This window comes from Diaphorobacter sp., from assembly GCF_050251835.1.
In the GTDB taxonomy this organism is placed as follows: Bacteria; Pseudomonadota; Gammaproteobacteria; order Burkholderiales; family Burkholderiaceae_C; genus JBFXIE01.
Map to the genome: position 1 here is coordinate 1 of NZ_JBFWLZ010000013.1, position 43853 is coordinate 43853.

The following is a 43853-nucleotide window of genomic DNA, read 5'->3' on the forward strand; positions in this document are numbered from 1 at the left end:
TACCGCTTTGCGCGTGCGTCGCTTGCTCAGATTCAGGCCGAGGTCTTGTTGCTTCATGAGCGTATTGTCAGGCGCGGCGCCGTACTTCAGACAGCGCCAGCGGCAGAGTTTTGAACACCATCCTTAGTAATTGATCCAGTATATTTGGGATTAAGAATAACTACAAGATCTGCTCCCACTTTCTTACCCTGTTGTAGAGCATTTTCCTCAGACTCACCCCGCCCGGAATTGAAAAATGAATAACCTATTACTGAGTACCCTTGTTTTCCATACTCCGATGCAATTGCATCGCCATTTTTTTGGGTGGAATGTTCCAGGTGTGGCATTTCCGGAGGTGGCGCGGCACGGTTGGCTGAAATGGCTTCCGGCGTTGCTCCAGTTGCTGGAGTGTAGTGGGTTGAATATCCGGACGCGCATCCAGTAATTAAAAGTACGGTCACTGTGGAAATTATTGTTTTCATCATTTCAATTTTCTATGTGATGGAGTTGCAAGTGGTGGGACTAACGCCCAAGGTAAGCCGCCCGCCGTAGGCGGGTCGGCTTGAACGCCGGGTTAGACCCGAAAGCCAAAAGGGAGCGCCCGGACTTGAACAAGGGCGCAGCCCACGAAAAAGCGCTGGGCCACGAAAGCGGCGCAGCGCTGCAAGAATGATAGCTGGTGGCGCTTGCTGCAAAAGCGCTGGAGGCCAAAAAGGCTTCAAAGCCCCTGGAATAGGGCCGAGCGCTGGAATAAGTGGCTGTGCGCATAAAGCGGGTGATGGGACTAACGAACGAAAGTAAGCCGCCCGCCGAAGGCGGGTCGGCTTGACTGCACAGTTAGACCCAGAGGCCAAAACGGGAAACCCCAGGTTGACGACGGGCGCACACTGCGAAAAAGCGCTGCGCCACGGAGGCGGCGCAGCGCTTGCAAAATGATAGCTACTAGCGCTTGCTGCACAAGGGCTAGCGGCCTAAAAGGCTTGAAAAAGCGCACAAGCCCCAGGCGAAGCCCACCACACGGCAAAACCCCCAACGGATAAACGCTTGAGAAAGGCGAAGCGCTGGAATAAATGGGGGCCTGCATAAAGCGGGAGTATGGAGGGCCTAACGGCCAAGGTAAGCGGCCCGCAGAATGCGGGTCCGCTTGACCGCAGAGTTAGACCCGAAGGCCAAAAGGGAACGCCCTGCCTTGAAGAAGGGCGCGGCCCACGAAAAACCGCTGGGCCACGAAAGCGGCGCAGCGCTGCAAGAAGGATAGCTGGTGGCGCTTGGCTGGCAAGCGCTGGCGGCCAAAAAGGCTTGGAAAGCCTTTGAGACATGCGAAGCGCTGGAATAAATAGCGGCCTGCATAAAGCGGGAATATGAAGGGACTAACGCCCGCGGTAAGCTGCGCCGGAGCGAAGCGGAGGGTACCAACAGGCGGAGCCTGTTGGCGTCAGCTTGACCAAACAGTTAGGCTGGGGAGCGGAGGCAGCTTGTTGCACTTGATATCCCCTATGTTTTTGCTGATAGCGGTTCATAACCAGCATCCAAAGGCGCAACCACTGAAATGAACCGAAGTGGGCCAACGCTGGTGCAAAGAACACCGTGCACCTGCCCTTTGTTTGCAACTACGATATCCCCCGGAACAATTGCAACGGTGTTGCCTTGCTCGTCAATTTGATATTGACCTTCCCCTGAAAGGATGGTCCATGTATCTTGTCCGTCGGGGTGAATATGTGGCGCAATAGTTTGGCCGGGCTCCACATGCCAAGCCACGATAACTGAATGCGAAGATTCAACAACAACAGACCGTATTGGTTCTTTCTCGGCTGGCTGCATGAATTCATGGGACTTATACACGCGGTGAGTGCTCATTTTTTGCTCCGTAAATGCAAGCCTTTGGGCAGCAAGATTCGCGCCGCCCAAAAGTCTAACGTAGAAGTAACCGGCACCGGAGCGCTAGCGAAGGGGACCCAAATGCGCAGCATTTGGGTGTCCGGTTGACTGCCATGTTAGGCGTTTCTCCGAACTTCTTCATCGTAGTGGTCTTCAACGTCCTGGACGTCAAGAAAATCAACGTATGCCGCTACTAAGTTATTGATGTCGCTAGAGAATAAGTAGCACACGTGGCCGCATGCTAAAAACTGGCCAAGAAATGGAAGAGGTTGTCCGTGCATCGCCGGCCACCACCGGTCTGACTTTCTCTTCCAGTCTGGTTTAGGGTGCCCCTTGGCTTTGACGGAACTTGAAGAGACCGGCCGCAAATCGCAGGTATTGATATTGGTGAAGAATATAGAGCGGTATTGGTGGAGGTGGTGCGTTATCTCGTTGAATTGCATTGCTATTGTCAGGAACCAACCGTTGCTCGGTTCGGTTGATTCGATTGAGAAGTCTGCCGTTTCCCATCGAAGGAGCGATACTTTGACTCTGCGGCCATCTGCAGTTGTGAGTTGCAATGCATCTAGTTCTTTGGGGGCCGCAGATGCCTTTGGTAACGCACTACATCTACCAATGAGTGTTGGCGGTTGAATCATGTATTGCCTAACTAGATTTAGACGGCAGCCATCGTAAGCAAGCTGATCTGCCAAAACAAGATGTATCCACCAGTACATAGGGATACTACCCAGCTGATGCCGTTTAGGCAAACCTAAAATTTTCCGGATGACATCATCTCCCTATAGTGCTGCATCCACCGCATCTGCCGTGCCGGGTGCCGCCCCGGCGCCCAAACTATTGGATCGTTTGCGTGATCATCTGCGCACGCGCCATTACAGCATTCGTACCGAGACGGCGTATGTCGATTGGGCGCGGCGCTTTATCTTGTTTCACGGCAAGCGGCATCCGCAAGAGATGGGCGTGGCGGAGGTGGAGGCTTTTTTGACGCATCTGGCTGTGCAACGCCAGGTGTCTGCATCGACCCAGAATCAGGCCAAGGCGGCGATTTTGTATTTGTACAAACAGGTGTTGGGTGTGGATTTGCCCTGGCTGGACGATGTAGTGCAGGCCAAGGCGTCCAGGCGTCTGCCGGTGGTGCTGACTGCGACCGAGGTGCGCACTTTGCTGCTGCACATGCAAGGCACGACCGGGCTGATTGCGCAGTTGTTGTATGGCACGGGTATGCGTTTGCTAGAGGCGCTGCGCCTGCGCGTCAAGGACGTGGAGTTTGCCCGGCGCGAAATTGTGATTCGCGAAGGCAAAGGGAATAAAGACCGCATCACCGTGCTGCCCGAAAACCTGATCGGCCCTTTGCAGCATCAATTGCAAAAGGCGCGGGCGCTGCACGAAAAGGATGTGGAGGCGGGTTTTGGCCGTGTGCATTTGCCGCACGCGCTAGCGGTGAAGTACGCCAATGCGGATCGCAGCTGGGCTTGGCAATGGGTGTTTCCGTCGCCAGTGCGCTCCGTTGATCCGCGCCCCGACGCTGTGACAGGCGTTTTGCTGGAGCGGCGCCACCATGTGTATCCCGAGTCGGTGCAGCGCGCGGTGCGCGAGGCGGCCAGGCTGGCGCAGATCGACAAGCCGGTGAGTCCGCATGTGTTGCGCCATTCATTCGCCACGCATTTGTTGCAAGCTGGCTATGACATCCGCACGGTGCAGGAGCTGCTGGGCCATGCCGATGTGAGCACCACCATGATTTACACGCATGTGCTCAACAAAGGCGGGCGCGGCGTGCTCAGCCCGCTGGATGCGCTGTAGCCCTTGGCGCGGCAAGGTCGCGCCCCACGGGCTGCGCCATTGGCCGCGCAACGGGTGGGACAATCGCCTGCAGTTTGACCCACATTTTTTCTCACAGGGTATCTCCATGGCAGGTCTGAAAACGGGCGCGCCTGCGCCCCAGTCCATCACGGTGCATGAGCAATCGCGCGTGCTGGAGGTGGTTTTTTCTGATGGTGCGCACTTTCGCATCCCCTTCGAGCTGATGCGCGTGTACTCACCCTCGGCCGAGGTGCAGGGCCACGGCCCGGGGCAGGAGGTGCTGCAAACCGGCAAGCGCGATGTCACGCTGGTGGGGTTGGCGCCGGTGGGCAACTACGCGGTGCAGCCCACGTTCTCTGATGGCCACGACAGCGGTATTTTTTCGTGGGACTACCTGTACGAGCTGGGCCGCAACGAGCAGGCACTGTGGGCCGAATATGCCGAGCGACTGGCGGCCGCGGGTGTTGACCGCGACGCGCCCATGGCGCCAAAGCCTGCCAGCGGGCAGGGTTGCGGCGGGCATTGATGCCTGCAACCGTCCCTGCTCGTCTTTTTTCTTTCACCAAATAGCCACACATGCCCCATGCTTGCGCGGGGTTGCCGCTGTACGCATGCCCAGCGGCTGCTTAGCATCACATCATGAGTACCACGCATTTCGGATTTCAGTCGGTTGCAGAAGAAGACAAGGCGCGCCACGTGCGCAGCGTGTTTGATTCGGTGGCCTCCAAGTACGACGTCATGAACGACCTGATGTCAGGCGGGCTGCACCGCGCCTGGAAGGCCTACACCGTGATGGTGGCCAACCTGCGCGAGGGCGACCAGGTGCTGGACATTGCGGGCGGCACGGGCGACCTGTCGCTGGCGTTTGCCAAAAAGGTTGGCAGCACCGGCCGCGTGGTGCACACCGACATCAATGAAGCCATGCTGCGCGTGGGGCGCGAGCGGCTTATCAACCAGGGCGTGGTGCTGCCCACGGCGGTGTGCGATGCCGAGCACCTGCCCTTTCCCGATGACCACTTTGATCTGGTCAGCGTGGCCTTTGGCCTGCGCAACATGACGCACAAGGATGCGGCGCTGCGCGAGATGTGCCGCGTGCTCAAGCCGCGCGGGCGGCTGCTGGTGCTGGAGTTTTCCCGCATAGCCAAGCCGCTGGAAAAGGCCTACGACTGGTATTCGTTCCAGGTGCTGCCGCGCCTGGGCAAGCTGGTGGCGGGCGACGACGCCAGCTACCGCTACCTGGCCGAGTCGATCCGCATGCATCCGGGGCAGGAAGAACTCAAATCCCTCATGCAGCAAAGTGGCTTTGGGCATGTGGACTATCACAACATGACTGGCGGCATCGTGGCCTTGCATGTTGGAATCAAGTGCTGAGTAATTGCCGAAATAATTGCCGAGTTAATGGCCGGATCTGTCGGTCGAACGCTATCAATCTCCTGGAGAAGACATCATGAAACTGTGGTCTGTGGTTCTGGTCGCCATGCTGGCGGTTGTGCATCTGGATGCCGATGCCAAGCGCATGGGTGGTGGCAAATCCATCGGCAAGCAGTCCAGCAATGTGACTCAGCGCGAGGCGGCAACGCCTCCTGCAGCTCCTGGCGCACCCGCGCAGAGCGCAACCAACAGCACTGCGGCTGCCAAGCCCGCGGCTGCTCCCAACGCTGCCGCCGCAGCGCCCAAGAAGCCATGGGGCGCCATGCTCGGCGGCCTGGCTGCGGGTCTGGGCCTGGCGTGGCTGGCCAGCTCGCTGGGTCTGGGCGCAGAGTTCGGTCAGTTTCTGATGCTGGCGTTGCTGGCGCTGGTCGTCATGGCCGTGATCGGCATGATCATGCGCTCGCGCAAATCCGCCGCGGCCCAGTCGGGCGGTGCGCCGTTCGCCTTCCAGGGGGCGGGTGCTGGCACGCCGTCGCAGGCGCAGGTGCCGCGGCAATATAGTCCCGACAAGGTGGGTAACGACGCATCGGCCCGCCCGTGGGAGCGCGGCGGCATGGCCTTTCAGGCGCCCGCTGCCGCCGAGGGCTCCGCCAGCCTGATCGGCTCGGCTTTGTCTGGCTCGCAAAATTGGGGTGTGCCTGCTGATTTCGACACCGACGGCTTTCTGGCTGCGGCCAAGCGCAACTTCACCACGCTGCAGGCGGCATGGGATCGCTCCGACATCGCCACGCTGCGTTCCATGATGACCGACGGCATGCTCGACGAGATCCGCACCCAGTTGAGCGAGCGCGAGTCGCACCGCGGCGCCGAGCAGCCCAACCAGACCGACGTGGTCATGCTGGAAGCGCAGCTGCTGGGTATCGAAGAGATGGACGACGGCTATCTGGCCAGCGTGGAGTTCTCCGGCATGATCCGCGAGGAGCCTTCTGCCGGCCCCAGCCCCTTCCGCGAAGTCTGGAACATGACCAAGCCCAAGAATGGTGCCAGCGGCTGGCTGGTGGCCGGCGTACAAGCGCTGCAGTAAGCAATGGAGCCGCCTGGCAAGTGTGGCGCGCGGCCAAAAAGCCTGCGGCCGGGTGCACGGTTCGGGGAATAATCGCGGGCTATGTCAACACAATTTCCCTTCTCTCTCCTGGACGGGCTCTTCGAGCGCATCGTGGCCGGTTCGCAGCCTCCAGCATGGCTGGTGCATGAACTGCAGCACCGCGTGGTGCTGTTTCTCAATCATGTGCTCATGCAGGAACGAGAAGCCATGGATCGCCTTGCGCGCCAGCGTGACCGCATTGCGCTGGTGCAGTGGCGTGTGTTCACCATGGCGCTGCGCGTCACGCCGGCGGGGCTGTTCGATCTGGCACCCGAAGGCGCCGCGCCCGATTTGCGGCTGGAGGTGTCCGAAACCTCTCCGCTGTCGCTGGCCCAGGGCGCCTTGCGTGGCGACAGGCCTGCCATTCGCATCGAGGGTGATGTGCAGCTGGCGGCCGACATCAACTGGCTGGTGGATCATGTGCGCTGGGATGCCGAGGAAGATCTGGCCCGCGTGATCGGCGATGCGCCCGCGCGGGTCTTGGCTGGCGTGGCTGCACGTCTGGCCGACGCATTGCGCCGCTTTGTGGGCGGGCGTCTGGGCAGCATGGGTGGCCTGGGCTGCGAGCCGCACGCGCAGGGCCAGGGCAACGCTACAGACCGCTCGTCGTCATGAGCCGCCTTCTGCGGGGCGCCACCATCATCTGGGTGGTGCTGCGCCATGGGCTGGATGAGCTGCTGCTGTCCAACTTTCGCCATCCGTGGCTGCGCGGCCTCACCCGCGTGATCACCATCGGGCGCCGGTTGGATGCGCCCCGCGGCCAGCGACTGCGCGAGGCTCTGGAAAGCCTGGGCCCCATCTTCGTCAAGTTTGGCCAGGTGCTGTCCACGCGGCGCGATCTGCTGCCCCCTGACATTGCCGATGAGCTGGCCCTGCTGCAAGACCGCGTTCCGCCGTTCGACTCCGACATTGCGGTGGCCACCATTGAGCGCGCGTTTCGCCGGTCGATTGGCGAGATCTTCGTGTCGTTCGACCGGGTTCCCGTGGCCAGCGCCTCCATTGCCCAGGTGCACTTTGCCGTGGTGCGTGACCGCGCCGGGCGCGAGCGCGAGGTGGCGGTCAAGGTGCTGCGCCCGGGCATGCTGCCGGTAATCGACAAGGACGTGGCGCTGCTGCGCATGATGGCCGGCTGGGTGGAGAGCCTGTCGTCCGACGGCAAGCGCCTCAAGCCGCGCGAGGTGGTGGCCGAGTTCGACACCTACCTGCACGACGAGCTGGATCTGGTGCGCGAGGCAGCCAACGCCGCGCAACTGCGCCGCAACATGGAGGGGCTGGACCTGGTGCTCATCCCCGAGGTGTTCTGGGAGCTCAGCCACGCCGAGGTCTTCGTCATGGAGCGCATGAAGGGCGTGCCCATCAACCAGGTGGATCGACTGCGTGCGGCAGGTGTGGACATCCCCAAGCTGGCGCGCGACGGGGTCACGATCTTTTTCACGCAGGTCTTTCGCGACGGTTTTTTCCATGCCGACATGCATCCGGGCAACATCCAGGTGAGTCTGGAGCCTGCCAACTTTGGCCGCTACATTTCGCTGGACTTCGGCATCGTGGGCACGCTGACTGAAGTTGACAAGGAATACCTGGCGCAGAACTTCGTGGCGTTCTTCCGGCGCGACTACAAGCGCGTGGCAGAACTACACATCGAAAGCGGCTGGGTACCGGCCAGCACGCGCGTCAACGACCTGGAGGCGGCCATCCGCACCGTGTGCGAGCCGTACTTCGACCGTCCGCTGAAAGAAATCTCGCTGGGCATGGTGCTGCTGCGCCTGTTCCAGACCTCGCGCCGCTTTCAGGTGGAGATACAGCCGCAGCTGGTGTTGCTGCAAAAGACCCTGCTCAACATCGAGGGCCTGGGGCGCCAGCTCGATCCCGAGCTGGATCTCTGGAGCACGGCCAAGCCGTTCTTGGAGAAATGGATGCTTGAGCAACTGGGCCCACCGCGCCTGTGGCGCGAGCTGCGCGCCGAGGCCCCGCAATACGCCAAGATACTGCCTGATCTGCCGCGCCTGCTGCACGACTACTTGCGCCACAAGCCGCGTGACAACCGTGCCGAGCTGCAGGAGCTGCTGGCGGCGCAAAAGCGCACCAACCGGCTGCTGCAAAGCCTGCTGTACGGCGGTCTGGGCTTTGTGCTGGGGCTGCTGGCCATGCAGCTGATCGTGCGCGTCCGATTGTTCTGATCCCCACCTCCGTTCCCTCTATCAATTCGTCAGGAGTGCCAGCGTGTTGCTCTTCATGGTGATTGCTTACCTGTTCGTCACCATTGGCATCGGCCTGTGGGCCGCCCAGCGGGTGAAGAACACGGCCGATTTTGCGATTGCGGGGCGCCATCTGCCCATGTACATGATCATCACCACCACGTTTGCGACGTGGTTCGGCTCAGAGATCGTGCTGGGCGTGCCCGCCAAATTCATCGAGGGTGGCCTGCGTGCCGTCGTCGAAGACCCCTTCGGTGCGGGCATGTGCCTGATTCTGGTGGGGCTGTTCTTCGCGGCCAAGCTCTACCGCATGACGCTGCTGACCATCAGCGACTATTACCGCGAGCGCTATGGCCGCGCTGTGGAGATCATCTGCTCGATCATCATCATGCTCAGCTACCTGGGCTGGGTGTCGGCGCAGGTCACTGCGCTGGGGCTGGTGTTTCACCTGCTGTCGGGCGGCGCAGTCAGCATCGCCTGGGGGATGGTCATCGGCGTGCTGTCCATCCTGATCTACACACTGTGGGGGGGCATGTGGTCGGTGGCCGTGACAGACTTCGTCCAGATGATCATCCTGGTGGTGGGCCTGCTGGTGCTGGCCTGGTTTGCCAGCGACATGGCGGGCGGCGCGGGCAAGGTGATCGAGCTGGCCACCAGCCGCGACATGTTCCGGTTCTGGCCTGAGCCGTCCTGGCATGAAATCATCTTCTTCTTTGGCGCGGCCATCACCATGATGCTGGGCTCGATTCCGCAGCAGGACGTGTTCCAGCGCGTGATGTCGGCCGACAGCGAGAAATCGGCCACGCGCGGCACCATTATCGGCGGCACTGCCTACATCATCTTTGCCTTCGTACCCATGTTCCTGGTGACCAGCGCGCTGATCATCATGCCGCAGGAGGCCACCGCGCTGCTGGCGCAAGACCCGCAGAAGGTGCTGCCCACGCTGGTCATGGAGCGCATGCCGGTGGTCATGCAGGTGCTGTTCTTCGGTGCGCTGCTGTCGGCCATCAAGTCGTGCGCGTCGGCCACGCTGCTGGCCCCCAGCGTGACCTTTACCGAAAACATCTGGCGCCAGTTCCGCCCCGAAAACATCAGCGACCGCGAGAATCTGCTGACCATGCGCATCAGCGTGCTGGTGTTTGCGGTGGCCGTGCTGGCCTATTCCATCAAGATGGAAGGCACTCCCATTTATGAGCTGGTGTCTTCTGCCTACCAGGTGCCGCTGGTGGGGGCCTTCGTGCCGCTGGTGTTCGGCTTGTACTGGAAGCGGGCCAGCACCCAGGGCGCGCTGTGCGCCGTGGTGCTGGGCATCGGCGTCTGGGTCATTTTCATGGCCACGCCTGCGCTGCACGAGGCCTTTCCGCAGCAGCTGGCGGGCCTGGTGGCGGCCGCTTTCGGCATGGTGGCTGGGTCGCTGGCGCCCCAGGTGGTGCGCAGCACCCATGCCTCGCATCACCGGATGGTGGGGGTGGAGTAGGGCATCCGGGCCGTGCTGGCAGCTGCGCCGCTATTGCGCCCGCAGTGCCGGTGCGGGCAGGGTGCGTGCCTATAATCTGCGGCTTTGCCGATCTTCCGCACCTCTTCGCAATGCCTATTTACGCTTACCGATGCGGCTCCTGCGGCTACGCCAAGGATGTGCTGCAGAAAATCTCCGACGCTCCCCTGACGGATTGCCCCGCCTGTGGCGCGCGGGCCTTCACCAAGCAGGTGACGGCCGCTGGCTTTCAGCTCAAGGGCACGGGCTGGTATGCGACCGACTTCAGCGGCCGCAGCCAGCCGGCAGCGGCGGCACCTGCGGCAGACGCGTCCTCGGGCGCGGAGCCTGCTACAAAAAAAGAAGCTAGTAGCGCAGGCGCAGCAAGCGCTATGGCTACTTCTGATACATAAACTGGATACGCATGTCCGCACTGCGCAAGTGGCTTTTCACGGGTTTGCTGGTCATCGTGCCCGGCGTCATCACCGCCTGGGTGCTGAGCTGGATCGTCAGCACGCTCGACCAGACCCTGCAGATACTCCCAGGGGACTGGCAGCCCGACAAACTGTTGGGGTTTCACATTCCTGGCTTTGGCGTGCTGCTCACGCTCAGCATCTTGCTGGCTGTGGGCGCGCTGGCCAGCAACTTCGCGGGCCGCAAGCTCGTGGAATGGGGCGATCTGGCCGTGAGCCGCATCCCGGTGGTGCGCTCCATCTACTCCAGCGTCAAGCAGGTGTCGGACACACTGTTTTCCGAAGGCGGCAACGCGTTCCGCACGGCCGTGCTGGTGCAGTGGCCGCGCGAAGGCGTGTGGACGGTGGCCTTCGTCACCGGCACGCCCAATGGTGAGGTGGCCGCCTATCTGCGCGACGAGTTCGTCAGCGTCTATGTGCCCACCACGCCCAACCCCACGGGCGGATACTTCGTGCTGGTGCGCAAGAGCGACTGCATCGAGCTGGACATGAGCGTGGACGCCGCCCTCAAGTACATCGTGTCGATGGGTGTCGTGGCACCGCCCGGTCTTGCAGTCCCCGAAACCGGCAAGTAACAAGTTTGCGCGCCCGGCGGCGCGCGAGAAGAACAACCCTCTAGTCGCGCTCCGCGAGAGCGCAGGAAGACAAACCAATGGCCATGCGCTCTGAATACTGTGGTCTTGTGACCGAGGCCCTGCTGGGCCAATCCGTGACCCTGTGCGGCTGGGTGAACCGCCGCCGCGACCATGGCGGCGTGATTTTCATCGACCTGCGCGACCGTGAAGGCTACGTGCAGGTGGTCTGCGATCCCGACCGCCCCGAGATGTTCAAGGTGGCAGAAGGCATCCGCAACGAATACTGCGTGCAGATCAAGGGCCTGGTGCGCGCCCGTCCCGAAGGCACGACCAACGACAACCTCAAAAGCGGCAAGATCGAGGTGCTGTGCCACGAGCTCAACGTGCTCAACCCCTCGGTAACGCCGCCGTTCCAGATGGACGACGACAACCTGTCGGAGACCACGCGCCTCACGCACCGCGTGCTGGATCTGCGCCGCCCCTACATGCAAAAAAACCTGATGCTGCGCTACCGCACAGCCATCCAGGTGCGTAACTTCCTGGACAAGGAAGGCTTTATCGACATCGAAACGCCCATGCTGGGCAAGAGCACGCCCGAAGGCGCGCGCGACTACCTGGTGCCCAGCCGCGTGCATGACGGCCAGTTCTTCGCGCTGCCCCAGTCGCCCCAGCTCTACAAGCAGATGCTGATGGTGGCCGGCTACGACCGCTACTACCAGATCACCAAGTGCTTCCGCGACGAAGACCTGCGCGCCGACCGCCAGCCCGAGTTCACGCAGATCGACTGCGAAACTTCGTTCCTGAACGAAGAAGAAATCCGCGCCATCTTCCAGCGCATGATCACCGAGGTGTTCCAGACCCAGCTGGGCGTTCAACTCGGCGAATTCCCCATCATGACCTACCAGGAAGCGGCGCACCGCTTTGGCTCCGACAAGCCCGACCTGCGCGTCAAGCTCGAATTCACCGAGCTGACGGACGTGATGAAGGACGTGGACTTCAAGGTGTTCTCCGGCGCTGCCAACATGAAGGGTGGCCGCGTGGTCGCGCTGCGCGTGCCCGGCGGATCGGCCGAGAACGGCGGCATCAGCCGTGGCGAGATCGATCAGTACACCGAGTTCGTCAAGATTTACGGCGCCAAGGGCCTGGCGTACATCCGCGTGAACGAGGTGGCCAAGGGCCGCGACGGGCTGCAGTCGCCCATCGTCAAGAACATCCACGACGCGGCCCTGGCCGAAATCCTCAAGCGCAGCGGTGCGCAGGACGGCGACCTGCTGTTCTTCGGTGCCGACAAGGAAAAGGTGGTCAACGACGCCATTGGCGCGCTGCGCCTGAAGATCGGCCACAGCGAGTTTGGCAAGAAGAATGGCCTGTTTGAAAACCGCTGGGCGCCTCTGTGGGTGGTGGACTTCCCCATGTTCGAGCACGACGAGGACGAAGACCGCTGGGTGGCCGTGCACCACCCCTTCACCAGCCCCAAGGACGGCCACGAAAACCTGATGGACACCGACCCCGGCAAATGCCTGGCCAAGGCCTACGACATGGTGCTCAACGGCTGGGAGCTGGGCGGCGGCTCGGTGCGTATCCACCGCGCCGATGTGCAAAGCAAGGTGTTCAGCGCCCTCAAGATCACGCCCGAGGACGCGAAAGCCAAGTTCGGCTACCTGCTCGATGCGCTGCAGTACGGCGCACCACCGCACGGTGGCCTGGCCTTTGGTCTGGATCGCCTGATCACGCTGATGACCGGCGCCGAGTCGATCCGCGACGTGATTGCCTTCCCCAAGACCCAGCGCGCGCAAGACCTGCTGACCCAGGCGCCGTCGCCCGTGGACGAAAAGCAGCTGCGAGAGTTGCACATCAAGCTGCGCAACCCCGCCCCGGCGCAGTAAGACGGGTCAGATGGGTAAAACGCCAGGGTACTTTGTGCCCTGGCGTTTTCGTATGGGCTCATGACTTTTGGATGGCTAAAATGGCTATTCAAAATGCCGGGAGCAGGTCATGCAAGTCACCGCCACTGAAGCCAAGAATCGTTTGGGCTTTTACCTGAGCCAGGCTGAGCGCGAGCCAGTGCACGTGCTCAAGAATGAGCGTGTGGCAGGTGTCATCGTGTCGGCAGCGCGTTATGCAGAGTTGATTGCGCTGGAGCAGAAGAAAACTCTGGCGCAGCGCAAGCGCGAATTCAACGAGACCTACAAAGACTGGATAGCCGAGCAAAACGCCCACCACGAAGCGCAGGGGTTGTGGTGCGAAGGGCTGGTGGCTTGGCGGGATCAATCCTGATGCCGCAGTTTGACGTATATGCCAACCCCAATCACTCGACGCGGGGGGCTGTGCCTTTTGTGGTGGATGTGCAAAGCAGCCTGATCGACGCATTGCCCACACGATTGGTTATGCCGCTGTCTCGTGTGGGTGCAGACCGGGTCAGTTTGCCGACGAACCTGTGTCCGCTGGTGAAGGTTGATGGCGAAACCTTGACTCTGATGCCGCACCTGGCTGCCGCGATCGACAGACGCCTTTTGCGTCAGTCCGTGCTGTCCTTGGCGCACCGCTCCCATGAGATCAGTGCAGCGCTGGATGCAGTGCTTGCCGGGTTCTGAGCACATCCTCGCCGGCTAAATCAGCAAATTGCCGTTGTGAAGCGCCGTGCACGCCTACAAAATTCCCCAATCCGTGCTGGTGGTGATCTACACCCCCGCGCTGGACGTGCTGCTCATCCGGCGCACCGTGGATGCGCCCGATGGCCAGCCCTTCTGGCAATCCGTCACCGGCAGCAAGGATTTTGTGGATGAAGACTGGGCCACCACTGCCGCGCGCGAGGCGGCCGAGGAAACCGGCATCCACGCCCATGCGCCTGGCCATGTACTGCGCGACTGGGGCCTGCAGAACATCTACACCATTTACCCGCAATGGCTGCACCGTTATGCGCCTGGTGTGCGCCTGAATACCGAGCGCGTTTTCGGCCTGTGCGTGCCGGCGCAAACGCCGGTGGTCTTGAATCCGCGTGAGCACAAGGCATATGCTTGGGCCGACTGGCGCGCTGCGGCCGACCGCTGCTACTCGCCCTCCAATGCAGAGGCCATACTCTGGTTGCCCCGATTCGCCTGATCATGACCCACACACCGATCGAACTGCCCGCCGAGCATTCCGGCATCCTGCGCGTGGCCACCTACAACATCCACAAGGGGGTGCAGGGGTTGGGGCCGACGCGCCGGTTGGAGATCCACAACCTGGGGCTGGCCGTGGAGCAGCTCGACGCCGACATCGTGTGCCTGCAGGAAGTGCGCAAGATGAACCACAAAGAGGCCGGCTACTTCGAGCGCTGGCCCCGCGTGCCGCAGGCCGAATACCTGGCGCCGGAGGGCTACGCGTCGGTGTACCGCACCAATGCCTACACGCGCCACGGCGAGCATGGCAACGCGCTGCTCACGCGCTGGCCGGTGATGGGTCACCAGCACGAAGACATCTCGGACCACCGCTTCGAGCAGCGCGGCCTGCTGCATGTGGAGGTGGAGGTGCAGGGCCGCCGGGTGCACGCCATCGTGGTGCACCTGGGGCTGATTCCGGGCAGCCGCATCCGCCAGGTGGCGCAGTTGCAGCGCTTCATTGCGCGCGAGGTGCCGGGCGACGCGCCGCTGGTCGTGGCGGGCGACTTCAACGACTGGGGGCTGCAGATCAAGCGCATGCTGGCGGGCTTTGGCCTGTTCGAGTACGACGATGCGCCGCGCGCCTTCACCTATCCCGCGCGCCTGCCGCTGGTGCAGCTGGATCACGTGTACGTGCGCGGGCTCACGCCGCTGGGGCTGCATGTGCCGCGCGGTCGCATCTGGTGGCGCATGTCGGACCACCTTCCGCTGATTGCCGAGTTCAGACTCTGAGAGCATGGTCGTCACCCCTGCACGGCGCGCCGCGTCAGCGACGGGCCACCACATCCAACTGCTGCAGGGCGCGCAGGAGTTCTTTCCGGCCCTCATTGCCGACATGGATGCCGCACTGTCCGACATCCAGTTCGAGACCTACATCTTCGACTTCACCGGCGCCGGCGCCGACGTGGCCCGGGCGCTGATGCGGGCGGCACAGCGTGGCGTGCGCGTGCACCTGGCGGTGGATGGCGTGGGCACCGGGCCGCTGCCTGAGCCTTGGCGCTCGCGCCTGAAGCAGGCCGGCGTGCAGGTGCAGGTGTACTCGCCGCTGGGGCCGCTGGGTCTGCTGTTGCCGATGCGCTGGCGGCGCCTGCACCGCAAGCTGTGCGTGATCGACGGCTGCGTGCTGTTTTGCGGTGGCATCAACGTGCTGGACGACTTCCATGACCCCAACCATGGCGTGCTGGCCGCACCGCGCTTTGACTTTGCGGTGCGGGCCGTGGGCAGCCTGGTGCAACAGGCCAGCGAGGCCATGGAGCAGCTGTGGTGGCGCATGCGGGCCGTGCGCGACGTGCGCCGCCGGCGCCTGTCGCTGGCGCTGGCCGACCTGCGCGCCGCCAGCGCGGCGCGCCTGGCCGCACGGCGCGCCGACAGCAGCAGCCGCGGCATGCGTGCGGCGCTGGTGCTGCGCGACAACGTGCGCAACCGCACGCGTATCGAGCGCGCCTACCTGCGCGCCATCGCCCATGCGCGCCACGAGATCATCATCGCCAACGCCTACTTTGTGCCCGGCCGCAAGCTGCGCCGCGCGCTGGTGCTGGCGGCCCGGCGCGGCGTGCGGGTGCAGCTGCTGCTGCAGGGGCGCTACGAATATTTCATGCAATACCACGCCGCGCGCCCCGTATATGGCCAGCTTCTGGCTGCGGGCGTGGAGATCCACGAGTACGCGCCCAGCTTTCTGCATGCCAAGGTGGCGGTGATCGACGCGCAAAGCAGGCGCGCCTGGGCCACCGTGGGTTCCAGCAATCTGGATCCGCTGTCGCTGCTGCTGGCACGCGAGGCCAACGTTGTCGTGCACGACCGCGCGTTTGCGCAAGACTTGCGCCGCCGGCTGCGCCACGCCATGGCCCACGAGGGGCGCCAGCTGGACCCCCAAAGCTACGCCCGGCGATCGCTGCGCCAGCGGGTGCTGGATCGCCTGGCCTTCGGCCTTGCGCGCGCCGCCTTGTGGCTGACCGGCAATCGTTACTGAAATACGTTGCGGTTTGGGTTCTTTGCTATTAAATAAATAGCTGTTGGCGCTTATGGAACGGGCGCCAGAGGCATAAAGAACCCATAAGACCTGAGGATACATTCACTGGTACCATGGCGCCATGTCTGCTGAAACACCCCCACCCGTGAGCACCCGCGAGTCCGATGAGGGCACGCCCGTCTCCGTCAAGATTCGTGAACGGCTGCAGGCATCGCGCCGGCGCTTTCACGCCAACGACAACATTGCCGACTTCATCCAGCCCGGCGAACTCGAGCGCCTGCTCGACGAGGTAGAGGCCAAGATGCAGGGCGTGCTCGACAGCATGGTGATCGACACAGCGGGCGATCACAACACGCAAAATACTGCGCGCCGGGTGGCCAAGATGTACCTCAACGAGGTCTTCAAGGGGCGCTACGTGCAGCCGCCGGCGATTACCGAATTCCCCAACGCCGAGCACCTCAATGAGCTGATGATCGTCGGCCCCATCACCGTGCGCAGCGCCTGCAGCCACCATTTCTGCCCGGTCATCGGCAAGATCTGGATCGGCGTCATGCCCAACGAGCACACCAACGTGATCGGCCTGTCCAAGTACGCGCGCCTGGTGGACTGGGTGATGGGCCGCCCCCAGATCCAGGAAGAAGCCGTGGTGCAGCTGGCCGACCTGATCATGGAAAAAACCCAGCCCGACGGCCTGGCCATCGTCATGGAGGCCAGCCACTTTTGCATGTCCTGGCGCGGTGTGCGCGAGATGGACAGCAAGATGATCAACTCGGTCATGCGCGGTGTGTTCCTCACCAACCCTGCGCTGCGCCGTGAATTCCTCGCCCTCATTCCCGGAAGGAACTGACCCCATGCTGGTCCGTCTTCTCTATGTCAGCCGCGCAGTCGATACGTCGGCCGAGGCCATCGAAGCCATCCTCACCCAGTCGCGCCAGCACAACCCGGCCACCGGCATCACCGGCGTGCTGTGCTACGGCGGCGGCATTTTTCTGCAGGCCATCGAAGGCGGCCGATCGGCCGTGAGTGACCTGTACGGCCATATCCAGCGCGACCCGCGCCACCAGCATGTGGAGCTGCTGGCCTTTGAAGAGATCACCGAGCGCCGCTTTGGCGGCTGGACCATGGGCCAGGTCAACCTGGCCAAGCTCAACCACTCCATCGTGCTCAAGTATTCCGAGCGCCCCGAATTCGACCCCTATGCCGCCTCGGGCAAGGTGTCGTTCGCGCTGCTCGAAGAGCTCATGGCCACGGCCAGCATCATCGGGCGTGCCTGACGGGGCGGGCGGCCTGCTGCTGGCAGGCTGCGATTTCTCCAGCAGCCCCAGCCCGCGCAAGCCCATCGTGCTGGCGCTGGGGCATCGCCGGGGCGACCGCGTGACCTTGACCGGCCTGTCGCGGTTTGATTCCTTGGATGCGTTTGGCCAGTGGCTGGCCGAGCCGCAATCCTGGGTGGGCGGGTTTGATTTGCCTTTTGGCCTGCCGCGCACCCTGGTGCAGCAACTGGGCTGGCCGCTGGGCTGGGCCGCCTGCATGGCGCATTACCGCAGCCTCACGCGGGCGCAGATCCGCGATGCGTTTGCCGCGTTTTGCGCCGCGCGCCCGGTGGGCGCCAAGTTTGCGCACCGCGCCACCGACGGACCTGCCGGATCCAGTCCCTCGATGAAATGGGTCAACCCGCCCGTGGCTTACATGCTGCACGCGGGCGTTCCGCTGCTCATTGATGCGGGCGTGCATCTGCCCGGGCTGCGCGCAGGCGACCCTCAGCGCGTGGCGCTGGAGGCCTACCCAGGCCTGCTGGCGCGCGAGGTGCTGGGCCGGCGCAGCTACAAGAGCGACGACAAGGCGCGGCAAACACCCGACCGCCTCATAGCGCGCAAAGACCTGCTGGCTGCGCTGGAGACCGGCCGCACGCGCCTGGGACTGCGCCTGGTGCTGAGCGCGGCGCAGCACGACGCCCTGGTGCAGGATGCGCGCGGCGACAGCCTGGACGCCGTGCTGTGCCTGCTGCAGGCTGCCTGGGGCGAGCAGCGCCATGTGCAGGGCGATGCGCTGTACGGCCTGCCGCCTACGCTCGACGCGCTGGAGGGCTGGATCGTCACTGCCTGAACCGCCCTGACCTGAACCCGCCACGACCTGCGTTTGTCATGGCCCGAACCATCGTCTGTTGTTTTCCCCCTCCTCATGCCCACGATCGAAACCCTGACCACCTTCTTTGGCGTTGCCGTGCTGCTGGGCCTGTCGCCTGGGCCGGACAACCTTTTTGTGCTGCTGCAATCGGCGCAGCGCGGCTGGCGTGCGGGCATGTGCGTGGTGCTGGGGTTGTGCCTGGGTCTGGTGGTGCACACGGCGGCCGTGGCGCTGGGGCTGGCGGCGGTGTTTGCGGCATCCAGCAGGGCGTTTGCGGTGCTCAAGTGGTGCGGCGCGGCTTATCTGGTCTGGCTGGCCTGGGGGGCGCTGCGCGCGCCGGCCGGCCCGGATGGTTCAGAGCCGGGTGCCGGCGCCGTGCCAGAGCGGGGCGGCGCGCTGCGCATGGTGGGGCGCGGCATGGTGATGAACCTTACCAACCCCAAGGTACTGATCTTCTTTCTGGCGTTCTTGCCGCAGTTTGCCGACCCCGCCCGTGGCAGCGTGGCCGCGCAGCTGATGGTGCTGGGCCTGGTGTTCATGCTGGCCACCCTGCTGGTGTTTGGCGCGATTGCCTGCTTTTCGGGTGCTTTTGGCGCACTGCTGCAGCGCTCGGCGCGCGCGCAGCGCTGGCTCAATCGCGTGGCGGGGCTGGTGTTCTTGGGTTTGGCCGCGCGGCTGGCGACGGCACAGCGCTAGTCTTTTGATAGCTGTCAGCGCTTGACGTGCAAGGGCTGGAGGCTGATATCAATAAATAAGTGGCTGCGCTTGTGGCCCCGTCATTGCCGCGACGGCGGGAGTCCACCGCGGCGGCAATGCGGCCACCTGTGCGGAGACCTGTGCGGGCACATCAGGCCCAGTACAGCGCCGACAAATCGTTGACGAACAACGGCATGTCTTTCCACAGGCCGCGCAGGTTTTTGTCTGTCACGGTGACCCACTGCGGCTGGTACAAAAATGCGTGCACTGCGTCCTCGGCCAGCAGGCGCTGGGCGTCGCCCAGCAGGCGGGCGCGGTCGGCGGGGCGGGCGGTGTTCTTGATCCGGTCGTAGAGCTGGTCAAAAGCCTCGGAGTGGTAGCCCCAGTAGTAGCCGCGCTTGGCAAAGTTGCCCAGGTCAAAGGGCTCGACGTGCGAGATCAGCGTCAGGTCGTAGTTCTTGTTGCCGTAGGTGCCGCTGAGCCATTGCGCCCATTCCACGTTGTGCAGCTTGGCAATGATGCCCACCTTGGCCAGTTGCGCGGCGATCAGCTCGCCGCCCTGGCGCGCGTATGGCGTGGGCGGCAGCGTCATGTTGAGGTGCAGCGGCGTTTTCACGCCGGCTTCGGCCAGCAGGCGCCGGGCCTTGTCCACGTCGTGGGGGTTGATGCCCGTGGTGTCCACGTAGCCAAAGGCGCCGGGCACGTAATGGCTGCCGATGGGCACGCCCAGGCCGTCGGCCGCCACTTGGATGATGTCCTTGCGGTCGATGGTGGCGGCAATGGCGCGGCGCACGCGCACGTCGTTCAGGGGCTTGCGCGCGTTGTTCATGGCCAGAATGGTCTTGGCGCGCGAGCCGCTCACGATGACCTGAAAGCGCGGGTCGGCCTTGAACTGCGCCACGCTGCGCGGCGTGACGCGCGGGAAGGCGTCCACGTCGCCCGCCAGCAGGGCCGCCACCTGGGCGGCCGGGTCGGGTATGAAGCGGAAGGTGGCGCGCTGTATCTTGACCTGGGCCGCCTGGCGTGCGCCGGTCCAGGCTGTCAGCGTGATGGAGGCGCCGCGGCGCCAGTCGGCCAGCCTGTAGGGGCCGGTGCCCACGGGCTTGGTGGCGTTGGTGGCGGCGCTTTGGGGCTCGACGATGATGGCCGTGGCCTGGCCCAGCATGAACAGCAGGTCGGGGTCGATGTCCTGGTTGACGACGACCACCGTGTGCTCGTCCACCACCCGGGTGCTGAGCTTGGCAAACAGGCCCTTGTCCTTGTTGGTGCTTTTGTCGCTGCCGGCGCGGTCAAACGAGAACTTGACGGCCGCTGCGTTCAGCGGCGCGCTGTTGTGAAAGGTGACGCCCTTGCGCAGGCGGAAGGTGTAGGTCTTCAGGTCGGGCGACACCTCCCAGCTCTCGGCCAGCAGGGGCGACACGCTGCCGTCCGGGTTGATCTTGGTCAGCGTCTCGTAGATGTTGTAGAGCGTGACTTCGGCAATCGATGATGCCGCGCCGGCCGTGGGGTCCAGCCCCGGCGGCTCCAGCACCAGCGCCAGCGTGACGGTGTCCCTTTTGGTGCCCTGATGGTTGCCCTGCGCCAGCGCGTGCAGCGGCATGGCCAGCGAAGCGGTGGCCAGGGCGCCAGAGGCGAGGGCAGTGCGGCGGGTGAACATGTACGGGTCTTCCTTCAATCGAATGTGTGTATGGGGGGCTTGCGCTGTTGTTTGTACTACAGCGCAGGGCATGGCCAGGTTTTAGGTGGCCGGGCACATCCAAATCCGGCAGCCGCCTAACGCCCGATGCGCGGCACCGCCGCCACCAGCGCCTGGGTGTAGGGATGCTGCGGCGCGCTGAACAGCGTGCGCGGCGCGCCGCGCTCCACCACGCGGCCCCCGTGCAGCACCAGCACTTCGTCGCACAGGTGCTGCACCACGGCCAGGTCGTGGCTGATGAGCAGGTAGGTCACATCATGGCGCTCTTGCAGGTCCTGCAGCAGGTTGAGCACCTGCGCCTGCACCGACACATCCAGGGCGCTGACGGGCTCGTCGGCCACGATCAGGCGCGGGCGCGTGATGAGCGCGCGCGCAATCGCAATGCGCTGGCGCTGGCCGCCCGAAAACTCATGCGGGTATTTGTGCGCATCGCCCGGGTGCAGGCCCACCTGCCGCAGCACGGCGGCGGCCTGCTCGCGCAGTTCGGCGCGCGTGGCCTTGCCCAGGGCCTGCAGCGGCTCGGTGACGATGCGCCCGACGGTCTGGCGCGGATCGAGCGAGCCGTACGGATCCTGGAACACCATCTGAAAGTCGCGCCGCGCGGCACGCAGTTCGCGCGCGGGCAGCCGGTGCAGGTCGCGGCCCAGCAGCTGCACCGTGCCGGCGGTGGGCGTGTCCAGCGCCATCACCAGGCGCGCCAGCGTGGACTTGCCCGAGCCTGATTCGCCCACCACGCCCAGGCTGCGCCCGGCAGTCATGTCAAAGCTGACGCCTTGCAGCGCCTGCACCTGTGCGCGCGGCCCCCACGGGCGATTGCGCGGCAGCAGGTAGTGGCGCCGCAGATCGCGCACGCTCAGCAGCGGGGCGTCTGAATCAAAATGGTCTTCAGCGCTTGTAGATAAAGCGCTAGCAGCTATTGAATTGATAGTATTCATGCCACCTCTCCCAGCCTTGTGCAGCGCGCCATGTGGCCAGCGCCCAGCGCCGTGGCGGGTGGCAGCGCTGCATCGCAGGCGGATATGGTGAGCGGGCAGCGACCGGCGAAGGGGCAGCCCGGGGGCAGGTCGGCCAGCCGGGGAACGGTGCCGGCAATGGTGGGCAGGCGGCCGCCTGGCACGCGCGGCGTGCCCAGCTGCGGGCGCGCGGCGAGAAGGCCGCGGGTGTAGGGGTGGGCCTGTGCGCCAAATACGGCGTGCGTGGGGCCGGCCTCGACCACGGTGCCGCCGTACATCACCAGGGTGCGCTGCACGTTCTGCGCGATCACGCCCAGGTCGTGCGAGATGAGGATGAGCGCCATGCCACGCTCGGCCACCAGCGACTGGATCAGCTCCAGTATCTGGCGCTGCAGCGTCACGTCCAGCGCGGTGGTGGGTTCGTCGGCGATCAGCAGCTGCGGCCCGCAGGCCAGCGCCATGGCAATGGTGATGCGCTGGCGCTGCCCGCCCGAGAACTGGTGCGGATAGGCGTCCAGCCGCTGCTCGGCCTGGGCGATGCCCACACGCTCCAGCAGGGCGATGGCTTCGGCGCGTGCCTGTCTGGCGGACAGCCTCTGGTGCAGGCGCAGCGGTTCGGCCACCTGCCGGCCGATGGTGTGCACCGGGTTGAGGGCGGTCATCGGCTCTTGAAACACCATGCCGATGCGGTTGCCGCGCAGCCGGCACCACTGCGCATCGCTCATGGGCAGCAGCTCCTGGCCGTCAAAGCGCACGCTGCCCGCTACCTGCGTGCCGCCGGGCAGCAGGCCCATCAGCGCCAGCGCGGTGAGGGATTTGCCGCAGCCCGACTCGCCAACCAGACCCAGCGTGCCGCCGGGGGCCAGGGCGAAACTGACGTCATGCACGGCACGCAGCGGGCCGCGCGGCGTGCGCAGCGTGATGGCCAGCTGGCGCACGTCCAGCAGCGGCGTGGTGGAGGCAGGGCAGGGCGGCAGCGTCATCGCTGGCGGGACAGTCGGGGGTCCAGCAGGTCGCGCAGGCCGTCGCCCAGCAGGTTCAGGCCCAGCACCGCCAGCGCAATCGCCATGCCTGGCCACACGGCCAGCAGCGGCGCCTGGAACATGAGGGTCTGCGCCTCGGCCAGCATGCGGCCCCACGACGGCTGCGGCGGCTGCGTGCCCAGGCCCAGGTAGGACAGCGCGGCCTCGGCCAGGATCGCCAGCGCAAACTGGATCGTGGCCTGCACGATGAGCACCGATGCAATATTGGGCAGCACATGCTCGAAGGTGATGCGCCAGGGCCCCTTGCCGCAGGCGCGCGCCGCCAGGATGTAGTCGCGCGCCCACACCGCCTTGGCAGACGCGCGCGTGACCCGCGCAAAGGTCGGTATGTAGAAGATGCCGATGGCGACGATGGCGTTCACCATGCCCGGGCCGAACACCGCCGTCAGCATGATCGCCAGCAGCAGCGCCGGAAAGGCAAAAGTAAAGTCTGCCAGGCGCATGCCGGCTTCTTCTACCCAGCCGCCGCGTGCTGCGGCCAGCAGCCCCAGCGCGGCGCCCAGCGCCAGGCCGATGCCCACGGCAATCACGCCCACCGCGATGGAGGCGCGCGCGCCGACCAGCAGCAGCGATGCCACGTCGCGCCCGTAAGCATCAGTGCCCAGCCAGTGCTGCGCGCCGGGGGGCTGCAGGGTGGCGCCCATGTTCATGTGGCCCGGCGGCCAGGGCGTCCAGATGAACGACAGCGCCGCAGCGGCCAGCACCAGCGCGGTAAGCGTCGCGCCCAGCATGAAGCTGGGGTGGCGCAGCGCCCGTTGCCCCAGCAGCAGCATGGGGGGCGCAGCGGTATCCGCCAGGGCGCTCACAGGCCGTGCGCCTTTACGCGCGGGTCGATCACGGCATACAGCAGATCGACCAGGAAGTTCACCACCACCACCATTGCCGCCAGCAGCATCACGCAGTTGCGCACCACCACCAGGTCCCGGTTGGCAATCGACTGAAAGATGAGTCGGCCCAGGCCCGGCAGGTAAAAAACGTTTTCCACCACGATGGTGCCTGCCAGCAGGTTGGCAAACTGCAGGCCCATCACCGTCACCACGGGAATCATGGCGTTGCGCAGCACATGGCCCCACAGCGCCGCGCGCTGGCTCAGACCCTTGGCGCGCGCGGTGCGCACAAAGTCCTCGCGCAGCACGTCCAGCACGGCCGAGCGTGTGATGCGGGCCAAAATGGCGGCCTGCACCACGGCCAGCGCCACGGCGGGCAGCAGCAGGGCCTGCAGCGCGGGCAGTACGCCGCCGCCGGCGTCACTGCTCCAGCCCGGAAAGCCGCCAGCCGAGAACCACTGCAGCTTTACCGAAAACAGCAGAATCAGCAGGATGGCGAACCAGAAGCTGGGAATGGCGATGCCCAGCTGCGCCAGCACCATCACGCCCCAGTCGCCCGGGCGGTTGTGGCGCGCGGCGGCATACATGCCCGCGGCCAGCGCCAGCACGCAGGTCAGCAGCATGGCCAGCAGGGCCAGCGGAACGGTCAGCGCCAGGCGCTCTGCGATCAGCGCGGCCACCGGCGCGCTGTAGGCGTGGCTGTCGCCCAGCTGGCCGGTGAGCAGGCCGCCCAGCCATTGGCCATAGCGCACCAATGGCGGCTGATCCAGGCCCAGTTGCGTGGTCAGTTCGGCCACGGCCTCGGGCGCTGCGTCGGGGCCCAGCAGCACCTCGGCCGCGTTGCCGGGCAAAACCTCCAGCACCACGAACACCACGGCCGATGCGCCCAGCAGCGTGGCGATCAGGGTGGCGAGGCGTTGAAGGAAGAATAGAGCCATGGGGATATGGGGCGGCGGGCATGGGCCAGTGGCGCACGCGGCGCAACCGGGCCGCAGAGCATAGCGGCAAAAAGCCGCAGCTGCGTGGCGGCCATCGGCGCCGTGGCGCGGGCTCGCGCAGGGGCAGGCGGATAATCCGCACATGCTGTTTACCACCCGCCAGTCACCGCACCGCGCAACAGGCTGCACAGGGAGCGCGCCATGGCTTTGATGATCACCGACGAGTGCATCAACTGCGACGTGTGCGAGCCCGAATGTCCCAACCACGCCATCTTTCTGGGCGAAGACCATTACGAGATCGAGCCAGCCAAGTGCACCGAATGCGTGGGCCACTTCGACGAACCCCAGTGCGTGGCCATATGCCCCGTTGCCTGCATCCCGGTCAACCCAGCCCATCAGGAAAGCCGCGAAACCCTGTGGCAGAAGTTCCAGCGCCTGCAGGCGGCATCGTCGGTTTGATGCTGGGGTTTTGTTTATGGGCGTTTTTGGCCTCCAGCGCTTATAGGAAAAGCGCGATCAGCTATCAAAAATATAGTTAACTCTTGCCCTCTTGTGGCGCTGCCTGAGCCGGGGCGGGACGGGGCGGCTTGGGGCGCGGCGGTTTGGTGGTGTGCACCAGCAGCGTGGCCTTGTCCATGTCGCCGGCCAGCAGAGCGGGGTAGGCCTTGAGGGAGTGCAGGATGCTGTCTTCGATCAGTGTGCGCTGGTCAGGCGCGGGTTTTTTCAGTACCCAGTTCGCCACTTCCGCCTTGACGCCAGGATGCCCGATACCGATGCGTAGCCGCCAATAGTCGCTGCTGCCCAATTGCGCGTGAATGTCGCGCAGTCCGTTGTGACCCGCGTGGCTGCCGCCCAGTTTGAGTTTGACCTGGCCGGGCGCGATGTCCAGTTCGTCGTGCGCCACCAGGATTTCTTCGGGCTGAATCTTGAAAAAGCGCGCAAGTGCGGCCACCGATTTGCCCGAAAGATTCATGAAGGTCTGCGGCTGCAGCAGCCAGACGCTGTGACCGGCGACGCTGGTGCGGGCGACCAGGCCGTGGTAGGCGCGCTCGGGCACCGGCATGACCTTGAGTTCGCGCGCCAGCGCGTCAATCCACCAAAAGCCCGCGTTGTGGCGCGTAGCCGCGTAATCCGGGCCGGGATTGCCCAGGCCCACAAACAGTTTGATCATGGTCGCGATTATCCGGTGCCCTTGGCTGGGCGTGGCTCAAGCCGCGCGGGCGGCAAAAACGCCAACGGCCCACGCGAGGTGGGCCGTTGAGATTTGCAAAGCCGCCCCCGATCAGGACGGCTGTCTGGCAGAAGTGTTTACTTCTTGCCCTTCTTGGCGGGCGCAGGGGCGGGCGCAGCTGCGGACGCGTCGGCCACCACCTCGGGCAGCTTGATCGAAACCAGGGCGGGGTTCTTGTTGGAGCCGCGCACCACGGCCTTCACGCCGTGAGGCAATTTGATCGACTGCAGACCCAGGGAAGACTTGGATGTCAGGCCGCTCAGATCCACCTTGATGAATTCAGGCAGCTGGGCGGGCATGCACATCACGTCCAGTTCGTGAACCAGCGTGGTCACGGTGCAGCCTTCGACCTTCACGGCCTGCGAGCCTTCGAGGCCTTCGTAGTGCAGTGGCACCTTCAGGTGCACGCGGGTCTTGTCGTCCACGCGCTGGAAGTCCACATGCAGCACTTGCTGCTTGAAGGGGTGGTACTGCACGTCGCGCAGCAGCACCTTGGTGACCTGGCCGTTCAGTTCCATGTCCAGGATGCTGGAGTGGAAGACTTCCTTCTTGAGAGCGTGCCACAGGGCGTTGTGGTCGATCTCGATCATCTGGGGTTCGGCGGAACCACCATAGACGATGCCGGGGGCCTTGCCCGAAATGCGCAGACGGCGGCTCGCACCCGTACCTTGCTTGGCGCGCTCAAAAGCGACGAATTGCATGTTGTAACTCCTGATGGGGCCGGCCGCGACCAGCCTGGCCCTGTTGATAAAGACCGCATGCCACCATGGCACGGGCCTGTTCTAGCTGTCTCCGAACGTTCAAGCCTCCCGGGGGAGGCTTGATATTTCTGACACTACCGCCAGCGGCGGCAAGACTCAGGCGGGGTCGGAGAACAGACTCATCACCGACTCTCCCTTGGCAATGCGCTGGATCGTTTCGGCGATCAGCGGCGCCACGGAGAGCTGGCGAATCTTGGAGCATCCCTTGGCGATGTCGCTCAGCGGGATGGTGTTGGTCACCACCACTTCGTCGAGCGCTGAGCCCTTGGCAATGCGCTCGATGGCGGGACCAGAGAAGATCGGGTGCGTGCAATAGGCATACACATTCTTGGCGCCGCGCTCCTTGAGCACCTCAGCCGCCTTCACCAGGGTGCCTGCGGTGTCGATCATGTCGTCCATGATCACGCAGTTGCGCCCATCGATGTCGCCGATGACGTGCATCACTTCGGACACGTTGGCCTTGGGGCGGCGCTTGTCAATGATCGCCAGGTCGGTACCGAGCTGCTTGGCCAGCGCGCGAGCGCGCACTACGCCACCCACGTCGGGGCTGACGACGATCAGGTTGTCGTACTTTTTCTGATTCAGGTCGCCCAGCAGCACCGGCGAAGCGTAGATGTTGTCAACGGGAATATCGAAAAAGCCCTGAATCTGGTCGGCGTGCAGATCCATGGTCAGCACGCGGGCCACGCCAACGGCCTGCAGCATGTTGGCCACCACCTTGGCCGAGATCGGCACGCGCGTGGATCGCGGGCGGCGATCCTGGCGGGCATAACCGAAATAGGGGATCACAGCGCTGATGCGTTCTGCCGAGGCGCGCTTGAGCGCATCGACCATGATCAGCAGTTCCATGAGGTTTTCGTTGGTGGGAGCGCAAGTGGATTGCACCACAAACACATCACGGGCGCGCACGTTTTGCTTGATCTCGACGGTGACTTCTCCGTCAGAAAATCGGCCCACGTCAATGGCGCCAAGGTTGGTGCCCAGATTGCTGGCGATGTCAGCAGCCAAGCCAGGGTTTGCATTGCCCGTGAAAACCACGAAGTCAGGGTGATTGGTTTGCATGAGCGACTCAGCCGTCTGAATTTGAATTCCGCATGGGAAATAAGGTTTGGCAGGGGAGGAAGGACTCGAACCCTCGCATGCCGGAATCAAAATCCGGTGCCTTTACCAACTTGGCGACTCCCCTACACAGGTCGGCCGCCGCAGAGCGACCAACCCCGTATTTCTAATCTGAAGCCCATTCCGCAAGCGGATGAAGCTGCAAATTCTCACATACTTTGACTTGCCATGCAGCAGGTGCATCGTGCAAATCAATCGCATGCGTGACTTGCGCAAACACTGCACTTCCAGAGCCTGTCATTCGACTTTTCAATCCTTTGGAGTCCAGCCAATTGATGGATTGACTTACTTCCGGATTTACCGTCATTGCGACTGGCTGCAGGTCATTGACCCCAAATTGGTAGTGCATTGCAGCGAAGTCCGAGATTGTAGCACTGACTGAATCGCGTTTGAGAAAAGAGTGCGAAAAAATTGTTTTCGTATCCAGTCCCGACCCAGGCTTGACCACCACGAAACTCGCAGGCGGTACCTGATGCTCCAATCCAAGAGGTTGGATTATGTCGCCAATTCCCTCTACCCAGGCGTTTGTGCGACATAAAAAAAACGGAACATCCGCACCCAGTCTCAGGGCGATGGATTGCAGGCGCGACCGGGGCAGTTGCAACTTCCAGAGCCGATTGAGTGCCAGCAGCGTGGTGGCTGCGTCGGATGACCCACCCCCCATTCCGGCCTGTGCAGGAATGCGTTTGTGAATGCCGATATGCGCGCCCAGCCGACAGCCGGTGGCAGCCTGCAGCGCCCGGGCAGCGCGCACGGTGAGGTCGTCTTCAGGCAGCGGGTGGGTGAGGTCCTCGCGGGTGATAGCGCCGTCCGGGCGCAGGCCGAAATGCAGTGTGTCGCACCAGTCGATCAGCATGAACACCGACTGCAGCAGGTGGTAGCCATCGCTGCGGCGGCCCGTGATGTGCAGGAACAGGTTCAACTTGGCTGGCGCGGGTACGTCGTACAGGTTTTGCATGCTCATGGACTCAAGACGACACGCAAGGTGGTCTGGGGTGCGGGCGTCTGGCGCATCGCGGTCAGGCGGCCCTGGCTGATGGCGCTCAGGTCTGCCTGCCAGCCCGCCGCTTGAACGGCTTCGCCCTTGAGCCAGCCGAACAGCGCAGCGATGGGAAGGTCGCTGCCGGTCAGCTCGAAAACCAGCGCCTGCAGTGATGTGGACTCCTTGCGATTTGCCCCGTGTTGCAGCTGCGCATGCCCTGGCGACCAGCCCAGTGTGGCGATGATGTTGCCCAGCGGGCTGAGCAGAGTCAATTCGCCGGTATCGGGATTGCCCTCGAGCTCAAAGCCTGCATTGAACGACTGGTGGGCTGCGTCTTCCACCTGCACGGCAAGCCGGCCGCTCCAGTGGTCTGTTTTGCCGGCAGGGGGGCGGGGGGGCTGGGCGCAAGCGCTGAGCAGACCGCCAGCCGTCATGGCCAGCAGCGTGCGCCGCCGCACGCAGGTGGCGCCCGCGAGCAAGCGTGCCATCAAGGCCGAACCCCCAGGCGCTTGAGCGTGTCCCTGAGCGTGGTGTTGTCTTTGTTGATGCGAAGACCTTCGCGCCAGATGGCCAGTGCGCGCTCGCGCTGCCCCATGGCCCACAGCACTTCACCCATGTGGGCGGCGATCTCTGCGTCAGGTAGCGTGTTGAAAGCGCCTTCCAGGATGTGCAGGGCTTTCTGGCGGTTGCCAAGGCGGAATTCAACCCAGCCCAGGCTGTCTGTGATGTAGGGGTCTTGCGGCGCGTATTCCAGCGCCTTGACGATAAGCGCCTTGGCCTCTCGCAGACGCACGCCTCGATCCGCCAGCGAAAACCCGAGCGCATTGAGCGCGTGGTGGTGATCCGGGTTGCGATGGAGAACCTCGCGCAGCAACCGTTCCATTTCGGCTGGGCGACCGGCTTTCTCGGCCATCATGGCCTGGTCGTAAAGCAGATCGTTGTTCTCGGGGGCCAGAGCCACAGCTTTGCTCTGGACTTCGTAGGCCAGCTGGTATTGGCCGACATCGCGCAGCAACTGCGCCTCTGCCTGCAGTTTGAGCCGCTCGTCATCAGGCCCCCGCAGAGGCACGGCGCGTATCAATGCGCGTGCCTCATCAAGTCGGCCCTGGCGCGCCAGCAGCGCGGCGCGGCGGCTTTGGGCTGACAGCAGTTCCGCCGCATCTTCGATGCGGGCCAGCCAGCTCTGTGCTTGCGCAAAGTCGCCGCGCTTTTCGGCAATTTGCGACTGCATCAGGTAGGCCTGCGTCAGCGCGCGGCGGCGTGGTTCGGTGGCGGGTTGCGATTGGAGCAACTGCGTGAAGCGCAGCAGGGCATCATGGGCTTGCTCCAGTCGGCCGACCTGCAGGTGCAGCGACGCCTGTAGCAGCCATGCTTCGGGGAAGTCGGGCTGATCGCTGGTGAGGGTGTCCAGCTGCGTCTGCGCATCGGACAAGCGCTGCGACTGTGCCAGCACGCGTGCGTAGGCCATGCGTACCTCGGGCAGTGGTTTGCGCGCAAGATAGCTCGCCAGCAGTGGCTCGGCCTGGGCAATGCGTGCGTCGAGCAATTGCAGTGCCAGCATGGCTGCGCCGTCGTCTGTGGGATCCAGCGCGATGGCTTGGCCTGCGGCTTCCAGCGCACGCGCCTTGTCGCCCGCTGAGAGGTGCATGCGCCCCAGGGTGACCCATGCGGCGGGGCCGACGGTAGGGTGGCCGAGATCAGACTGCAGCGCCTGATGCACCACCCGTGCGGCCAGTGCCTTGTCGCCCGCCTGCGCGTACAACTGGGGCAGCGCGCGGATCAGGGATATCTTGTCCCGGGCGGGCGCAAGCTTCAATTCCTGCTGCAGTGGTTCGGCGCTTTCCTCGATGCGGTTGATCGTCACCAGGATGCGCAGTAAATAGCGGTTGGCATCGCGTGACAGGGGCAAGGCCTGCTTCCAGGCGCGCGCGGCCATCAGGGCTGCGTCTGCAGAGCGTGACTGCAGTGCCATCTCGGTGGCACGGCGGTAAAGACGCGGGTCGGCGCTGCGCCTGGCTGCATCGAGCATCAGTGCGTAGCCGGTGCGCGGGTCGCCGTTGCGGGTGGCCATCTCGCCCAGCAGCAGTTCGTAGAACAACTCGGCATTGAGGTCGGCTCCGTCGCTGACATCGTCTTCGGACGTAACCGCTTCTTGCAGCGTGTCGCCGGCGGGCTCGGCAGAGGTTTGCTGCACCATGGTCTGGGCGTTGGCCGACCCCAGGCCGACCATGATTGCGCAGGCCAGTGATGCAGCGCCGAAACGTAAGAAATGCTCCATCGACCCATAATAATCCATGACCTTAGGACTATTTGACGAGTGCATGCATGCCTGAGTTGCCCGAGGTGGAGGTCACGCGACGCAGTTTTGCCGATGCGATTGCCGGAGCCACAATCCTTGCCCTGGCCTTGGGCAAGCCCTTGCGCTGGCCGTTGTGCGTGGCGCCCGCGTCTCTCGTGGGCCGGCAGGTGATGGCCGTGCGTCGGCGTGGCAAATATCTGCTCCTGGATCTGGACGAGGGGGTGCTGCTCATCCACCTTGGCATGTCCGGCAGCCTGCGGTTTGCCCCGGGCTTGCCTGATCGCGGCGCGCACGATCACTTTGACATGCACACGAGCCACGGCACGTTGCGGCTGCACGATCCGCGGCGTTTTGGCGCCGTGGTCTGGGCGGCTGGGGAGTCATCGCCGCAGGCGCTGAAGCTGCTGGGCGGGCTGGGGCTTGAGCCCCTGAGCGATGACTTTCAATTCGAGGCGTTCTACGCCGGTTTGCGTGCCAGCCGCATGTCCATCAAGCAGCTGTTGCTGGGCGGCAAGCTGGTTGTCGGCGTGGGCAACATCTATGCGTCCGAGGTCTTGTTTCTGGCGCGCATCCGGCCGACCGTGCGTGCCGCCACGATAGGTCCGCAGCGCGCAAAGCGGCTGCACGGCGCCATCCGCGAGGTTTTGGCGCGGGCCGTCGAGCGCGGCGGCAGCACGCTGCGTGATTTTTCCAGCGCTGACGGCAACGCAGGGCATTTTCAGCTCGAGGCCCATGTGTACGGACGCGAAGGCTTGCCTTGCAGGCGGTGCGACACGCCGGTGCGCCTGCTGCGCCAGGGGCAGCGCAGCACTTATTACTGTCCGAAGTGCCAGTGCTCTTAGCCCGATGCGCTGTCGAGAGGCGATGCTATATTGCACAACACAGACAACGGTGCATGCCGTGGCGGGCATTGCCCTTTGACATCCGGGAACAAAGTGGGATCCTCATTCAACGAACAGTTTGACCAGCATGGCGCATGGCGACGTGCCTTTGCTCAGCAGCTCAAGCGGCTCGGCCAGTGGATGGGCGCCCAGGATCTCATGGACGCCGCGGTACAAGAGCGACTGCAGCGGCTGGAGGAGCAGGTCCGAAGCGACAAGGTCACCGTGGCTTTCGTGGCCGAGTTTTCCCGCGGCAAGTCCGAGCTCATCAACGCCATTTTCTTTGCCGGATACGGCCGCCGCATCATGCCGGCAAGCGCGGGACGCACCACCATGTGCCCCACCGAGCTGGGGTATGAAAGCGGCACTGACCCCTGCCTGCGCCTGTTGCCCATAGATACACGCCTGCAATCGCCGGGCCTGGCCGAATGGCGGCTCAAGCCCGATCACTGGGTCAAGGTGGCGCTGGACATGGACGATCCGGCCCAGATGGCCGAGGCGCTGGAAAAAGTGTCCCAGGTGCGCCGCGTCACCGTGGACGAAGCGCGTTCGCTGGGCTTTTGGAATGACGAGGCGGACGATAACAATCCCATGCAGGACGCCAGGGGCATGGTCGAAGTGCCGATGTGGCGTCACGCCATCATCAACATTCCTCACCCTTTGCTCAGGCAGGGGCTGGTGATTCTGGATACCCCAGGTTTGAACGCCGTGGGCGCTGAGCCCGAGCTGACCATCAACCTGATTCCGCAGGCGCATGCGGTGGTCTTCATTCTGGGCGCAGACACCGGCGTGACGCGATCCGACCTGGCCATATGGCGCGACCATCTCGGCGAGTCTGAGGACGCGGTTGATGCGCGGCTGGTGGTGCTCAACAAGATCGACACGCTGTGGGACACACTGAATTCGCCTGCGCAGGTGCGGGCGCAGCTTGAGCGCCAGCGCCAGTCCGTGGCCGAAATGCTGGGCATGCCGCTCAGCCAGGTGGTTCCCGTATCCGCGCAGAAGGGCCTGGTGGCCAAGATCAACGGCGACGATGCACTGCTGGAATCCAGCGGCCTGCCTTTGCTCGAGGATGCGCTGGCGCGGGGCATCATGGGCCGGCGCCAGGCCATTTTGCTGGCCACGGTGTCCAGCGGCGTGGCCAGTCTGCGCAACGAAGTGCAGCGCGTGATTAACATTCGCCGCCGCGATCTGGATGACCAGATGCTGGAGCTGCGCAGTCTGCGCGGCAAAAACATGTCGGTGATCGAGTCCATGCGCACCCGCATTGAGCACGAGCAGCAGGAGTTTGAGGCCAGCACCGCCAGGATTCAGGCCGTGCGCGTGGTGCACTTGAAGATGCTGCGGGACGTTTTTCGCCAACTGGGCCCGCGTGCGCTCAAGGATCAACTGGCTGCGCTGACCGATGCGCTGCAGACCAGGGGGCTCAAACTGGGGGTGCGCAAGGTGTACGACGAGACGTTTGCCCAGGTGCGCGCTGTCCTGGAGAACGCGCAGACTTCCGGCATCGAAATCCAGGCCATGCTGGGCGGTACTTTTCGCCAGCTTAATGCCGAGTTCGGTTTCTCACTGCAAGTGCCGCCAGCGCCACAGCTTGGCGCGCAGATTCAAGAAATCAAACTCATCGAGCAACGCCACGCGCAATACGTGGGTGTGGGCAGCACGCTGCGTCTGGTGAGTCCGGAGTTCACGCAACGATTGCTGCGCGCACTGGGCCTGCGCCTGCGCACCGTGTTCGAGGCCGCGGCCAATGAGCTGGAGCTGTGGAGCAAGACGGCCACATCGCAGCTGGATTCGCAGCTGCGTGAGCGCAAGCGCAGCTTCTCGCGGCGACTGGAGGCGGTCAGCCGCATTCAGCAAGCAGCCAGCGGATTGGTCGAGCGCATTGCGGAGATCGAAGAGGCAGAGCGGCATCTGACTGAGCTCGAACGGCGTCTGGCCGAGTTCACGGCAAGCCTGGTGCAGCAGCCGCAAGAGGCCGACGCCGCCCTGGCGCACGACAACCCTGACACGCTGCCTTTCCCGCTGACAGCGGCATGACCGGCCGGCAGGAAACGATCGCGGCGCAGGTGGTGCGCTGGCAGGCCGAGCATGGCCGCAACCATCTGCCCTGGCAAAACACGCGCGACGCCTATCGGGTGTGGCTGTCCGAAATCATGCTCCAGCAGACCCAGGTAGCCACGGTGCTGGACTACTACCCGCGTTTTCTGGAGCAGTTTCCTGACGTGCATCGGCTGGCCGCCGCGCCGCAGGACGAGGTACTGGCGCTGTGGAGTGGGCTGGGCTACTACAGCCGCGCGCGCAACCTGCACCGCTGCGCCCAGATCGTGGTGCAGGCGCATGGCGGGCAGTTCCCACGCACGGTTCCCGAGCTGGCCGCGTTGCCGGGAATAGGCCGATCCACCGCGGGTGCGATTGCCGCCTTTTGTTTTGGCGTGCGTGCGCCCATTCTGGATGCCAACGTACGGCGTGTGCTCACCCGGGTGCTGGGCTTTGGCGCCGATCTGGCCGAGGCAAAAAACGAACGCGCTCTGTGGTTGAGCGCCGAAGCGCTGCTGCCCCACGATGATCTGCCCGTCGCCATGCCGCGCTACACCCAGGGCCTCATGGATCTGGGTGCCACCATCTGTCTGCCCCGCAATCCCGCTTGCATGCTGTGCCCGCTGCAGCAGGTGTGTGTGGCGCAGCGCGATGGCAATCCGCAAGGCTACCCGGTGCGCACGCGCAAACTCAAGCGCAGTGCGCAGGCCTGGTGGCTGCTGCTGCAGCGTGATGGCGACGGTCGCTTGTGGCTTGAGCGCCGCCCGCCAGCGGGCATTTGGGCTGGGTTGTACTGCCCGCCGGTTTATGCCGACCGTGACGCGCTGGAGGCCGCCATCAGCGCATCGGGCGCACCGGGCACAGATCTGCCGGCTTTCATCCATGTTCTGACGCATCGGGATCTGCATCTGCACCCGGTACTGGTGCGCGGCGCTGCGGCGCCCGCGCACTGCGCCGAGTCATCGCAGGCCGGCTGGTACACGCCGCAGCAATGGCAGACCATGGGCTTGCCCGCCCCTGTGCGCAAGCTGCTGGGATCGCTGTAGGCACGGGCCCAGCATCACCGCGCCATGGTTCGGTGGGCGCGCTGGTGTTCAGGGAGCGAAGGTGGGCCGGTTGTGCGGTTCGTCAGCCGCGCTGTCTGGGGGCGTGGTGGCGCTGTCGGCAGCATCCGCAGTGGCCTCGTCGCCTGCATCGGCCGGTGATGCGTCGGCCGTGGCCTGGCGCACGGCGGCCTTGTCGCCAGCGCTGGCAAACTTGCTGTACTTGCCCAGCAGGCTGACCATCTGGCCGTAGATGCGCGGCGTGCCGGCCAGGCATTCGCGCTGCTCCAGAAAATCGGATTCGCCCGTGAAGTTGCCCACCAGGCCGCCGGCTTCGGTGACCAGCAAACTACCCGCGGCCACGTCCCAGATCGACAGGCCGGACTCAAAGAAACCGTCGCAATAGCCCGCGGCCACGTAGGCCAGATCCAGCGCGGCGGCGCCGGGGCGGCGCAGGCCTGCGGTGCGCGGCATCAGTTCGGCCATCATGGCCATGTACTGCTTGAAGTTGTCACCGGGGCGGAACGGAAAGCCCGTGGAGATCAGACAGTCCTTGAGCTGGGTGCGTTTGCTCACGCGGATGCGCCGCTCGTTCAGGTAGGCGCCGCGGCCCTTGGTGGCGGTGAACAGGTCATTGCGCGAGGGGTCGAACACGACGGCCTGCTCGACCTTGCCGCGCACGGCCAGCGCGATGCTGACGGCATACACCGGAAAGCCGTGGATGAAGTTGGTGGTGCCGTCCAGCGGGTCGATGATCCAGACAAATTCGGAGTCTTTGGCGCCGTACTCACTGCCAGATTCCTCGGCCAGGATGCCGTGGCCGGGGTAGGCCGTCAGCAGCGTTTCGATGACGGCTTTTTCGCTGGCGTGATCGACCTCGGTCACAAAGTCGTTGATCTGCTTTTGCGATATGCGCACGGCCTCCACATCGAGGGCCGCGCGGTTGATGATGGCGCCGGCGGCGCGTGCGGCCTTGATGGCCACGTTGAGCATGGGGTGCAGATTGGACGACATGGATTGTGACGAAGGAGCTGAAGCGCCGGATGGCCGGTGAAAGCGCGGCCGGCGATGCGGGCGCAAAGCGCGTATTTTACCCATCCCCCTTCAAGGGTGCTCGCGGCCCGCTGGTGCCGTTGTCGGCAGCGGCGACAATCGTTGGCTTGTCTCCAGTGAACTCTGCGCCATGAAAACCCGCTTCATCCTGATCCAAACCAGCCACGCCGGCAACGTGGGTGCCGCCGCTCGCGCAATGAAGACCATGGGTTTTGACGACCTGGTGCTGGTCGCCCCGCGCTGGCCCAACGTGCTGCGGCGCGAGGAAACCATCCAGCGCGCCAGCGGTGCCCTGGACGTGCTGGAGCGCGCCCGCATCGTCGCCACGCTGGATGAGGCGCTGGATGGCATCAGTCACCTGTGCGCCACCGCCATGACGCCGCGCGACTTCGGCCCGCCGACGCGCATGCCGCGCCAGCATTTTGAAATGCTATTAAATAAAGAGCTGCAAGCGCTTGATTTAAAAGGGCTGGAATCCAATTTGACTCAAAAGCCATTGCCAGAGTCCGGCGTGGCCTTCCTGTTTGGCTGCGAGCGCTTTGGCATGGCCAACGAGGATGTGTACCGCTGCCATGTGGCGCTGAGCATTCCCACCAATCCGCAATTTGGCTCGCTCAACCTGGGGGCTGCGGTGCAGGTGATTGCCTATGAGTGGCGACAGGCGCTGGGTGGGTTCGCCGTGCCGCAATCGGCCCCGCAAGGCGAGCGCGCCGACGCCGCGCAGATGGCGGGCATGCTCGCACACTGGGAGCAGGCGCTGGCAGCCGTCGGCTTTCTGGACCCGGCCGCGCCCAAGAAGCTCATGCCGCGCCTCAATCAGCTTTTCAACCGCGCCCAACTCACGCACGAGGAAATCCACATCCTGCGCGGTGTCGCCAAAGCCATGATCGAAGCGTCACAGTCAAGTCGTTAGACTGCCGCGACCATAAGCTCATTCGCCTGAATTCATGTTTGCTACCCGCCTGCGATCCGACATCCAGTGCATTCTTGACCGCGACCCGGCTGCACGCAGCACCTGGGAGGTGATCACCTGTTACCCGGGGCTGCACGCCATTTGGCTGCACCGGCCCGCGCACTGGTGCTGGACGCGCGGTTTCAAGTGGCTGGGTCGGTTCATCTCGCATTGCGCGCGCTGGCTGACGGGCATCGAGATTCATCCCGGCGCAAAAATAGGTGAACGCGTGTTTTTTGACCATGGCATGGGCATCGTGATTGGCGAGACGGCCGAGGTGGGCAACGGCTGCACCATCTACCACGGCGTCACGCTGGGCGGCACTTCGCTGTACAAGGGTGTCAAGCGCCATCCGACGCTGGGCGAGAACGTGGTGGTGAGCGCGGGCGCCAAGGTGCTGGGCGGCTTCGAGGTGGGTGACGGAGCGAAAATCGGCAGCAATGCCGTGGTCATCAAGCCCGTGCCCGCAGGGGCAACGGCCGTGGGCATTCCGGCGCGCATCATTCCCTCGAGGGACGGGCACAGCGCCGATGTAACCGAGCCGCACAAGCCGGATGAACCGGCCACATTCAGCGCCTATGGCGTGACGCCTCAGCAAGACGACCCGCTCACCCAGGCTATGCGCGGCCTGATTGACTCTGCCGGCGCGCAGGAGCACCAGATCGCGCTGCTGTGGCAGGCCATCGAAAAGCTCTCGCAGTCGCTGCCGCAATCCGCCAGTTGTGTGCCCAGTGATGCCGCGCGCAGCGAGCATTTCGAAGCCGACAAGCTCAACGAGATCATCGGCAAATAGTCGTAGCGCACCGCCGCTGCGCATTGCCGCCCAGGGCGCCGGGCCGGTGGGTACATGCGCGCTCACCCCGGAGATGAGGGCCTGCGCTGCCATCAACGACCGGCTTTACGCGGCGCGCCAAAGGCAGTGGGTCAGGCCGCAGTGGAGTCAGCAGACGCAGGTTCCTGAGATCAGCGTCCCAAAGAAAAACACCCCGATATCGGATGTCACCGGGGTGCTGGCGGCCCATGCAGAGACAGCAGTGGGCGTTTCATTGCGCGGCCGATCCATGCGGGGGCATAACCACCGTTTGGCAAGCGGCGCGCCTGCCCCCGGGTTGCTGTGACGCTTATTTGCAGTCGGAGGCGATGGTGGCGTCCGCCCGACGTAGTTCTGCCTCGCGCGTGGCATCGTCCATGAAGCCACGCTCGCCCTTGGCGTTGGTGGTGGTCAGCAGTTGGCCAGAGGTCAACTGGGACTTGGCGCGCCGGGCGCGTTCACAGTTGTCTGCCCGCAGCCGGGCAATGCGTTCTTCCTCGGCTTTTTTCTTGGCGGCTTCGGCAGCTTCGGCCTTGGCCTTGTTTTCTTCCAGCTGTTTGTCTTTGCCAGCGGGGGGCGCGGGCCTGGGCGCTGCGGTGTCTGTCGCAGCCGAGGCCGGCGTGGTTGGCGCTGCGACAGGGCTAGGTGCCAAGGCAGGGCGGGGTTGCCTGAGAATGCTCTTTTCAGGGATGTCCTGAGGCGGAGGACGGTCGCTGAAAACCTTGCGGCCATCCTTGTCCAGCCACTGCCATTGAGCGGACACACCCATGGCCCAGGTGCAGGCCAGCGCCAGCAAAAGAAGCTTGTGCGGTTTCATGCGGGCGAGTGTAGCCGGGCCGGTTGCGCAGTGGCGGATACAATCATTTTTTTGGAGCTTTGACATGCGCCTTCTTGGAAAAGCGCTCACCTTCGACGATGTGTTGCTGGTGCCCGCGTACTCCCAGGTCCTGCCCAAGGACACTTCCCTCGTCACGCGTTTCACGCGCAGCATCACCCTGAACCTCCCGCTTGTGTCCGCCGCCATGGACACCGTTACCGAAGCGCGCCTGGCCATCGCCATCGCGCAGGAAGGGGGCATTGGCGTCATCCACAAGAACATGACGGCCGAGCAACAGGCGGCCGAGGTGTCCAAGGTCAAACGCCATGAGTCCGGCGTGGTGCTTGACCCCGTGGTCATCACGCCCGAGCACACCGTGCTGCAGGTGCTGGAGTTGTCCGAGAACCTGGGCATTTCAGGCTTTCCGGTGTGCGACGGCGGCAAGGTGGTCGGCATCGTCACCAGCCGCGACGTGCGCTTCGAGACGCGCTACGACGTCAAGGTGCGCGAGATCATGACCCCGCGCGAAAAGCTCATCACCGTCAACGAAAAAGACGGCACTACGCCCGCGCAGGCCAAGGCGCTGCTCAACCGCTACAAGCTCGAGCGCCTGCTGGTGGTCAACGACGCCTTTGAACTCAAGGGCCTGATCACCGTCAAGGACATCAACAAGCAGACCACCTTCCCCAATGCAGCGCGCGATGCGGCCGGCAGTCTGCGTGTGGCCGCCGCCGTGGGCGTGGGCGCAGGCACCGAAGAACGCGTGGCGCTGCTGGTCAAGGCCGGCGTGGATGCCATCGTGGTCGACACGGCCCACGGCCACAGCAAGGGCGTGATTGACCGCGTGCGCTGGGTCAAGCAGAACTACCCGCAAGTGGATGTGATCGGCGGCAACATCGCCACCGGCGCGGCCGCGCTAGCGCTGGTCGAGGCCGGTGCCGATGCGGTCAAGGTCGGCATCGGCCCCGGATCCATCTGCACCACGCGCATCGTGGCTGGCGTGGGCGTGCCGCAGATCATGGCCATCGACAGCGTGGCGACTGCGCTCAAGGGCACGGGCGTGCCTTTGATTGCCGACGGCGGTGTGCGTTTTTCGGGCGACATCGCCAAGGCGCTGGCTGCGGGCGCGTCCACCATCATGATGGGCGGCATGTTCGCGGGCACCGAAGAGGCGCCGGGCGAAGTCATCCTCTACCAGGGCCGCAGCTACAAGAGCTACCGCGGCATGGGCTCGATCGGCGCCATGCAGCAGGGCTCGGCCGACCGCTACTTCCAGGAAGCCACCACCGGCAACCCCAACGCTGACAAGCTGGTGCCCGAAGGCATTGAAGGCCGCGTGCCTTACAAGGGCTCGATGGTGTCCATCGTGTTCCAGATGGCGGGCGGCGTGCGTGCGGCCATGGGTTACTGCGGCTGCGCGACCATCGAAGAGATGAACGACAAGGCCGAGTTTGTGGAGATCACGGCCGCGGGCATCCGCGAGTCGCACGTGCACGACGTGCAGATCACCAAGGAAGCGCCCAACTACCGCGCCGACTGACGCAGCGACTTGAAGGTGTTAAAAAACGCCTTCAAGTCGCTAGTATTTTGATAGCTGCTAGCGCTTGTTTATCAGGGGCTAGGGCCGCATTTGACTGTAAGTCGCCATGCAACACCAGAAAATCCTCATCCTCGACTTCGGTTCGCAGGTCACCCAGCTTATCGCGCGCCGTGTGCGCGAGGCGCATGTCTATTGCGAAGTGCACCCCTGCGACGTGAGCAGCGACTGGGTGCGCCAGTTTGCCGCGGACGGTTTGCTTAAGGGCGTGATCCTGTCGGGCAGCCACGCCAGCGTTTATGAGGTTGAAGATCGCGCGCCGGACGCCGTGTTCGAGCTGGGCGTGCCCGTGCTGGGTATCTGCTACGGCATGCAGACTATGGCCGTGCAGCTGGGCGGCAACGTCGAGGGCTCGCACAGCCGCGAGTTTGGCTATGCCGAAGTGCGCGCCCACGGCCACACTGCGCTGCTCAAGGGCATCGAGGACTTCGCCACGCCTGAGGGCCACGGCATGTTGAAAGTGTGGATGAGCCACGGCGACAAGGTCACCGAGCTGCCCCCGGGCTTCAAGCTCATGGCCAGCACGCCGTCGTGCCCCATCGCCGGCATGGCCGACGAAGCGCGGCGCTTTTACGGCGTGCAGTTCCACCCCGAGGTCACGCACACGGTGCAGGGCGCGGCGCTGCTCAACCGTTTTGTGCGCGACATCTGCGGCGCGCGCCCCGACTGGGTGATGAAGGACCACATCGAAGAGGCCGTGCAGAAAATCCGCGAGCAGGTGGGCGATGAGGAAGTCATCCTGGGCCTGTCCGGCGGTGTCGATTCCAGCGTCGCCGCGGCGCTCATCCACCGCGCCATCGGCGACCAGCTCACCTGCGTGTTCGTCGATCACGGTCTGCTGCGCCTGAACGAGGGCGACATGGTCATGGACATGTTCGCCGGCAAGCTGCACGCTAAGGTGGTGCGGGTGGATGCGTCCGACCTGTTCCTGGGCGAACTGGCCGGCGTCAGTGAGCCCGAGCAAAAGCGCAAGATCATCGGGCGCCTGTTCGTGGACGTGTTCAAGGCCGAGGCCGCCAAGCTCAAGGCCGGCGATGTGAGCCACAAGGGCGAGGAAGGTGGTCGCACCGTCAAAGGCGCGACATTCCTGGCCCAGGGCACCATTTACCCCGACGTGATCGAGTCCGGCGGCGCCAAGAGCAAGAAGGCTGTCACCATCAAGAGCCACCACAACGTGGGCGGCCTGCCCGAGCAGCTGGGCCTGAAGCTGCTGGAGCCCCTGCGCGACCTGTTCAAGGACGAAGTGCGCGAGCTGGGCGTGGCCCTGGGCCTGCCGCACGACATGGTGTACCGCCACCCCTTCCCCGGCCCGGGCCTGGGCGTGCGCATCCTGGGCGAGGTGAAAAAGGAATACGCCGACCTGCTGCGCCGCGCCGACGCCATCTTCATCGAAGAGCTGCGCAACTGGGTGGACGAGGCCACCGGCAAGACCTGGTACGACCTGACCAGCCAGGCGTTCACCGTCTTTTTGCCCGTCAAGAGCGTGGGCGTGATGGGCGATGGCCGCACCTACGACTATGTGGTGGCGCTGCGTGCCGTGCAGACCAGCGACTTCATGACCGCCGACTGGGCCGAGCTGCCTTACGGGCTGCTCAAGAAAGTGAGTGGGCGCATCATCAATGAGGTGCGCGGCATCAATCGTGTGACCTACGACGTGTCCAGTAAACCGCCAGCAACCATCGAGTGGGAGTGAAATCAGGTCCTTCGGGGACTTGAGCTTGCCCCTGAAAAGCGGAGTTCTTGACCCTTGCTGAAGATGCCGACAAGGAGTTGAGAAATGAGAGACAGGCAGGTGCGTGCGCAGTACACGGGGGAGTTCAAGCTGGAGGCGGTTCGGCAGGTGCGCGCTGGCCAGGCGATTGCGGTGGTAGCCAAGGTGCTGGGCATTCCCAAGGCCAGTCTGGGCAACTGGGTGAGGTTGTCAGCCTAGGGGGAACTGGACGGCGCCGGCAGCGTCGACAACGCGGCCAAAGTCTCGCCCGAGCAGGTGGAAGTAGCGCGTTTACGAGCGGAAGTTGCCCGACCTCGCATGAAGCGCGCCATCGCAAAAAAACGTCCATCGTGGCGCTGCCCCGTCCCAGTGGCAAGAAACACGGGTATGCCTACACTGACGTGGCTGGACTGTGGCCGTCCGCTTTTTGGAGGCTTTCGTCCCCGTCAAAAAACGTGGCCCTTTGAGTGTTGCCTGCGCGGTGCTGCAGGTCAGCGCCAGCGGGTACTTCAACTGGCAGCGCCAGCCTCAGGAGGCTCGCGCGGGGTCGGCTGGGCGCCATAGTGACGAAGCATTGCTCGCGCACACGCGCGCCGTCCACGCCGAGGTCAAGGGCGAGTACGGCTGGCCACGCATGCACAAGGAACTGCTGGCCCGTGGCATGCGCGTCGGCAAGGAGCGCGTGCGTCGTCTGATGCACCAGCGCGGCATCAAGGCCAGGACGAAACGCAAGTTCGTGGTGACCACCGACAGCCGTCACAACCTGCCGGTGGCTCCCGACCTGGTGCGGCGGCGCTTCAATCCTGAATGCGGTCGTTGACCTGTTCAACCGTCAGTGGTGGGCTGGAGCCTGCAGCCGCACGTGCAGGCCAGTCTGGTCAAGGATGCGCAGGCCATGGCATGGTGGCGCCGCAGACCGCCGCCTGGGGTGATATTCCCCAGCGACAGGGGCAGCCAGTATTGCAGCCATGAGTTCCAGAGAGCCTTGAAGGACTGGGGCATGCGTTCATCGATGAGCAGGAAGTGCAACTGTTGGGATAACGCTCCAACGGAAAGCTTCTGGGGCCGTCTGAAAACTGCCGTTGATCCGCTGCAATGCAGCGCCGCCGCAGCGAAAAACATGATGCCGATGTGGCGCTCAGTGGAGGAATCTTCTGAGGTTTTTGCATAGCCTCGCGGCGTCTTGAACACACGAAAGAAAGCCATCCCCAAAGGCATCCCCAAAGGCATCCCGCAACAACCATCGCTCACTTGCCGCCCGGGCTGGTGAGTGCCTGCACAGCGTCTGTATCGCAGTCGCACCGGCAACCGCCTGGGCACTAACGCGGTCCAGGCGCGGGAATCCCCTCCACCGCCAGCCAGGGCTCCCAAACCACGGGAAAAATGGGTTTCGTCGTGTTTTCAAGGGAATCCGTTGTTTTCTTGATAGGGAAGTCCATACATGACCCGAACAGGCATCCTGCGCGAAACCTGCGCAGACGAAGGTAGCGCCTTGAGCGCGAAAAGAGGGAGGCAAAAGTTCTCATGCCGCAAGCCCGGCAGACAGGGCCTGACGGCGGCGTTGCTGCTGGCCGGCGCGGCGCTGCTTCACGCTGGCGCATGGGCCGCCGCTGCGCCCATCGACCTGTCGGGCACACTCTTCAACAAGCAATCGGGCGGGTTGGAGCACGGTGTGCAAAGCGTCGAATTCGTGCTCTACCCCGACGCTGGCGCGGGCGCGGTGGCCGTGTGGCGCGAAACCCTGCTGGTCGAGTTTGTCAATGGGCGCTTTCGCGTCACCCTCGGCCAAACCCCCGCCAACCCTCTGCCGGACACGTTCAGCCGCCGCCAGGCGGTGCTGGGCGTGCGCATCGGGCATGCCGAGGAACTCTCCCCGCGCCTGCCGCTGGTGCCCGCCTATGCCAGGGAGGCTGGCAACGTCACCGGTAGCATCGCCCCGCGCAGCATCAGCGTGACCCGGGCCGACGGCAGCGTCGTGCCGGTCATCGATGGCGCGGGGGCCTGGGTCGGCCCGGCAGGCCCCGGCGGCGCCACCGGCCCGGCAGGCCCGGCTGGCCCGGCTGGCCCGAAGGGGGACAGAGGCGATGCGGGCCCAGCAGGAGCCAAGGGCGACAAAGGTGATGCCGGTCCCGCCGGTGTGGCTGGCGCGCAAGGCCCTGCCGGTGCTGCTGGTCCCAAGGGGGACAAAGGTGATCCCGGCCCCGCTGGTGCCGCGGGCGCACAAGGCCCGGCAGGCCCGAAAGGAGACAAGGGCGACCCCGGCCCTACAGGGCCTGCT

At 64.3% G+C, this 43853-nt stretch carries 44 protein-coding genes, 1 tRNA gene and 3 pseudogenes; 29 read left to right on the top strand and 19 right to left on the bottom strand.

All coding sequences use genetic code 11. The annotated features are described in order from the left end of the window. Positions 1-86: 86 nt before the first annotated feature. From AB7E35_RS06480 to AB7E35_RS06500, 5 genes and pseudogenes are all read right to left on the bottom strand, one after another. Complete coding sequence (locus AB7E35_RS06480) at positions 87-464, bottom strand: hypothetical protein (protein WP_428167259.1); 378 nt, start codon at positions 462-464, stop codon at positions 87-89. A 37-nt stretch (positions 465-501) separates the two neighbouring features. After that, positions 502-747 carry a DUF1010 domain-containing protein gene (locus AB7E35_RS06485; protein ID WP_142081022.1) on the bottom strand — a complete coding sequence of 82 codons (246 nt, stop codon included), beginning with the start codon at positions 745-747 and terminating at the stop codon, positions 502-504. Between the two features lie 35 nt (positions 748-782). After that, positions 783-938, bottom strand: a pseudogene (locus AB7E35_RS06490) (DUF1010 domain-containing protein); the annotation flags it as partial. Positions 939-1083: 145 nt separating this feature from the next. Next, positions 1084-1329 carry a DUF1010 domain-containing protein gene (locus AB7E35_RS06495; RefSeq protein ID WP_428167260.1) on the bottom strand — a complete coding sequence of 82 codons (246 nt, stop codon included), beginning with the start codon at positions 1327-1329 and terminating at the stop codon, positions 1084-1086. A gap of 144 nt (positions 1330-1473) precedes the next feature. Then, positions 1474-1836, bottom strand: a complete 363-nt coding sequence (locus AB7E35_RS06500; protein ID WP_013722854.1) for a cupin domain-containing protein — start codon at positions 1834-1836, stop codon at positions 1474-1476. Positions 1837-2622: 786 nt separating this feature from the next. Between AB7E35_RS06500 and AB7E35_RS06505 the strand changes: the two genes are divergently transcribed. The 19 genes from AB7E35_RS06505 (at position 2623) to AB7E35_RS06595 (ending at position 18821) form a co-directional block, all read left to right on the top strand. Continuing rightward, complete coding sequence (locus AB7E35_RS06505; protein ID WP_428167261.1) at positions 2623-3657, top strand: integron integrase; 1035 nt, start codon at positions 2623-2625, stop codon at positions 3655-3657. Between the two features lie 106 nt (positions 3658-3763). Continuing rightward, positions 3764-4183 (top strand): gamma-butyrobetaine hydroxylase-like domain-containing protein, encoded by a 420-nt coding sequence (locus AB7E35_RS06510; protein ID WP_428167262.1) that lies wholly within the window; start codon positions 3764-3766, stop codon positions 4181-4183. A 113-nt stretch (positions 4184-4296) separates the two neighbouring features. After that, complete coding sequence (gene ubiE / locus AB7E35_RS06515; RefSeq protein WP_428167263.1) at positions 4297-5028, top strand: bifunctional demethylmenaquinone methyltransferase/2-methoxy-6-polyprenyl-1,4-benzoquinol methylase UbiE; 732 nt, start codon at positions 4297-4299, stop codon at positions 5026-5028. Positions 5029-5101: 73 nt separating this feature from the next. Continuing rightward, positions 5102-6112, top strand: a complete 1011-nt coding sequence (locus tag AB7E35_RS06520; protein ID WP_428167287.1) for a Tim44 domain-containing protein — start codon at positions 5102-5104, stop codon at positions 6110-6112. Between the two features lie 81 nt (positions 6113-6193). Continuing rightward, positions 6194-6787: a hypothetical protein gene (locus AB7E35_RS06525; RefSeq protein WP_428167264.1), complete on the top strand. Its 594-nt coding sequence runs from the start codon at positions 6194-6196 to the stop codon at positions 6785-6787. Further along, positions 6784-8349, top strand: coding sequence for a ubiquinone biosynthesis regulatory protein kinase UbiB (ubiB, locus tag AB7E35_RS06530; RefSeq protein ID WP_428167265.1), 1566 nt, complete (start codon positions 6784-6786; stop codon positions 8347-8349). Before AB7E35_RS06525 ends, ubiB begins: the two co-directional genes overlap by 4 nt. Positions 8350-8392: 43 nt before the next feature. Beyond that, a complete protein-coding gene (locus AB7E35_RS06535) occupies positions 8393-9844 on the top strand; it encodes a sodium:solute symporter family protein (protein ID WP_428167266.1) in 1452 nt (483 codons plus the stop codon). Between the two features lie 110 nt (positions 9845-9954). Beyond that, a complete protein-coding gene (locus AB7E35_RS06540) occupies positions 9955-10254 on the top strand; it encodes an FmdB family zinc ribbon protein (protein ID WP_428162737.1) in 300 nt (99 codons plus the stop codon). An 11-nt stretch (positions 10255-10265) separates the two neighbouring features. Then, on the top strand, positions 10266-10889 hold the full coding sequence (locus AB7E35_RS06545) for a DUF502 domain-containing protein (protein ID WP_428162738.1): 624 nt from the start codon (positions 10266-10268) through the stop codon (positions 10887-10889). A gap of 77 nt (positions 10890-10966) precedes the next feature. Next, positions 10967-12775, top strand: coding sequence for an aspartate--tRNA ligase (aspS, locus tag AB7E35_RS06550; RefSeq protein ID WP_428162739.1), 1809 nt, complete (start codon positions 10967-10969; stop codon positions 12773-12775). Positions 12776-12884: 109 nt separating this feature from the next. Further along, a complete protein-coding gene (locus AB7E35_RS06555) occupies positions 12885-13166 on the top strand; it encodes a type II toxin-antitoxin system prevent-host-death family antitoxin (protein ID WP_428162740.1) in 282 nt (93 codons plus the stop codon). Then, positions 13166-13483 (top strand): CcdB family protein, encoded by a 318-nt coding sequence (locus AB7E35_RS06560; RefSeq protein WP_428162741.1) that lies wholly within the window; start codon positions 13166-13168, stop codon positions 13481-13483. Before AB7E35_RS06555 ends, AB7E35_RS06560 begins: the two co-directional genes overlap by 1 nt. A 46-nt stretch (positions 13484-13529) precedes the next feature. Continuing rightward, the gene (gene nudB / locus AB7E35_RS06565) at positions 13530-13991 is read left to right on the top strand and encodes a dihydroneopterin triphosphate diphosphatase (protein WP_428162742.1); all 462 of its coding nucleotides are present in this window, start codon (positions 13530-13532) and stop codon (positions 13989-13991) included. A 2-nt stretch (positions 13992-13993) separates the two neighbouring features. Further along, positions 13994-14761, top strand: coding sequence for an endonuclease/exonuclease/phosphatase family protein (locus tag AB7E35_RS06570; RefSeq protein WP_428162743.1), 768 nt, complete (start codon positions 13994-13996; stop codon positions 14759-14761). Positions 14762-14765: 4 nt separating this feature from the next. Next, positions 14766-15998: a cardiolipin synthase ClsB gene (gene clsB, locus AB7E35_RS06575; RefSeq protein ID WP_428162744.1), complete on the top strand. Its 1233-nt coding sequence runs from the start codon at positions 14766-14768 to the stop codon at positions 15996-15998. Between the two features lie 121 nt (positions 15999-16119). Then, positions 16120-16845, top strand: coding sequence for a GTP cyclohydrolase I (folE, locus tag AB7E35_RS06580; protein WP_428162745.1), 726 nt, complete (start codon positions 16120-16122; stop codon positions 16843-16845). Between the two features lie 4 nt (positions 16846-16849). After that, positions 16850-17272 carry a BLUF domain-containing protein gene (locus tag AB7E35_RS06585; protein ID WP_428162746.1) on the top strand — a complete coding sequence of 141 codons (423 nt, stop codon included), beginning with the start codon at positions 16850-16852 and terminating at the stop codon, positions 17270-17272. Then, positions 17265-18104 (top strand): DUF429 domain-containing protein, encoded by an 840-nt coding sequence (locus AB7E35_RS06590; RefSeq protein ID WP_428162747.1) that lies wholly within the window; start codon positions 17265-17267, stop codon positions 18102-18104. Before AB7E35_RS06585 ends, AB7E35_RS06590 begins: the two co-directional genes overlap by 8 nt. A gap of 75 nt (positions 18105-18179) precedes the next feature. Then, entirely contained in the window at positions 18180-18821 is a 642-nt protein-coding gene (locus tag AB7E35_RS06595) for a LysE family translocator (protein WP_428162748.1), read from the top strand. A gap of 151 nt (positions 18822-18972) precedes the next feature. Here the strand turns inward: AB7E35_RS06595 and AB7E35_RS06600 are convergent, their stop codons facing one another. The 5 genes from AB7E35_RS06600 to AB7E35_RS06620 form a co-directional block, all read right to left on the bottom strand. After that, on the bottom strand, positions 18973-20478 hold the full coding sequence (locus tag AB7E35_RS06600) for an ABC transporter substrate-binding protein (RefSeq protein ID WP_428162749.1): 1506 nt from the start codon (positions 20476-20478) through the stop codon (positions 18973-18975). 116 nt (positions 20479-20594) lie between these two features. Continuing rightward, the gene (locus AB7E35_RS06605) at positions 20595-21452 is read right to left on the bottom strand and encodes an ATP-binding cassette domain-containing protein (RefSeq protein WP_428162750.1); all 858 of its coding nucleotides are present in this window, start codon (positions 21450-21452) and stop codon (positions 20595-20597) included. Further along, positions 21449-22453: an ABC transporter ATP-binding protein gene (locus AB7E35_RS06610; RefSeq protein WP_428162751.1), complete on the bottom strand. Its 1005-nt coding sequence runs from the start codon at positions 22451-22453 to the stop codon at positions 21449-21451. The genes AB7E35_RS06605 and AB7E35_RS06610 overlap by 4 nt, the downstream gene beginning before the upstream one ends. Continuing rightward, entirely contained in the window at positions 22450-23286 is an 837-nt protein-coding gene (locus tag AB7E35_RS06615) for an ABC transporter permease (protein WP_428162797.1), read from the bottom strand. Before AB7E35_RS06615 ends, AB7E35_RS06610 begins: the two co-directional genes overlap by 4 nt. Before the next feature lie 29 nt (positions 23287-23315). Continuing rightward, the gene (locus AB7E35_RS06620; RefSeq protein ID WP_428162752.1) at positions 23316-24278 is read right to left on the bottom strand and encodes an ABC transporter permease; all 963 of its coding nucleotides are present in this window, start codon (positions 24276-24278) and stop codon (positions 23316-23318) included. Between the two features lie 201 nt (positions 24279-24479). On the opposite strand from AB7E35_RS06620, the gene AB7E35_RS06625 reads away from it, so the two are divergent. Continuing rightward, positions 24480-24737 (top strand): YfhL family 4Fe-4S dicluster ferredoxin, encoded by a 258-nt coding sequence (locus AB7E35_RS06625; protein ID WP_428162753.1) that lies wholly within the window; start codon positions 24480-24482, stop codon positions 24735-24737. A gap of 76 nt (positions 24738-24813) precedes the next feature. Here AB7E35_RS06625 and pth read toward each other — a convergent pair whose 3' ends face one another. The 7 genes from pth to AB7E35_RS06660 form a co-directional block, all read right to left on the bottom strand. Further along, the gene (gene pth, locus AB7E35_RS06630) at positions 24814-25449 is read right to left on the bottom strand and encodes an aminoacyl-tRNA hydrolase (protein WP_428162754.1); all 636 of its coding nucleotides are present in this window, start codon (positions 25447-25449) and stop codon (positions 24814-24816) included. A 137-nt stretch (positions 25450-25586) separates the two neighbouring features. Beyond that, entirely contained in the window at positions 25587-26210 is a 624-nt protein-coding gene (locus AB7E35_RS06635; RefSeq protein WP_428167267.1) for a 50S ribosomal protein L25/general stress protein Ctc, read from the bottom strand. Positions 26211-26366: 156 nt separating this feature from the next. Next, a complete protein-coding gene (locus AB7E35_RS06640; RefSeq protein WP_428162756.1) occupies positions 26367-27332 on the bottom strand; it encodes a ribose-phosphate pyrophosphokinase in 966 nt (321 codons plus the stop codon). A 47-nt stretch (positions 27333-27379) separates the two neighbouring features. Beyond that, positions 27380-27456: transfer RNA gene (locus AB7E35_RS06645), tRNA-Gln, on the bottom strand. Between the two features lie 39 nt (positions 27457-27495). Continuing rightward, complete coding sequence (gene ispE, locus AB7E35_RS06650) at positions 27496-28347, bottom strand: 4-(cytidine 5'-diphospho)-2-C-methyl-D-erythritol kinase (protein WP_428167268.1); 852 nt, start codon at positions 28345-28347, stop codon at positions 27496-27498. 2 nt (positions 28348-28349) lie between these two features. Continuing rightward, positions 28350-28859, bottom strand: coding sequence for a lipoprotein insertase outer membrane protein LolB (locus AB7E35_RS06655; RefSeq protein WP_428162757.1), 510 nt, complete (start codon positions 28857-28859; stop codon positions 28350-28352). Next, positions 28859-30667, bottom strand: coding sequence for a tetratricopeptide repeat protein (locus AB7E35_RS06660; protein WP_428167269.1), 1809 nt, complete (start codon positions 30665-30667; stop codon positions 28859-28861). Before AB7E35_RS06660 ends, AB7E35_RS06655 begins: the two co-directional genes overlap by 1 nt. A 29-nt stretch (positions 30668-30696) precedes the next feature. Here AB7E35_RS06660 and mutM point away from each other — a divergent pair, with 29 nt between their 5' ends. The 3 genes from mutM to mutY all read left to right on the top strand — a co-directional run bounded on the left by mutM (position 30697) and on the right by mutY (position 34637). After that, positions 30697-31512 (top strand): bifunctional DNA-formamidopyrimidine glycosylase/DNA-(apurinic or apyrimidinic site) lyase, encoded by an 816-nt coding sequence (gene mutM / locus AB7E35_RS06665; RefSeq protein WP_428162759.1) that lies wholly within the window; start codon positions 30697-30699, stop codon positions 31510-31512. Between the two features lie 93 nt (positions 31513-31605). After that, positions 31606-33591 (top strand): dynamin family protein, encoded by a 1986-nt coding sequence (locus tag AB7E35_RS06670; protein WP_428162760.1) that lies wholly within the window; start codon positions 31606-31608, stop codon positions 33589-33591. After that, positions 33588-34637: an A/G-specific adenine glycosylase gene (gene mutY, locus AB7E35_RS06675; RefSeq protein WP_428167270.1), complete on the top strand. Its 1050-nt coding sequence runs from the start codon at positions 33588-33590 to the stop codon at positions 34635-34637. Before AB7E35_RS06670 ends, mutY begins: the two co-directional genes overlap by 4 nt. A gap of 48 nt (positions 34638-34685) precedes the next feature. Here the strand turns inward: mutY and AB7E35_RS06680 are convergent, their stop codons facing one another. Next, positions 34686-35648 carry an inositol monophosphatase family protein gene (locus AB7E35_RS06680; RefSeq protein WP_428162762.1) on the bottom strand — a complete coding sequence of 321 codons (963 nt, stop codon included), beginning with the start codon at positions 35646-35648 and terminating at the stop codon, positions 34686-34688. Positions 35649-35817: 169 nt separating this feature from the next. On the opposite strand from AB7E35_RS06680, the gene AB7E35_RS06685 reads away from it, so the two are divergent. Both AB7E35_RS06685 and cysE read left to right on the top strand, forming a co-directional pair. After that, the gene (locus AB7E35_RS06685) at positions 35818-36600 is read left to right on the top strand and encodes an RNA methyltransferase (protein WP_428162763.1); all 783 of its coding nucleotides are present in this window, start codon (positions 35818-35820) and stop codon (positions 36598-36600) included. 34 nt (positions 36601-36634) lie between these two features. Next, positions 36635-37432 (top strand): serine O-acetyltransferase, encoded by a 798-nt coding sequence (gene cysE, locus AB7E35_RS06690; RefSeq protein WP_428162764.1) that lies wholly within the window; start codon positions 36635-36637, stop codon positions 37430-37432. A gap of 328 nt (positions 37433-37760) precedes the next feature. Here cysE and AB7E35_RS06695 read toward each other — a convergent pair whose 3' ends face one another. Next, positions 37761-38267 carry a DUF4124 domain-containing protein gene (locus tag AB7E35_RS06695; protein WP_428162765.1) on the bottom strand — a complete coding sequence of 169 codons (507 nt, stop codon included), beginning with the start codon at positions 38265-38267 and terminating at the stop codon, positions 37761-37763. 64 nt (positions 38268-38331) lie between these two features. Between AB7E35_RS06695 and guaB the strand changes: the two genes are divergently transcribed. The 4 genes and pseudogenes from guaB to AB7E35_RS06715 form a co-directional block, all read left to right on the top strand. Further along, positions 38332-39807, top strand: a complete 1476-nt coding sequence (gene guaB / locus AB7E35_RS06700) for an IMP dehydrogenase (RefSeq protein WP_428162766.1) — start codon at positions 38332-38334, stop codon at positions 39805-39807. A gap of 106 nt (positions 39808-39913) precedes the next feature. Beyond that, positions 39914-41557, top strand: coding sequence for a glutamine-hydrolyzing GMP synthase (gene guaA / locus AB7E35_RS06705; protein ID WP_428162767.1), 1644 nt, complete (start codon positions 39914-39916; stop codon positions 41555-41557). A gap of 84 nt (positions 41558-41641) precedes the next feature. Continuing rightward, positions 41642-42656: pseudogene (locus AB7E35_RS06710) on the top strand (IS3 family transposase); the annotation flags it as partial. A 411-nt stretch (positions 42657-43067) separates the two neighbouring features. Next, positions 43068-43853, top strand: a pseudogene (locus AB7E35_RS06715) (hypothetical protein); the annotation flags it as partial.

What these genes read in the sequence shown, in the direction of transcription:
- AB7E35_RS06480 (WP_428167259.1), bottom strand. Translation starts at nt 464, where the DNA reads ATGATGAAAACAATAATTTCCACAGTGACCGTACTTTTAATTACTGGA.
- AB7E35_RS06485 (WP_142081022.1), bottom strand. Translation starts at nt 747, where the DNA reads ATGCGCACAGCCACTTATTCCAGCGCTCGGCCCTATTCCAGGGGCTTT.
- AB7E35_RS06495 (WP_428167260.1), bottom strand. Translation starts at nt 1,329, where the DNA reads ATGCAGGCCGCTATTTATTCCAGCGCTTCGCATGTCTCAAAGGCTTTC.
- AB7E35_RS06500 (WP_013722854.1), bottom strand. Translation starts at nt 1,836, where the DNA reads ATGAGCACTCACCGCGTGTATAAGTCCCATGAATTCATGCAGCCAGCC.
- AB7E35_RS06505 (WP_428167261.1), top strand. Translation starts at nt 2,623, where the DNA reads ATGACATCATCTCCCTATAGTGCTGCATCCACCGCATCTGCCGTGCCG.
- AB7E35_RS06510 (WP_428167262.1), top strand. Translation starts at nt 3,764, where the DNA reads ATGGCAGGTCTGAAAACGGGCGCGCCTGCGCCCCAGTCCATCACGGTG.
- ubiE (WP_428167263.1), top strand. Translation starts at nt 4,297, where the DNA reads ATGAGTACCACGCATTTCGGATTTCAGTCGGTTGCAGAAGAAGACAAG.
- AB7E35_RS06525 (WP_428167264.1), top strand. Translation starts at nt 6,194, where the DNA reads ATGTCAACACAATTTCCCTTCTCTCTCCTGGACGGGCTCTTCGAGCGC.
- ubiB (WP_428167265.1), top strand. Translation starts at nt 6,784, where the DNA reads ATGAGCCGCCTTCTGCGGGGCGCCACCATCATCTGGGTGGTGCTGCGC.
- AB7E35_RS06540 (WP_428162737.1), top strand. Translation starts at nt 9,955, where the DNA reads ATGCCTATTTACGCTTACCGATGCGGCTCCTGCGGCTACGCCAAGGAT.
- AB7E35_RS06545 (WP_428162738.1), top strand. Translation starts at nt 10,266, where the DNA reads ATGTCCGCACTGCGCAAGTGGCTTTTCACGGGTTTGCTGGTCATCGTG.
- aspS (WP_428162739.1), top strand. Translation starts at nt 10,967, where the DNA reads ATGGCCATGCGCTCTGAATACTGTGGTCTTGTGACCGAGGCCCTGCTG.
- AB7E35_RS06555 (WP_428162740.1), top strand. Translation starts at nt 12,885, where the DNA reads ATGCAAGTCACCGCCACTGAAGCCAAGAATCGTTTGGGCTTTTACCTG.
- AB7E35_RS06560 (WP_428162741.1), top strand. Translation starts at nt 13,166, where the DNA reads ATGCCGCAGTTTGACGTATATGCCAACCCCAATCACTCGACGCGGGGG.
- AB7E35_RS06570 (WP_428162743.1), top strand. Translation starts at nt 13,994, where the DNA reads ATGACCCACACACCGATCGAACTGCCCGCCGAGCATTCCGGCATCCTG.
- clsB (WP_428162744.1), top strand. Translation starts at nt 14,766, where the DNA reads ATGGTCGTCACCCCTGCACGGCGCGCCGCGTCAGCGACGGGCCACCAC.
- folE (WP_428162745.1), top strand. Translation starts at nt 16,120, where the DNA reads ATGTCTGCTGAAACACCCCCACCCGTGAGCACCCGCGAGTCCGATGAG.
- AB7E35_RS06585 (WP_428162746.1), top strand. Translation starts at nt 16,850, where the DNA reads ATGCTGGTCCGTCTTCTCTATGTCAGCCGCGCAGTCGATACGTCGGCC.
- AB7E35_RS06595 (WP_428162748.1), top strand. Translation starts at nt 18,180, where the DNA reads ATGCCCACGATCGAAACCCTGACCACCTTCTTTGGCGTTGCCGTGCTG.
- AB7E35_RS06600 (WP_428162749.1), bottom strand. Translation starts at nt 20,478, where the DNA reads ATGTTCACCCGCCGCACTGCCCTCGCCTCTGGCGCCCTGGCCACCGCT.
- AB7E35_RS06605 (WP_428162750.1), bottom strand. Translation starts at nt 21,452, where the DNA reads ATGAATACTATCAATTCAATAGCTGCTAGCGCTTTATCTACAAGCGCT.
- AB7E35_RS06610 (WP_428162751.1), bottom strand. Translation starts at nt 22,453, where the DNA reads ATGACGCTGCCGCCCTGCCCTGCCTCCACCACGCCGCTGCTGGACGTG.
- AB7E35_RS06615 (WP_428162797.1), bottom strand. Translation starts at nt 23,286, where the DNA reads ATGCTGCTGCTGGGGCAACGGGCGCTGCGCCACCCCAGCTTCATGCTG.
- AB7E35_RS06620 (WP_428162752.1), bottom strand. Translation starts at nt 24,278, where the DNA reads ATGGCTCTATTCTTCCTTCAACGCCTCGCCACCCTGATCGCCACGCTG.
- AB7E35_RS06625 (WP_428162753.1), top strand. Translation starts at nt 24,480, where the DNA reads ATGGCTTTGATGATCACCGACGAGTGCATCAACTGCGACGTGTGCGAG.
- pth (WP_428162754.1), bottom strand. Translation starts at nt 25,449, where the DNA reads ATGATCAAACTGTTTGTGGGCCTGGGCAATCCCGGCCCGGATTACGCG.
- AB7E35_RS06635 (WP_428167267.1), bottom strand. Translation starts at nt 26,210, where the DNA reads ATGCAATTCGTCGCTTTTGAGCGCGCCAAGCAAGGTACGGGTGCGAGC.
- AB7E35_RS06640 (WP_428162756.1), bottom strand. Translation starts at nt 27,332, where the DNA reads ATGCAAACCAATCACCCTGACTTCGTGGTTTTCACGGGCAATGCAAAC.
- ispE (WP_428167268.1), bottom strand. Translation starts at nt 28,347, where the DNA reads ATGCAAAACCTGTACGACGTACCCGCGCCAGCCAAGTTGAACCTGTTC.
- AB7E35_RS06655 (WP_428162757.1), bottom strand. Translation starts at nt 28,859, where the DNA reads ATGGCACGCTTGCTCGCGGGCGCCACCTGCGTGCGGCGGCGCACGCTG.
- AB7E35_RS06660 (WP_428167269.1), bottom strand. Translation starts at nt 30,667, where the DNA reads ATGGATTATTATGGGTCGATGGAGCATTTCTTACGTTTCGGCGCTGCA.
- mutM (WP_428162759.1), top strand. Translation starts at nt 30,697, where the DNA reads ATGCCTGAGTTGCCCGAGGTGGAGGTCACGCGACGCAGTTTTGCCGAT.
- mutY (WP_428167270.1), top strand. Translation starts at nt 33,588, where the DNA reads ATGACCGGCCGGCAGGAAACGATCGCGGCGCAGGTGGTGCGCTGGCAG.
- AB7E35_RS06680 (WP_428162762.1), bottom strand. Translation starts at nt 35,648, where the DNA reads ATGTCGTCCAATCTGCACCCCATGCTCAACGTGGCCATCAAGGCCGCA.
- AB7E35_RS06685 (WP_428162763.1), top strand. Translation starts at nt 35,818, where the DNA reads ATGAAAACCCGCTTCATCCTGATCCAAACCAGCCACGCCGGCAACGTG.
- cysE (WP_428162764.1), top strand. Translation starts at nt 36,635, where the DNA reads ATGTTTGCTACCCGCCTGCGATCCGACATCCAGTGCATTCTTGACCGC.
- AB7E35_RS06695 (WP_428162765.1), bottom strand. Translation starts at nt 38,267, where the DNA reads ATGAAACCGCACAAGCTTCTTTTGCTGGCGCTGGCCTGCACCTGGGCC.
- guaB (WP_428162766.1), top strand. Translation starts at nt 38,332, where the DNA reads ATGCGCCTTCTTGGAAAAGCGCTCACCTTCGACGATGTGTTGCTGGTG.
- guaA (WP_428162767.1), top strand. Translation starts at nt 39,914, where the DNA reads ATGCAACACCAGAAAATCCTCATCCTCGACTTCGGTTCGCAGGTCACC.